Annotated in this window: 45 protein-coding genes, 6 tRNA genes and 1 pseudogene (1 of these 52 cut by a window edge); 12 read left to right on the top strand and 40 right to left on the bottom strand. The window is 60.2% G+C overall.

The window, feature by feature from the left end; translation table 11 throughout:
* Position 1: 1 nt before the first annotated feature.
* A tRNA-Ala gene (locus H621_RS0112890) sits at positions 2 to 77 on the bottom strand.
* A 267-nt stretch (positions 78 to 344) separates the two neighbouring features.
* Positions 345 to 1,826, bottom strand: a complete 1,482-nt coding sequence (gltX, locus tag H621_RS0112885; RefSeq protein ID WP_028943796.1) for a glutamate--tRNA ligase — start codon at positions 1,824 to 1,826, stop codon at positions 345 to 347.
* Between the two features lie 143 nt (positions 1,827 to 1,969).
* Between gltX and H621_RS0112880 the strand changes: the two genes are divergently transcribed.
* Together H621_RS0112880 and H621_RS27080 are read left to right on the top strand one after the other, a co-directional pair.
* Positions 1,970 to 3,019, top strand: a complete 1,050-nt coding sequence (locus H621_RS0112880) for an HlyD family secretion protein (RefSeq protein WP_028943795.1) — start codon at positions 1,970 to 1,972, stop codon at positions 3,017 to 3,019.
* Positions 3,009 to 4,556, top strand: a pseudogene (locus tag H621_RS27080) (MDR family MFS transporter); the annotation flags it as partial. The gene H621_RS0112880 and the pseudogene H621_RS27080, both read left to right, overlap by 11 nt.
* Positions 4,557 to 4,616: 60 nt before the next feature.
* Here H621_RS27080 and uvrB read toward each other — a convergent pair.
* Positions 4,617 to 6,632, bottom strand: coding sequence for an excinuclease ABC subunit UvrB (uvrB, locus tag H621_RS0112870; RefSeq protein WP_028943794.1), 2,016 nt, complete (start codon positions 6,630 to 6,632; stop codon positions 4,617 to 4,619).
* Between the two features lie 294 nt (positions 6,633 to 6,926).
* Between uvrB and H621_RS0112865 the strand changes: the two genes are divergently transcribed.
* Both H621_RS0112865 and H621_RS0112860 read left to right on the top strand, forming a co-directional pair.
* Positions 6,927 to 8,123 (top strand): amino acid aminotransferase, encoded by a 1,197-nt coding sequence (locus H621_RS0112865; protein WP_028943793.1) that lies wholly within the window; start codon positions 6,927 to 6,929, stop codon positions 8,121 to 8,123.
* 62 nt (positions 8,124 to 8,185) lie between these two features.
* Positions 8,186 to 8,261: transfer RNA gene (locus H621_RS0112860), tRNA-Asn, on the top strand.
* Positions 8,262 to 8,330: 69 nt separating this feature from the next.
* On the opposite strand, the gene H621_RS0112855 is transcribed toward H621_RS0112860, so the two are convergent.
* The 5 genes from H621_RS0112855 to H621_RS0112835 all read right to left on the bottom strand — a co-directional run bounded on the left by H621_RS0112855 (position 8,331) and on the right by H621_RS0112835 (position 11,820).
* Positions 8,331 to 8,753 carry a cupin domain-containing protein gene (locus tag H621_RS0112855; protein ID WP_105642805.1) on the bottom strand — a complete coding sequence of 141 codons (423 nt, stop codon included), beginning with the start codon at positions 8,751 to 8,753 and terminating at the stop codon, positions 8,331 to 8,333.
* Positions 8,754 to 8,843: 90 nt separating this feature from the next.
* Positions 8,844 to 9,404 carry a DUF1285 domain-containing protein gene (locus tag H621_RS0112850; protein WP_028943791.1) on the bottom strand — a complete coding sequence of 187 codons (561 nt, stop codon included), beginning with the start codon at positions 9,402 to 9,404 and terminating at the stop codon, positions 8,844 to 8,846.
* A 9-nt stretch (positions 9,405 to 9,413) separates the two neighbouring features.
* Complete coding sequence (locus H621_RS0112845) at positions 9,414 to 10,019, bottom strand: DUF4823 domain-containing protein (protein WP_028943790.1); 606 nt, start codon at positions 10,017 to 10,019, stop codon at positions 9,414 to 9,416.
* 66 nt (positions 10,020 to 10,085) lie between these two features.
* Positions 10,086 to 11,054 carry a GTP 3',8-cyclase MoaA gene (locus tag H621_RS0112840; protein ID WP_028943789.1) on the bottom strand — a complete coding sequence of 323 codons (969 nt, stop codon included), beginning with the start codon at positions 11,052 to 11,054 and terminating at the stop codon, positions 10,086 to 10,088.
* A 127-nt stretch (positions 11,055 to 11,181) separates the two neighbouring features.
* Positions 11,182 to 11,820: a TetR/AcrR family transcriptional regulator gene (locus H621_RS0112835; RefSeq protein WP_028943788.1), complete on the bottom strand. Its 639-nt coding sequence runs from the start codon at positions 11,818 to 11,820 to the stop codon at positions 11,182 to 11,184.
* Positions 11,821 to 11,892: 72 nt separating this feature from the next.
* Here H621_RS0112835 and H621_RS0112830 point away from each other — a divergent pair, with 72 nt between their 5' ends.
* Positions 11,893 to 13,026 carry an aminotransferase class V-fold PLP-dependent enzyme gene (locus tag H621_RS0112830; RefSeq protein WP_028943787.1) on the top strand — a complete coding sequence of 378 codons (1,134 nt, stop codon included), beginning with the start codon at positions 11,893 to 11,895 and terminating at the stop codon, positions 13,024 to 13,026.
* Between the two features lie 238 nt (positions 13,027 to 13,264).
* On the opposite strand, the gene H621_RS0112825 is transcribed toward H621_RS0112830, so the two are convergent.
* The 12 genes from H621_RS0112825 to H621_RS0112770 all read right to left on the bottom strand — a co-directional run bounded on the left by H621_RS0112825 (position 13,265) and on the right by H621_RS0112770 (position 23,032).
* Complete coding sequence (locus tag H621_RS0112825; RefSeq protein ID WP_028943786.1) at positions 13,265 to 14,047, bottom strand: TatD family hydrolase; 783 nt, start codon at positions 14,045 to 14,047, stop codon at positions 13,265 to 13,267.
* Between the two features lie 45 nt (positions 14,048 to 14,092).
* Positions 14,093 to 15,079, bottom strand: a complete 987-nt coding sequence (locus tag H621_RS0112820; RefSeq protein ID WP_028943785.1) for a DNA polymerase III subunit delta' — start codon at positions 15,077 to 15,079, stop codon at positions 14,093 to 14,095.
* Positions 15,072 to 15,704: a dTMP kinase gene (gene tmk, locus H621_RS0112815; protein WP_028943784.1), complete on the bottom strand. Its 633-nt coding sequence runs from the start codon at positions 15,702 to 15,704 to the stop codon at positions 15,072 to 15,074. The genes H621_RS0112820 and tmk overlap by 8 nt, the downstream gene beginning before the upstream one ends.
* Before the next feature lie 19 nt (positions 15,705 to 15,723).
* Positions 15,724 to 16,869 (bottom strand): endolytic transglycosylase MltG, encoded by a 1,146-nt coding sequence (gene mltG / locus H621_RS27075; RefSeq protein WP_051270529.1) that lies wholly within the window; start codon positions 16,867 to 16,869, stop codon positions 15,724 to 15,726.
* A gap of 3 nt (positions 16,870 to 16,872) precedes the next feature.
* Complete coding sequence (gene pabC / locus H621_RS0112805) at positions 16,873 to 17,688, bottom strand: aminodeoxychorismate lyase (protein ID WP_028943783.1); 816 nt, start codon at positions 17,686 to 17,688, stop codon at positions 16,873 to 16,875.
* Complete coding sequence (gene fabF / locus H621_RS0112800; RefSeq protein ID WP_028943782.1) at positions 17,688 to 18,932, bottom strand: beta-ketoacyl-ACP synthase II; 1,245 nt, start codon at positions 18,930 to 18,932, stop codon at positions 17,688 to 17,690. Before fabF ends, pabC begins: the two co-directional genes overlap by 1 nt.
* Before the next feature lie 105 nt (positions 18,933 to 19,037).
* A complete protein-coding gene (gene acpP / locus H621_RS0112795; protein WP_025261008.1) occupies positions 19,038 to 19,274 on the bottom strand; it encodes an acyl carrier protein in 237 nt (78 codons plus the stop codon).
* A 195-nt stretch (positions 19,275 to 19,469) separates the two neighbouring features.
* Positions 19,470 to 20,210, bottom strand: a complete 741-nt coding sequence (gene fabG / locus H621_RS0112790; protein WP_028943781.1) for a 3-oxoacyl-ACP reductase FabG — start codon at positions 20,208 to 20,210, stop codon at positions 19,470 to 19,472.
* A 16-nt stretch (positions 20,211 to 20,226) separates the two neighbouring features.
* Complete coding sequence (gene fabD / locus H621_RS0112785) at positions 20,227 to 21,165, bottom strand: ACP S-malonyltransferase (protein ID WP_028943780.1); 939 nt, start codon at positions 21,163 to 21,165, stop codon at positions 20,227 to 20,229.
* 129 nt (positions 21,166 to 21,294) lie between these two features.
* Positions 21,295 to 22,305: a phosphate acyltransferase PlsX gene (gene plsX / locus H621_RS0112780; protein ID WP_084167958.1), complete on the bottom strand. Its 1,011-nt coding sequence runs from the start codon at positions 22,303 to 22,305 to the stop codon at positions 21,295 to 21,297.
* Between the two features lie 3 nt (positions 22,306 to 22,308).
* Positions 22,309 to 22,491: a 50S ribosomal protein L32 gene (rpmF, locus tag H621_RS0112775; protein ID WP_010223221.1), complete on the bottom strand. Its 183-nt coding sequence runs from the start codon at positions 22,489 to 22,491 to the stop codon at positions 22,309 to 22,311.
* 13 nt (positions 22,492 to 22,504) lie between these two features.
* Positions 22,505 to 23,032 (bottom strand): YceD family protein, encoded by a 528-nt coding sequence (locus tag H621_RS0112770; RefSeq protein WP_028943778.1) that lies wholly within the window; start codon positions 23,030 to 23,032, stop codon positions 22,505 to 22,507.
* Between the two features lie 95 nt (positions 23,033 to 23,127).
* On the opposite strand from H621_RS0112770, the gene H621_RS0112765 reads away from it, so the two are divergent.
* A complete protein-coding gene (locus tag H621_RS0112765; RefSeq protein ID WP_028943777.1) occupies positions 23,128 to 23,703 on the top strand; it encodes a Maf family protein in 576 nt (191 codons plus the stop codon).
* A gap of 55 nt (positions 23,704 to 23,758) precedes the next feature.
* Here H621_RS0112765 and H621_RS0112760 read toward each other — a convergent pair whose 3' ends face one another.
* The 3 genes from H621_RS0112760 to rluC are packed head-to-tail and all read right to left on the bottom strand — an operon-like array spanning position 23,759 to position 26,372.
* On the bottom strand, positions 23,759 to 24,742 hold the full coding sequence (locus tag H621_RS0112760; protein WP_028943776.1) for a S49 family peptidase: 984 nt from the start codon (positions 24,740 to 24,742) through the stop codon (positions 23,759 to 23,761).
* Between the two features lie 6 nt (positions 24,743 to 24,748).
* On the bottom strand, positions 24,749 to 25,426 hold the full coding sequence (locus H621_RS0112755) for an HAD family hydrolase (protein WP_028943775.1): 678 nt from the start codon (positions 25,424 to 25,426) through the stop codon (positions 24,749 to 24,751).
* Positions 25,416 to 26,372 (bottom strand): 23S rRNA pseudouridine(955/2504/2580) synthase RluC, encoded by a 957-nt coding sequence (gene rluC, locus H621_RS0112750; RefSeq protein ID WP_028943774.1) that lies wholly within the window; start codon positions 26,370 to 26,372, stop codon positions 25,416 to 25,418. Before rluC ends, H621_RS0112755 begins: the two co-directional genes overlap by 11 nt.
* 746 nt (positions 26,373 to 27,118) lie before the next feature.
* Between rluC and rne the strand changes: the two genes are divergently transcribed.
* Positions 27,119 to 30,220: a ribonuclease E gene (gene rne / locus H621_RS0112745; RefSeq protein ID WP_084167957.1), complete on the top strand. Its 3,102-nt coding sequence runs from the start codon at positions 27,119 to 27,121 to the stop codon at positions 30,218 to 30,220.
* 84 nt (positions 30,221 to 30,304) lie between these two features.
* Here the strand turns inward: rne and murB are convergent, their stop codons facing one another.
* The 8 genes from murB to H621_RS0112705 form a co-directional block, all read right to left on the bottom strand.
* Positions 30,305 to 31,324: a UDP-N-acetylmuramate dehydrogenase gene (gene murB / locus H621_RS0112740; protein ID WP_028943772.1), complete on the bottom strand. Its 1,020-nt coding sequence runs from the start codon at positions 31,322 to 31,324 to the stop codon at positions 30,305 to 30,307.
* Entirely contained in the window at positions 31,321 to 31,785 is a 465-nt protein-coding gene (locus H621_RS0112735; protein WP_028943771.1) for a low molecular weight protein-tyrosine-phosphatase, read from the bottom strand. The genes murB and H621_RS0112735 overlap by 4 nt, the downstream gene beginning before the upstream one ends.
* A complete protein-coding gene (kdsB, locus tag H621_RS0112730; protein WP_028943770.1) occupies positions 31,785 to 32,549 on the bottom strand; it encodes a 3-deoxy-manno-octulosonate cytidylyltransferase in 765 nt (254 codons plus the stop codon). The genes H621_RS0112735 and kdsB overlap by 1 nt, the downstream gene beginning before the upstream one ends.
* Entirely contained in the window at positions 32,546 to 32,731 is a 186-nt protein-coding gene (locus H621_RS0112725) for a Trm112 family protein (protein WP_011532874.1), read from the bottom strand. Before H621_RS0112725 ends, kdsB begins: the two co-directional genes overlap by 4 nt.
* Before the next feature lie 38 nt (positions 32,732 to 32,769).
* The gene (lpxK, locus tag H621_RS0112720; protein WP_028943769.1) at positions 32,770 to 33,777 is read right to left on the bottom strand and encodes a tetraacyldisaccharide 4'-kinase; all 1,008 of its coding nucleotides are present in this window, start codon (positions 33,775 to 33,777) and stop codon (positions 32,770 to 32,772) included.
* Entirely contained in the window at positions 33,777 to 34,208 is a 432-nt protein-coding gene (locus H621_RS0112715) for an ExbD/TolR family protein (protein WP_028943768.1), read from the bottom strand. Before H621_RS0112715 ends, lpxK begins: the two co-directional genes overlap by 1 nt.
* On the bottom strand, positions 34,205 to 34,840 hold the full coding sequence (locus H621_RS0112710; protein WP_167332113.1) for a MotA/TolQ/ExbB proton channel family protein: 636 nt from the start codon (positions 34,838 to 34,840) through the stop codon (positions 34,205 to 34,207). The genes H621_RS0112715 and H621_RS0112710 overlap by 4 nt, the downstream gene beginning before the upstream one ends.
* Positions 34,841 to 34,910: 70 nt before the next feature.
* A complete protein-coding gene (locus H621_RS0112705; RefSeq protein ID WP_051270528.1) occupies positions 34,911 to 37,133 on the bottom strand; it encodes a DNA internalization-related competence protein ComEC/Rec2 in 2,223 nt (740 codons plus the stop codon).
* 143 nt (positions 37,134 to 37,276) lie between these two features.
* On the opposite strand from H621_RS0112705, the gene H621_RS0112700 reads away from it, so the two are divergent.
* Positions 37,277 to 37,819 (top strand): DUF2062 domain-containing protein, encoded by a 543-nt coding sequence (locus H621_RS0112700; RefSeq protein ID WP_028943765.1) that lies wholly within the window; start codon positions 37,277 to 37,279, stop codon positions 37,817 to 37,819.
* Here the strand turns inward: H621_RS0112700 and H621_RS0112695 are convergent.
* From H621_RS0112695 to H621_RS0112685, 3 genes are all read right to left on the bottom strand, one after another.
* Positions 37,787 to 38,566 carry an ABC transporter permease gene (locus tag H621_RS0112695; protein ID WP_028943764.1) on the bottom strand — a complete coding sequence of 260 codons (780 nt, stop codon included), beginning with the start codon at positions 38,564 to 38,566 and terminating at the stop codon, positions 37,787 to 37,789. The two genes, H621_RS0112700 and H621_RS0112695, sit on opposite strands and share 33 nt — an antisense overlap.
* Positions 38,563 to 39,495, bottom strand: a complete 933-nt coding sequence (locus H621_RS0112690; RefSeq protein ID WP_028943763.1) for an ABC transporter ATP-binding protein — start codon at positions 39,493 to 39,495, stop codon at positions 38,563 to 38,565. The genes H621_RS0112695 and H621_RS0112690 overlap by 4 nt, the downstream gene beginning before the upstream one ends.
* 138 nt (positions 39,496 to 39,633) lie before the next feature.
* A complete protein-coding gene (locus tag H621_RS0112685) occupies positions 39,634 to 40,257 on the bottom strand; it encodes a glutathione S-transferase family protein (protein WP_028943762.1) in 624 nt (207 codons plus the stop codon).
* Positions 40,258 to 40,440: 183 nt separating this feature from the next.
* Between H621_RS0112685 and H621_RS0112680 the strand changes: the two genes are divergently transcribed.
* The 3 genes from H621_RS0112680 (at position 40,441) to H621_RS0112670 (ending at position 48,129) form a co-directional block, all read left to right on the top strand.
* Complete coding sequence (locus tag H621_RS0112680; RefSeq protein WP_028943761.1) at positions 40,441 to 42,888, top strand: acyl-CoA dehydrogenase; 2,448 nt, start codon at positions 40,441 to 40,443, stop codon at positions 42,886 to 42,888.
* 68 nt (positions 42,889 to 42,956) lie between these two features.
* Entirely contained in the window at positions 42,957 to 43,364 is a 408-nt protein-coding gene (locus tag H621_RS0112675; protein WP_028943760.1) for a PA2817 family protein, read from the top strand.
* 160 nt (positions 43,365 to 43,524) lie between these two features.
* A complete protein-coding gene (locus tag H621_RS0112670; RefSeq protein ID WP_156905610.1) occupies positions 43,525 to 48,129 on the top strand; it encodes a hypothetical protein in 4,605 nt (1,534 codons plus the stop codon).
* Positions 48,130 to 48,187: 58 nt separating this feature from the next.
* Here H621_RS0112670 and H621_RS0112665 read toward each other — a convergent pair.
* The 4 genes from H621_RS0112665 to H621_RS0112650 all read right to left on the bottom strand — a co-directional run bounded on the left by H621_RS0112665 (position 48,188) and on the right by H621_RS0112650 (position 48,601).
* A tRNA-Gly gene (locus H621_RS0112665) sits at positions 48,188 to 48,263 on the bottom strand.
* 4 nt (positions 48,264 to 48,267) lie between these two features.
* A tRNA-Glu gene (locus H621_RS0112660) sits at positions 48,268 to 48,343 on the bottom strand.
* A 104-nt stretch (positions 48,344 to 48,447) separates the two neighbouring features.
* Positions 48,448 to 48,523: transfer RNA gene (locus H621_RS0112655), tRNA-Gly, on the bottom strand.
* A gap of 2 nt (positions 48,524 to 48,525) precedes the next feature.
* Positions 48,526 to 48,601 (bottom strand) — tRNA-Glu (locus H621_RS0112650).
* A gap of 336 nt (positions 48,602 to 48,937) precedes the next feature.
* On the opposite strand from H621_RS0112650, the gene H621_RS0112645 reads away from it, so the two are divergent.
* Positions 48,938 to 49,705 carry a hypothetical protein gene (locus tag H621_RS0112645; RefSeq protein WP_028943758.1) on the top strand — a complete coding sequence of 256 codons (768 nt, stop codon included), beginning with the start codon at positions 48,938 to 48,940 and terminating at the stop codon, positions 49,703 to 49,705.
* Positions 49,706 to 49,784: 79 nt separating this feature from the next.
* Here the strand turns inward: H621_RS0112645 and H621_RS0112640 are convergent, their stop codons facing one another.
* Together H621_RS0112640 and H621_RS0112635 are read right to left on the bottom strand one after the other, a co-directional pair.
* Positions 49,785 to 50,267: a GAF domain-containing protein gene (locus tag H621_RS0112640; protein WP_028943757.1), complete on the bottom strand. Its 483-nt coding sequence runs from the start codon at positions 50,265 to 50,267 to the stop codon at positions 49,785 to 49,787.
* On the bottom strand, positions 50,264 to 50,494 hold the 3' end of the coding sequence (locus H621_RS0112635) for an ATP-binding protein (RefSeq protein WP_028943756.1). Its footprint extends 660 nt past the window's final position; 231 of the gene's 891 nt are visible here — the last part of the coding sequence; its start codon lies beyond the right edge, outside the window; its stop codon occupies positions 50,264 to 50,266. Before H621_RS0112635 ends, H621_RS0112640 begins: the two co-directional genes overlap by 4 nt.

The following is a 50,494-nucleotide window of genomic DNA, read 5'->3' as shown; positions in this document are numbered from 1 at the left end:
TTGGTGGAGCTAAGCGGGATCGAACCGCTGACCTCCTGCATGCCATGCAGGCGCTCTCCCAGCTGAGCTATAGCCCCACTATGTCGCTTTGAACCGAATCGCTTGGCTGGGTGCTTCGCGTTTCGTTTTCGTTCATCGCTGTGGACGGGGCGCATATTAAGATCGGATTGCATACCTGTCAAATATATTTTCAACAAAATCCAAAAAAAATTTCCGAGATAACAATCACTTACCGGCCTGGCGCGTGAAACACCCCGGTTTTACGGGGTTTGGCACATCGCGGGGCGAGCCCGCTCCTGCAACAGGAGCGGGCTCGCCCCGCGATGTTTCTTTCGGAAAATCAATCAGGCAATGGTGCCCAACAGTTTTTCCCACTCTTTGTTTTCTTTCTTCGACACCCCACCGAGCAGGTCCAGGGCCTGGCGCAGGCGGTAGCGGGTCAGGTCCGGGCCGAGGATCTCCATGGCGTCCAGCACAGACACCGAGCTGGCCTGGCCACTGATCGCGGCGAACATCAGCGGCATCGCATCACGCAGCTTCAGCTCAAGCGCTTCGACCACTGCCTGGATGCAACCGGTGATGCGGTCTTTCTCCCACTGACGCAGGCTTTCAAGTTTCCACAAGATCAACTGCATGACCTGGCGCACCTGGTCAGCCGACAGCTTCTTGTGCTCGAACAGCTTGGCATCGAGCTTGAGTGCCCCTTCAAAGAAGAAACCACCCAACGGCGCGATCTGGCTGAAGGTCTCTACCCTGCCCTGCACGTGCGGTGCGATCTTCATCATGTAATCGCTGTTGAACGCCCATTTCTGCACCCGTGCGGCGAATTCTTCCACCGGCAGGTCACGCAGCCACTGGCCATTGAGCCACGACAGTTTCTCGATATCGAAGATCGGGCCACCCAGGGAAACGCGCGACAGGTCGAAGTGCTCGACCATCTCGGCCAGCGAGAATTTCTCGCGCTCGTCCGGCATCGACCAGCCCATGCGGCCCAGGTAGTTGAGCATGGCTTCAGGCATGAAGCCCATGCGCTCGTAGAAGGTCACCGAAGTCGGGTTCTTGCGCTTGGACAGCTTGCTCTTGTCGGGGTTGCGCAGTAGCGGCATGTAGCACAGCACCGGCTGTTCCCAGCCGAAGTACTCGTACAGCTTGATCAGCTTGGGCGCCGACGGCAGCCATTCTTCACCGCGCAGCACGTGGGTGATGCCCATCAGGTGGTCATCGACCACGTTGGCCAGGAAGTAGGTCGGCAAGCCATCGGTCTTCATCAAGACCTGCATATCCATGCGGTCCCATGGAATCTCGACATCGCCACGCAGCATGTCCGGCACCACGCACACACCTTCGCTCGGCACCTTCATGCGGATCACATGCGGTTCGCCAGCGGCCAGGCGGCGCTGCACTTCTTCAGGCGAGAGCAGCAAGGCACGGCCGTCGTAGCGCGGGGTTTCGCCGCGGGCCATCTGCTCGGCGCGCATCTGGTCCAGTTCTTCAGCGGTGCAGAAGCACGGGAATGCATGGCCGGCATCGACCAGTTGCTGGGCGTACTGCTTGTAGATGTCGCCCCGCTCACTCTGCCGATACGGGCCGTGCGGGCCGCCAACATCCGGGCCTTCGCTCCATTCGATGCCCAACCAGCGCAGGGCGTCGAAGATCTGCTGTTCGGACTCGCGGGTCGAACGCAACTGGTCGGTATCTTCGATACGCAGGATGAACTCGCCGCCGTGCTGCTTGGCAAAGCAGTAATTGAACAGGGCGATGTAAGCGGTGCCGACGTGGGGATCGCCAGTAGGCGAAGGCGCGATACGCGTGCGAACGGTGGTCATGGACAGTCTCGAACTAGAGATGAAACAAAGGCTGGATGTTAACAGGGAGCGGGCATCGGGCTCCAGCAATGGGCGCGATCGGCACTTGTGGTCGTGGATCCAAACACGGTTAAATTTGCTTACATTATTGGAACGATCGTCTCATGCCTGCTCAACTCAAGCGTCGCCTGCTGGTTTTTCTCACCCTTGTCCTGCTGATTGCCCTCGCCTTTCTCGCCCACTGGTACCTCAAGGGACGCTTCTACGAAAGTACCGACAACGCCTATGTACAGGGCGAAATCACCCGGGTCTCCAGTCAACTGGGTGCGCGCATCGATGAAGTACTGGTGCAGGACAACCAGCATGTTGCCAAGGGCGACCTGCTGGTGCGCCTGGAGCCGGACGACTTTCGCCTGGCCGTGGAGCGCGCCCGCGCAGCCCTCGACACCCGCGAAGCCGAACGCCTGCAGGCCGAAAGCCGCCTGACCCAACAGGCCAGCCTGATTGCCGCTGGCCAGGCCCAAGTCGCCGCCAACCAGGCCACTCTGGGGCGCGCCGAACTGGATCTCAACCGTGCCCAGGCGCTGCGCAAGCCGGGCTACGTCTCCGAGGAGCGCGTAACCACCCTGTCGGCGGAAAACCACGTCGCCCGCTCCCAGGTGAGCAAGGCGCAGGCAGACCTGCAGGGCCAGCGCCAGCAGGTCAACGCCCTGACCGCCGAGATCAAGCGCCTGGACGCCCAGATCGTCAATGCCCGCGCCGAACTGGCCCAAGCCGAACTGAACCTGACCCGCAGCGAAATCCATGCGCCGATCAGCGGCATGATCGGCCAGCGCGCCGCCCGCAACGGCCAGGTGGTTCAGGCCGGCGCTTACTTGCTGTCTATCGTTCCGGACGAGGACATCTGGATTCAGGCCAACTTCAAGGAAACCCAGATCGGCCATATGCAACCGGGGCAAAAAGCTGAACTGGTGTTCGACAGCTATCCCGACACCCCGATTCAGGCCCGGGTCAACAGCCTGTTCGCCGCCTCCGGTGCCCAATTCAGCCTGTTGCCGCCGGACAACGCCACCGGCAACTTCACCAAGGTGGTCCAGCGCATTCCAGTGAAACTCACCTTCGACGCCGACAGCCCGCTGCACGGCAGGATTCGCCCTGGCATGTCGGTTACCGCGACTGTGGATATCCGAGACAACGCCGACCATGGCCGGTGATCAACTGATCCGTCCCGTCGGCGAACCCAGCCGACGCGACTGGATCGCGGTCATGAGCGTCATGCTCGGCGCCTTCATGGCGGTATTGGACATCCAGATCACCAACTCCTCGCTCAAGGATATCCAGGGCGCCCTGTCGGCGACCCTGGAGGAAGGCTCCTGGATCTCCACCTCTTATCTGGTAGCCGAGATCATCATGATCCCGCTGACCGCCTGGCTGGTGCAGCTGCTGTCTGCCAGGCGCCTGGCCGTCTGGGTTTCACTGGGGTTCCTGGTGTCTTCGCTGCTGTGCTCGATGTCCTGGAACCTGGAGAGCATGATCATTTTCCGCGCCATGCAGGGGTTTACCGGCGGCGCCTTGATTCCGCTGGCCTTCACCCTGACCTTGATCAAGCTGCCTGAGCACCATCGCGCCAAAGGTATGGCCATGTTCGCCATGACGGCCACCTTCGCCCCCTCCATCGGCCCGACCCTGGGCGGCTGGCTCACCGAGAACTGGGGCTGGGAATACATCTTCTACATCAACATCCCACCGGGGCTATTGATGATCGCCGGCCTGATGTATGGCCTGGAAAAGAAAGAAGCTCACTGGGAGCTGCTCAAGAGTACCGACTATGCCGGCATCGTCACCCTGGGTGTGGGCCTGGGCTGCCTGCAGGTGTTTCTGGAGGAAGGCCACCGCAAGGACTGGCTGGAGTCGAGCCTGATTGTCGGGCTTGGCAGCATCGCCCTGATGAGCCTGATCACCTTCGTGATCCTGCAATTTTCCAAGCCCAACCCGCTGATCAACCTGCGCATTCTCGGCAATCGCAACTTCGGTTTGTCGAGCATCGCCAGCCTTGGTATGGGGGTCGGGCTATATGGTTCGATCTACCTGCTGCCGCTGTACCTGGCGCAGATCCAGAACTACAACGCCTTGCAGATCGGCGAAGTCATCATGTGGATGGGCATTCCCCAACTGTTCCTGATTCCGCTGGTGCCGCAGTTGATGAAGGTCATCTCGCCGAAAATCCTCTGCACCCTGGGCTTTGGCCTGTTTGGCCTGGCCAGCTTCAGTTCCGGCGTGCTCAACCCGGACTTCGCCGGCGAACAATTCAACCAGATCCAGATCATCCGCGCACTGGGCCAACCAATGATCATGGTGACCATCTCGCTGATTGCGACGGCGTACATCCTGCCGCAGGACGCGGGTTCGGCGTCGAGCCTGTTCAACATCCTGCGCAATCTGGGGGGCGCCATCGGCATTGCACTGCTGGCGACCTTGCTGGATGCGCGCACCAAGGTGTATTTCGATTACCTGCGTGAAGCGCTGGTGCCGAGTAACCCGCAGGTAGCCGAGCGCCTGGCACAGTTAGCCGAGCGACTGGGGAGTGATGCTGCGGCACTGGGCAAGTTGAGTGAGATCACCCACCAGCAGGCGATGATCATGGCCTATAACGATGCCTTCCACTTTGTGGGCATCGGCTTGGCGATCAGCATGGTGGCGGTGTTGATGACACGCAGATTGCCGCAAGGGCTCAAGGCCGGAGAAGCACACTGCCCCGCGATAGCGGTGTCCTTGATGGATCGCTATCGCGGGGCAAGCCCGCTCCTACAGTCAGGCGGTAAGCAGGCGCTCGCGCAATGCGGTGATCTCGTCGCGCAGCTGTGCTGCGGCCTCGAATTCCAGGTCGCGTGCCAGTTGGTACATCTTCTCTTCCAGCAGCTTGATGCGCTTGGCAATCTCGCCCGGTGAGCGCAGCTCGGCCTCGTAGCGCGCGCTTTCTTCGGCAGCCTTGGCCATGCCCTTGCGCTTCTTGCTGCGCGAGCCGGGCACGTTGGCACCTTCCATGATGTCGGTGACGTCCTTGACCACACCCTTGGGCACGATGCCATTGGCTTCATTGAATGCAATCTGCTTGTCACGACGGCGCTCGGTCTCACCCATGGCTCGCTCCATCGAGCCGGTAATTCTGTCGGCATAGAGAATAGCGCGACCGTTGAGGTTGCGGGCGGCACGACCGATGGTCTGGATCAGCGATCGCTCGGAACGCAGGAAGCCTTCCTTGTCGGCATCGAGGATGGCCACCAGTGATACCTCGGGCATGTCCAGGCCCTCACGCAACAGGTTGATCCCCACCAACACATCGAAGGTACCCAGGCGCAGGTCGCGGATGATTTCGACCCGCTCCACCGTGTCGATGTCCGAGTGCAGGTAGCGCACCCGCACATCATGGTCGGCAAGATAGTCGGTGAGGTCTTCGGCCATGCGCTTGGTCAAGGTGGTGACCAGCACCCGCTCTTCAACGGCGACCCGCTTGCGGATCTCGGAGAGCAGATCATCGACCTGGGTGATGGCCGGGCGCACCTCCACCTGCGGGTCGACCAGGCCGGTCGGGCGCACCACCTGCTCCACTACCCTGCCAGCGTGCTCAGCCTCGTACGGCCCAGGGGTCGCGGAGACGAAGATAGTCTGCGGGCTGACCGCCTCCCATTCGTCAAAGCGCATGGGCCGGTTGTCCAGCGCCGAGGGCAGGCGAAAACCGTACTCGACAAGGGTTTCCTTGCGTGAGCGGTCGCCTTTGTACATCGCCCCGACCTGCGGAACGCTGACGTGGGATTCGTCGATCACCAGCAAGGCGTCGGGCGGCAGATAGTCGTAGAGGGTCGGCGGCGGTGCCCCTGCCGGGCGACCGGAGAGGTAGCGCGAGTAGTTCTCGATGCCATTGCAGTAGCCGAGTTCGAGAATCATCTCCAGGTCAAAACGGGTGCGCTGCTCCAGGCGCTGGGCTTCGACCAGCTTATTGGCCTTGTGCAGGTATTCCAGGCGCTGCTGCAGCTCTTCCTTGATACCTTCCATCGCCTCCAGCAAGGTTTCGCGCGGGGTCACATAGTGGCTCTTGGGATAGAACGTGAAGCGCGGCAACTTGCGGATCACCTCGCCGGTCAGCGGGTCGAAGGCCGCGATGTTCTCCACCTCGTCGTCGAACAGCTCGATGCGGATGGCCTCTAGGTCCGATTCGGCCGGGAAGATGTCGATCACATCCCCGCGTACACGGAAGGTAGCCCGGGCAAAATCCATTTCGTTGCGGGTGTACTGCAGGTCGGCCAGGCGCCGCAGCAAGGCACGCTGGTCGAGCTTGTCACCGCGATCCACGTGCAGGACCATCTTCAGGTAGGTTTCCGGGCTGCCCAGGCCATAGATGCAGGACACCGTGGTGACAATGATCGCATCGCGCCGTTCAAGCAGTGCCTTGGTCGCCGACAAGCGCATCTGCTCGATGTGGTCGTTGATCGAGGCATCCTTCTCGATGAAGGTGTCGGAGGACGGCACGTAGGCTTCGGGTTGGTAGTAGTCGTAGTAGGAAACGAAATACTCCACGGCGTTGTTGGGGAAAAACGCCTTGAACTCGCCGTAGAGCTGCGCCGCCAGGGTCTTGTTGGGCGCCAGCACCAGGGTCGGGCGCTGCACCTGGGCAATCACGTTGGCGATACTGAAGGTCTTGCCCGAGCCGGTGACCCCGAGCAGGGTCTGGTGCGCCAGGCCCGCCTCGATGCCTTCGACCATCTGGCGAATGGCCTCCGGCTGATCGCCGGCTGGCTGGAAACGGGTGACGAGCTGAAACTCGGACATGACGGACCTCTGATTTTTCACGGCTGCAGGCAACTGTATCTATAGACAGTAGTTATACCGAATTAGTGGCGCAAAGCGCCAGTTTCAACTCAGTGTCGAGGGCAATTGCTGTATTGGACGGGTCAATTCGACTAACGGTCGAAAAATATTCGGCGAAACAGCAGGAAAAGCTGCGCTGGACTGTCGCCGTGACCGACCGGTATCACTATACTGACTCCCCGTTTGTGCACCGCTCTAGTGCATTCGACTGGAGCGTGCGACCTCTTTCACTCTCCATTCAGAGCCAAGGTAATAATGAGCCTGTTTTCCGCTGTCGAGCTGGCACCACGCGATCCCATTCTGGGCCTCAACGAAGCTTTCAACGCCGATACCCGTAGCAACAAGGTCAACTTGGGTGTAGGTGTGTACTGCAACGAAGAAGGGCGTATCCCACTGCTGCGCGCAGTGATCGAAGCCGAAACCCAGCGCGCTGCCCAGCACGCTTCCCGCGGTTACCTGCCGATCGATGGCATCGCCGCCTACGACCAGGCCGTGCAGAAGCTGCTGTTCGGTGCCGAGTCACCCCTGCTGGCCGCAGGCCGTGTCATCACCACCCAGGCCGTGGGTGGTACTGGCGCCCTGAAAATCGGTGCAGACTTCCTCAAGCAGATTTCGCCAAATGCCGTGGTTGCCATCAGCGACCCTAGCTGGGAAAACCACCGCGCGCTGTTCGAAGCCGCCGGTTTCCCGGTCCAGAACTACCGCTACTACGATGCTGCCACCAACGACGTCAATCGCAGCGGCATGCTGGAAGACCTCAACGCCCTGCCCTCCGGCTCGATCATCGTCCTGCACGCCTGTTGTCACAACCCGACCGGCGTCGACCTGAGCCTGGACGACTGGAAAAACGTTCTGGAAGTCGTCAAGGCCAAGGGCCACGTGCCGTTCCTCGACATGGCCTACCAGGGCTTTGGCGATGGCATCCACGAAGATGCATTTGCAGTCCGCCTGTTCGCCGAATCGGGTCTGGATTTCTTCGTCTCCAGCTCGTTCTCCAAATCCTTCTCGCTGTATGGCGAGCGCGTTGGCGCCCTGTCGATCATCACCGAGTCCAAGGAAGAAAGCGCTCGCGTGCTGTCCCAGGTCAAGCGCGTGATCCGTACCAACTACTCCAACCCGCCGACTCACGGCGCCACTATCGTCGCCACCGTGCTCAACAGCCCGGAACTGCGTGAGATGTGGGAAGCCGAGCTGGGTGAGATGCGCCAGCGCATCCACGGCATGCGCAAGCAGATGGTCGAGCTGCTGGCCGAATATGGCGCTCAGCGCGATTTCAGTTTCGTCGGTCGTCAGCGCGGCATGTTCTCTTACTCGGGCCTGACCGTTGAGCAAGTCGCACGCCTGAAGAACGAATTCGGCATCTACGCTCTGGATACGGGTCGTATTTGTGTCGCCACCCTGAACCAGAGCAACATTCATGGGGTGACCAAGGCCATCGTCGAGGTCCTGTAACTGACCTTTTGCCAAGGGGAAGCTTGACTTCCCCTTGGCAATCAGTAAGATACGCCACAGATTCCGCGATAGCTCAGTCGGTAGAGCAAATGACTGTTAATCATTGGGTCCCAGGTTCGAGTCCTGGTCGCGGAGCCAAATACCTGAAAAACCTCCAGTTGCGTTAAGCACTGGAGGTTTTTTCGTTTCTGCCCTCCGCATTTTTTCCTAGGGCTTGTAAGGCTCGGTCACGGGTCGCTGCTCATCCACCAGTGTCCACACCAGCAACTTTGCCGGCGCCGTCTCACTGCCATTGCGCGACACCAGGTGTACCGCCCCCGGCGGTTCGTACCAGAATTCGCCCGCCTTGTAGGCCGTTGGCTGCTGCTCACTCTTGAGCTGGGACACCACAGTCCCTTCCAGCACATACGCCATGACCGCACCCGGATGCCGATGCGCCACGGACTGCTGGCCCGGCGCATAACTGACCGTCAGCATGATGGCTTTCTTGCCTGGCGCATTGCTTGGCAACTGCTGTTGCAAAACCTTGACCGCTTCCCAGCCCTGCTCCGGGCCATGAGCCCAGGCACCCGGCAGAACAAACAGGCTGGCAACGATCAGACTACTGAGGGGTAACAGGCGGGGCTTCATTGGCATGACCTCTGATGTATGAGTACCGGCAGGCTATGCCGGCACTCACGAGGTAAAAAGCACCAATTCGGGGAAAAACGCGGAGGCTAATCAACTACGACCAATGGGGTAGAACGTGCCGCCACTCCAGACTCCCAGCCACTGCTGGCCATCGATCTGTCGCGGCACAGCCAACTCGACCAGTTGATAGAACACATTACGATGGATCAGCGCCTCGAGGTTGCTGCGCATATGAACGTAGGGCGAGGGTTCTTGAGTTTGCGCGTCGATCTCGAAACGCAATGGATGCTCGGGACCGGCCTCGACCTGGTCCTCGACATTGCTGGTGAAGCGCAGTACCTGCTGCTTACCACTGCCTTGCACCTCAAGGGCTACCGCCACAAAGGGTGCGTCGTCGACCTTGATGCCGACCTTCTCCACCGGCGTCACCAGGAAGTAGTCGTCACCGTCGCGCCGAATGATGGTGGAGAATAACCGCACCATCGGCTTGCGCCCAATCGGCGTCCCCAGGTAGTACCAGGTACCGTCGCGAGCAATGCGCATGTCGATGTCGCCGCAGAAATCCGGATTCCACAGATGCACAGGTGGCAAACCTTTCTCCGCCTTGGGAATCTGCGACAGCAGATCGTTTGCCTTGCCGGAATCCGTCATTACATTCTCCTATCGACTCATGCCCAGAAGGCTACGAGCGTAATCCTCAAGGGGTGGGCCGAGCAAATCTTCCGGCTTGTTATCGTGGAACGTCAGCAAACCGCCACGGCTTTTGATCCGCGCGGTGTCGATCAGGTAGCGGGTATTGGTCTCGATCAACATCAACTGGACCACGCCGGTGTCGATGCCCAGACGATCCACTGCTTGCTCGTCATACCATTCGTCACCGTTGCCGGTGCGATCATCGGTACGCGCAAAGCGGGTGTACAGCAGGTAGTGGGCACCCACCGAACGAGCCTCCACCAGCGCTTCTTCCAGGCCCAGGGGGCCTTGGGCACGTCGCACCATGGGGAAGTACTCGACAAAGCCCTTGAACGCTTCCTCGGCGACCACATTGGGTCGTGGATAAGGGCCTTTGCCCGGCGGCACGAAAGCGCCCTGGCCAATGTAGATGAATGAGTCAGGCTGCAGACGGACCGACAGCGAACGACGCGTGTCGCTATGGTCGAGCAAGCCGGCGTCGCTCATGTGATAACGGGCGCCCTCGCCCATGTCGCTGACATTCATGCAGCCGCCCAGCGCCATCAGCGCCAGCAGCAGAACCAGGCTACGCATCTATCCTCCAGTGGCCGGTGACGGAAAACCGGCGAACGGCTGACAGATGCAGCTTTTGCGCCAGTCTTAGCCACCAATGATCTTCATCACCGTTGCACCGCCGGAAAATGCCACGGGCTGCTTGTCGCCCAGCGCCTTGAGCAGCAAACCCTGCAAGGCAGGCAAGGCCTCGTGGCGGGGCTTATCAAGCAGATCGCCGACATAGTGACGGTTGCTCGATGACAGGCAACCGTGCAGCCAACCGGTCGACGACAGGCGCAGACGCGAGCAGGTACGGCAGAACGGCACGCTTTCGTTGGCAATCACACCAAAGAAGCCATGACCGGGAATCTGATAGCGCAGGGCCGTGGCATCCACAGGCGCATTGGCCTGCAGGTATTCGTAACGCTCGCCGATCAATTGCAACAGATGCTCGAGACTGACGAACTGTTGCAGGAACGCGTTGCCGTCACGCGCCAGATGCCCCATGCGCATCAGCTCGATGAATCGCAGCTCGAACCCCCGCGCCATGCAGTATTCAAGCAACGGCACTACCTGATCGAAGTTCTGCCCGCGCAAGGGCACCATATTGACCTTGATCTTGATCCCGGCCGCACTGGCCTGCTCCATGCCATCGAGCACCGTGGCCAGATCGCCACCACGGGCGATACGCCGGAATGCATCGGGATCAAGGGTATCGAGGGAGACGTTGAGCCGGCGAATGCCAGCGGCGCGCAGCAAGGGCAGCTTGCGAGCGAGCAGTTGACCGTTGGTGGTCAGGCTGATTTCATCCAGGCCAAGGGTGGCGACGGAGGCGAGGAAGGTTTCAAGCTTGGGGCTGACCAGCGGCTCGCCCCCGGTCACCCGCAGGCGCTCGATGCCGGCCGCTTCGATCAGATAGGCCACGCCACGGGCCATGGCTTCGGCAGACAACTCATCCTGGGCCGCCACCAGACGCTTGCCGTCCGGCACACAATACGTACAGGCATAGTTGCAGGCAGCGGTAAGACTGACGCGCAAGTTGCGAAAACGCCTGCCTTGGCGGTCGACGATCATGGGTGACTCCGGCATGGATGAATCGGGCCTGCAAAACCTGACTCAAAAATCAAGTTTTTGCAAGCCTCATACCTGAGTATATTCCCGCCAGGGTCATCCCTGTAGCGCCATCGGCGCCCTGAATGCCTCAGCTGCCGGCGCCGTCCGGGTCACGCTTGCGCTTGTTGCCCATGCGCACGCCGATGTCCATCAGGAACTGGAAGAAACCTTCCTGATCCTCCAGCACATTGCTCCAGAACGGCGAGTGATAGAGCGCTACGGCCCCATGCACCAAGGCCCAGGCAGCGCAATAATGGAAGTACGGCGGTACGTCTTCAAGCTTGCCTTCGCTGATGCGACCCTTGATCAGCAGGGTCAGGCGCTCGAAGTTGGACGCACGGATCTTGTGCAGCTCCTCGACCATCTCGGGAACCTGGTTACCCTTGACCACCTTCTCTTCGAGGCGATCGAACAACCGGTAGCGCTGCGGATCACGCATGCGAAATTCGAAGTAGGCGCGCGACAGGGCTTCCTTGTCGCGGTCAACGTCGGCAGAGTGCAACAGTTCGTTCAAATCGCGCTCGTAGTCGAGCATCAGGCGCAGATAGATCTCCGCCTTTGACTTGAAGTGCTTGTAGATCGTGCCTTTGCCGATACCGACAGCATCAGCGATCATCTCGACGGTGACACTGTCTTCACCCTGTTCGAGAAACAGCTTGAGCGCGGTATCGAGAATTTCTTGCTCACGGCGACGAAACTCACGGACCTTACGAGGTTCTTTCTGCATAAGAAGGACTGGATCAAAATCGAAGCCGGTTATTATGCCTAACTTGCGCCAAAATGCACGGATCATCCAACCATGTCTATGTTTCTTGAAGAGTTCGAACAGGCCCCGGGCCTTCGCTATCTGAACCATGCAGCCGTGGCACCCTGGCCGAAACGCGCCAGCCAGGCGGTTGCGCGCTTCGCCCAGGAGAACGTTTTACTGGGCGCAAGGGACTATCCGGACTGGATGCTCATGGAGCAGCGCCTGCGTGAACGCCTTATGCGCCTGACGAACGCGCCGTCGACCGATGACATCGCCCTGGTCAAGAACACCTCCGAAGCGCTTTCATTCGTCGCCTTCGGACTCGCCTGGCAGGCCGGTGACCAGATAGTAATCAGTGACGAGGAGTTCCCCTCCAACCGCATTGTCTGGGAGGCTCTGGCCAACCAGGGCGTCGAAGTGGTCCAGGTCAGCCTCAAGGGGCCGGACCCGGAAGCCGATCTGCTGGCGGCCTGCGGGCCTCGGGTTCGATTGCTGGCCATCAGCGCAGTACAATTCGCCAGCGGGCTGCGCCTGGACCTGGCACAGCTCGGCCAGGGCTGCCGCGAACGCCAGGTACTGTTCTGTATCGATGCCATCCAACAATTGGGCGCCCTGCCCTTTGATGTCCAGGCCTACCAGTGCGATTTCGCCATGGCCGACGGACACAAATGGATGCTCGGCCCGGAGGGCCTTGGAGTGTTCTATTGCCGGCGCGAAATTCGCCCTAGGCTCAAACTCAGCGAATACGGCTGGCATATGCTCGAGCACATGGGCGACTACACCCGCACCACCTGGGAACCAGCACACAGCGCCCGGCGCTTTGAATGCGGCAGCCCGAACATGCTCGGCGCAGCAGCCCTGGAGGCCAGCTTGTCGCTGCTTGAAGCTGTGGGCATGGACCAGGTGGCTGCCTTGCTGGCCGAGCGAGTGGCCTGGTTGCACGATGGTCTCGCGGCGATTCCCGACGTACGCCTGCACAGCCCACAGGACCCGACACGACGTGGCGGCATCGTTTCATTCAGCATCGACGGGATTGATAACCTTCAGGTCTATCAACACTTGAAGCAGGAGCAGGTGGTCTGCATCACTCGAGGCCAAGGTATACGATTTTCACCGCACTTCTACACGCCCGAGGCGATAATCGACGAAACTCTCGCAATAGTGAGACAAATAGCAGAGCGTTGAGTGCTCAGCAGCGGCAGCCGTATTCCAAATCTGTTTAAAAAACGACCAGCCGGCGCTGGCAGCCCGCCAATCCTGACCAATACTTCAGGTGTTGGCGCGGCGCATCCCCCCAAGTGGCGCGCCGATAAAGGTGCTCAGGGACCGCGTACCTTTGTTTTACTCCTAATGGTCTTAACCCGGATTCACCCCCCAGAACCCGGGTTTTTTTTGCCTGCATTTTGTGCCTGCGAGCTTGCCCCTAGCGGACCCGTGCCAGCGGAAACAGACGCTTGAAGTTGGCCGTGGTCTGCTCAGCCAGTTGCTCATAGCTTTCTCCCCGCAGCATCGCGACAAACTCCGCCACTTCACGCACGTACTGCGGCAAGTTCGCTTTGCCACGATGAGGGACAGGCGCCAGGTATGGAGAGTCGGTTTCTACCAGCAGGCGATCGGCCGGGACTTGTCGAGCCACATCCCGCAGGGCATCGGCATTGCGGAAAGTGACGATACCAGACAGCGAGATGTAGTAGCCCAGGTCCAGCGCCGCCCTGGCCATGTCCCAGTCCTCGGTGAAGCAGTGAAGCACCCCCGTCTGACTCAAGTCGGCCTCGCGCAGCAACGCCAGGGTATCGGCCCGGGCCGCCCGCGTATGGATGATGACCGGCTTGCCGGTGACTTTCGCCGCCTGCAAGTGAAGACGGAAGGAGTCCTGTTGGACCTCGGCCGCCTCGGGCTCGTAGTGGTAGTCCAGCCCGGTTTCACCGATGGCTACCACGTGCGGGTGTTCAAGCTCCTTGAGCAGCCATTCCAGCGGCGGAGCGCCGTCAGGGGTCAAGTCCAGCGGATGAATCCCCACCGAACAGTCGACATCGCTGTAGCGCTCGCTGAGGTCCTTGACCGCCTTGGCGTTGTCGGCACTGACGCCGATACACAGAAAGTGACCGACACCTCGCGCCCGGGCCGCCTCGAGGGCGGCATCCAGGGAGTCCTGGTGCGCGGAAAGGTCGAGACGATCGAGGTGACAATGGGAATCTACAAGCATGGCTTCACGACAACACTGAAAAATGAATGAATTCGAACGCCGGGCTCAACGTTGGCCAGGCAACATCGCCCAGGACGCCAGCAGCGCCTCGAGCAGCAGCACACGATTGAGATTGGCCTTCGACAGCACCTTCTGGCGCTGGGCGAGGATCCAGTCCTGAATCTCCAGCACCTTGCCCTTGCTGCTTTTCTGCGCCAGGTACTGCACGACTTTGCGCATGTCGCTCAAGCCTAACCCTTCCTCGTCTTCGGTCAACTGGTAGCGCAGGACCAGATTGGACCAATCACAGAACCAGTCGAACAACTGCAGCAAGGGGATAGCATTCCAGGCTTCAGCGAGCTGGCTGGGGGACAGCTGCTGCTTGAGCAGCTTCTTGACCCCCTCGACCACCAACGCACGCTGCTCGCGCACACCCTGGGCCTGAAGGCTGACCGCCGCCAGCGGCGAACCCGCTGCCAGGGTGAGCAACTCAAGGCGCTCCTGTTCGTCACAATCAGGCAGCGCCTTGCTTAGCCAGGCCACGCTTTGGGCGGTATCCGGCAGCGGACAGGCCTGCTGGACACAGCGACTTTTGATGGTCGGCAGCAAGCGGCTGGGCTGATGGCTGACCAGCAACAACACGGTGTTGCCCGACGGCTCCTCAAGACTCTTGAGCAAGGCATTGGCAGCGTTGATGTTCATCGCCTCGACCGGCTCGATCAGCACCACCTTGCGCCCGCCCAGTTGTGCGGTCTGAACCACGAACGACACCAGGTCACGCACCTGGTCGACCTTGATGGGCTTGTCGGCCTCCTCCGGTTCCAGTACGTAGTTGTCCGGGTGACTGCCGGCAGCCAGCAACAGGCACGACTTGCACTGGCCACAGGCCTGGAGATTGGCCGGGCGCTGGCATAACAGCAACGCCATCAGGCGCTCGGCCAGCGCGCGCTTGCCGATGCCCAGAGGACCATGCAGCAGGTAGGCATGGGCATGCTGTGTACGCCCGGCCAGTTGCTGCCACAAGGTCTGCTGCCAAGGGTAGGCCTCAGCCACGGCAACGCTCCAGGATCTGCGGCAGCAAGGCATCCAGAGACTGTTGTACCTGTGCCAGGGTCTGAGAGGCGTCAATCAGCGTGTATTGCTCGGGAGCAGCCTTGGCACGCTCCAGGTAGGCTTGGCGTACAGCCTCGAAAAAGACCTGCCCCTCCTGCTCGAAGCGATCCAGGCGACCACGCGCCGCCGCCCGCGACAATCCGATTTCCACAGGCAGGTCGAAGACCAGGGTCAGGTCCGGGCGTAGGTCGCCCTGGACGAACTGTTCCAATGTGGCGATGCGCGACACCGACAGGCCGCGACCGCCGCCCTGATAGGCATAGGTGGCATCAGTGAAACGATCGCACAACACCACCGCCCCTCGGGCCAGGGCCGGGCGAATCACTTGCGCCAGGTGCTGGGCACGGGCGGCAAACACCAGCAACAGCTCGGTGTCGGCATCCATGATCTCTTCGCTGGGCGCCAACAGCAGTTCGCGGATCCGCTCGGCCAGCGGCGTACCGCCTGGCTCACGGGTCAGGACCACATCCACGCCCTCGGCCCGCAGGTGCTCGGCAAGGTACTCGCGATTGGTGCTCTTGCCAGCGCCTTCGGGACCTTCCAGGGTAATAAACAAGCCGCTCACAGGCAGTCCTTACAGTTGATCATTGCGGGGTGGGTTCGCTGGCTGGCGCTTCCGGTTCAGGGAGCGCCTGGCCTGCCTCGGCAGGGGGCTCTTCGACGGGGGCTTCCTGGGCAGGAGCCTCGACTGGAACCACAGGGGCCGGGCTCGAACGATAATCGGCACGACGCTTGATTTGATATTCGCGAACAGCCGAGTTGTGCGCATCCAGGTCATCAGAGAAGACATGGCTGCCATCGCCACGCGCCACGAAGTACAGGCTGGTACCCGGGGCCGGGTTCAGCGCGGCATGGATGGCTTCACGCCCCACCATGGCGATCGGGGTCGGCGGCAGTCCAGCATTGGTGTAAGTATTGTAGGGCGTCGGTTCACGCAGGTCGGCACGGGTGATCTTGCCGTTGTAACGCTCGCCCATGCCGTAGATGACTGTCGGATCGGTCTGCAACAACATGCCGATACGCATGCGCCGCACGAACACGCCGGCGATCTCGCCACGCTCCTGGGGCACCCCCGTCTCCTTCTCCACCAGCGAGGCCATGATCAGCGCCTGGTATGGATCACGATACGGCAAGTCGGCGGGACGCGCCGCCCACTCCTTGGCCAGCACCTCTTCCAGGCGGGCGTAAGCCTGCTGGAGAAACTCTACATCGGTCATGCCACGAACAAAACGGTAGGTATCCGGGAAGAACCGCCCTTCGGGAAACACACCGGGATGGCCAAGCTTGTCCATGACCTCGACATCACTGAGGCCGTCGATGGTCTGCTTGATCTTTTCATGCTTGGCCAGTGCCGAGCGTACCTGGCGGAAGTTCCAGCCCTCGACCAGGGTCAGGCTGTATTGCACCACATCACCCCGACGCCAGACTTCGAACAGGTCGCGTACGGTCATGCCGGGCGTCACGCGGTATTCGCCCGTGTGCAACGGCACGCCTGCCATGTTGAAGCGCCAGTACAGGCGCAACCAGAACGCGTCGTTCAGCAGGCCGTCTTTCTCCATGCGGTAGAACATGCGATTGGGGTTGGTGCCGGTCGGCACGTCGAGCAATTGCTCCTGGCTTACATGCAGGGTCTGCTCGAGCGCCGAGTTCACTTTCCAGGCCGAAAAACCCAGCATCAGGCCTGCCAGGATCAATCCAGTCTCCAGCAGCACCAAGAATTTACGTCTCACAAATCAGGTATCCAGTAACGTACGGGCAATGGCCTGCAGTTTACGGGTGAGTGGTCCCGGCGACCAGTTCAGCGAGTCAAATGCGCGCACGGGCCAAACGCCATAAACGCTGTTGCAGACGAAGACTTCATCGGCCTGCTCCAGGTCCTGCAGGGACAGATCGGCAATCCTCACCGGAATACCAGCTGCTCCAGCCTGCGCGATCAGCGCCGCCCGCATGACGCCGGCCACACCGCAACGACTCAGGTCAGCGGTCAGCAGCTGGCCATCACTGACCAGGAACAGATTGCTGTACACCCCTTCGATGACCCGGCCCGACGTGTCGCGCATCAAGCCTTCGGCATGCTCGGGATCCTGCCATTCGGAACGCGCCAGGACCTGCTCGAGCCGATTGAGATGTTTGAGCCCCGCCAACAAGGGTTGTTCCGCAAGACGCGTGGTACAGGGGAACAAAAGAATACCCTGCTCGGCATTCCGGGCAGGATAGAAGGGCAAGGGACTGCCCTGAAGGATACGTCGTGGCGCCGCCCCAGCGGCAGGCGCATAGCCGCGCTGGCTGTCGCCACGCACAAGAATCAGTTTGAGTACTCCGTCACCCAACGCACTGGCGTAACGGCAGAGCTCATCGCAAACCAGGCCGTGATCAACACTGATCGCCAGGCGCTGGCAACCCAGCGCCAGGCGCTCGAGGTGGTACTCGAGCAACGATGGCCGACCGGCCCGCACAGCGATGGTCTCGAACAGACCATCGCCGTAGGCCAGCCCGCGGCTTTGCAGATTGACTGCATCAGCCGGCAGGCCATCGAGCCAACTGTGCATCAGTCGGCGAACCGGCGGAACACCAGCGAGCCGTTGGTACCACCAAACCCGAAGGAGTTGGACAGCACCACGTCGATCGGCATGTTGCGCGCCTCATGCGGCACGAAGTCCAGGTCGCAACCTTCGTCCGGCTCATCGAGGTTGATGGTCGGCGGTGCTACCTGGCTGTTGATCGACAGCACGCTGAAGATCGCCTCTACTGCACCGGCGGCGCCGAGCAGGTGGCCGGTCATCGACTTGGTCGAGCTGATTGCCAGCTTGTAGGCATGATCACCAAACACCGACTTGATCGCCGAGGCTTCTGCCAGGTCGCCTGCTGGCGTCGAAGTGCCGTGGGCGTTGATGTAGCTCACCTGGTCAGCATTGAGGCCGGCATCACGCAGGGCGTTGACCATGCAACGCGCGGCGCCGCTGCCGTCTTCTGGCGGAGAGGTCATGTGGTAGGCGTCGCCACTCATGCCAAAGCCGACCAGCTCGGCATAGATGGTCGCGCCACGAGCCTTGGCGTGCTCGAGCTCTTCAAGCACCAGGGCGCCGGCACCGTCAGAGAGGACGAAACCGTCACGGCCTTTATCCCATGGGCGACTGGCCCGGGTCGGGTCGTCATTGCGGGTCGACAGCGCGCGCGAGGCACCGAAGCCACCCATGCCCAAGCCGCAGGCTGCCATTTCCGCACCGCCAGCGATCATCACATCGGCTTCACCGAAGGCGATGTTGCGCGCAGCCATGCCGATACAGTGAGTACCGGTGGTGCAAGCAGTGGCAATGGCGTAGTTAGGCCCCTGTACCCCCAGATGGATCGACAGGAAACCGGAAATCATGTTGATGATCGAACCTGGCACGAAGAACGGCGAAATGCGTCGCGGGCCCTGATCATGCAGCGTCCGACTGGTTTCTTCGATATTGGTCAGACCGCCGATACCCGAGCCCATGGCGACGCCAATGCGCTCGCGGTTGGCATCGGTCACTTCCAGGCCGGCGTTGCGCACTGCCTGAAAACCGGCTGCCAGGCCGTACTGAATGAACAGATCGAGCTTGCGGGCTTCCTTGACCGACAGGTACTGCTCAACCTCGAAGCCCTTTACCGAGCCGCCAAAACGGGTGGAGTAGGCAGACAGGTCCGTATGTTCAATCAGACCTATGCCACTGCGGCCAGCCAGAATGCCCTGCCAACTGCTCGGCACATCCGTACCCAGTGGCGACAGCATACCCATACCGGTGACCACGACGCGTCTACGCGACACAGCACTCTCCTTATTCACATTGACTACATGTCTTGTAAAGAAAAAACCGCACGCCGGCGAAGGCAGTGCGGTTTTTCCATGACAAGAAGCGACGACTACAACGTCTTAGCCCTGGTGGCTGTTGACGTAGTCGATAGCAGCTTGAACAGTAGTGATCTTCTCAGCTTCTTCGTCAGGGATTTCGGTCTCGAATTCCTCTTCCAGAGCCATCACCAGCTCAACGGTGTCAAGGGAATCGGCACCCAGATCTTCGACGAAGGAAGCAGTGTTCACTACTTCTTCTTCTTTAACGCCCAGTTGCTCGGCGACGATTTTCTTGACGCGTTCTTCGATGGTGCTCATACCTTGTTTTCACTCCTAATGGACATATGTCAGGCAGCTGGCCGGTGTGTAAGTGTATAGAAAGACGTCTGCTTTTCAAGCGCAACACGCCTCGCCAGACCACACCTGCCAACCGACTAGAATCTGGTTGCAGCTTTATAACGGATTTTAGACAGCTCGTATGACATTTTTTTGAAGCAATCCGTCACATTAGATTTACATATACATGCCGCCGTTGACCGGAATCGTAGCGCCAGTCACATAACCTGCGCCGTCGGAAGCCAGGAAAGCCACCACATTGGCGATCTCCTGAGCCTGGCCCAGACGCCCCAGGGGGATCTGGGTCTGCAGCGCTTCGCGTTGAGCTTCCGGCAATTCGCGAGTCATGTCGGTATCGATGAAGCCTGGGGTCACCGAGTTGACGGTGATGGCACGGGAGCCGACTTCACGAGCCAGGGCGCGGCTGAAACCTTCCAGGCCGGCCTTGGCGGCTGCGTAGTTGACCTGGCCGACGTTACCCATCGCACCCACCACCGAACCGATGCTGATGATACGACCCCAGCGCGCCTTGGTCATGCCGCGCAACACGCCCTTGGACAGACGGTAGAGGCTGTTCAGGTTGGTGTCGATGACGTCGAACCACTCGTCGTCTTTCATGCGCAGCATGAGATTGTCACGCGTGATACCAGCGTTGTTGACCAGGATGGTCGGCGCACCGAACTGTTCCTGGATGGCAGCGAGGGTGGCAGTGACGGATTCGTCACTGGTCACGTTCAACTCCATGCCGGTGCCGGTGATGCCGTGCTCCTTGAGGGTGGCGGTAATGCGCTCGGCACCCGAAGCGGAGGTCGCGGTACCGATCACGGTCGCGCCCAGACGGCCCAGCTCCAGGGCGATGGCCTGGCCAATACCACGGCTGGCGCCGGTTACCAGTGCAACTTTACCTTGCAGGCTCATGCAAGCTTCTCCTAATTCAGGCCAGCGCCGCACGGGTGGCGGCGAAAGCATCCGGGGTATTGAGGTTAAAGGTGTTGACGCCGTCAGCGCAGCGCTTGTTCAGACCAGCCAGGACCTTGCCCGGACCACACTCGACCAGCTGCACCGCGCCATTGGCGGCCAGGGTCTGCACGCACTCGACCCAACGGACCGGCTTGAACAGCTGCTCGAGCAAGTCGCGCTTGAGGGTGTCCAGGTCGGCCGCCACGGCAGCGCTTACATTTTGTACCAGCGGGATCTGCGGAGCCTTCCAGTCGATGCCATTGACCGACTCGGCAAAGCGCTCGGCAGCAGGACGCATTAGCTCGCAGTGCGATGGCACGCTCACCGGCAGCGGCAGCGCACGCTTGGCGCCCTTGGACTTGCAGGCCTCCATGGCACGCTCGACGGCTGCCTTGGCGCCAGCAATGACCACCTGGCCAGGCGAGTTGAAGTTCACCGCACTGACGACTTCACCCTGGGCAGCGTCGGCACAGACGGCCACGACATCGGCGTCGTCCAGGCCCAGGATGGCTGCCATGGCGCCCTGCCCGGCCGGAACGGCTTCCTGCATGAGCTGACCGCGGCGCTCCACGAGCTTGACCGCATCGGCCAGGCTCAGGCTGCCGGCGGCAACCAGCGCACTGTACTCACCCAGACTGTGGCCGGAAACGAATGCAGGACGCGCACCACCTTCCGCCAGCCACAAGCGCCACAGGGCGATCGAGGCAGTCAGGATGGCCGGCTGGGTTTTGTCGGTTTGATTGAGTTGCTCTTCCGGGCCGTTCTGGGTCAGCGCCCAGAGGTCATAGCCCAGAGCCTCGGAGGCCTCGCGGAAGGTATCAATAACCAACGGATACTGAGCGCCCAGCTCGGCAAGCATGCCGAGGGACTGCGAACCTTGACCGGGAAAGACGAATGCGAGGGATGCAGACATTGAACAAGCCCCTAATGATCTTGTCGTCGGAAATGAAGCGCCCAGCGCGCGGCTGAGCACAAGAAACTGAAAACTTGGATGTTAACGCGGACCAAGCGGTCACATTTAACCACTTCCTGACGGATATGCCTAAAGCAACAGGTCTTCCAGCCGCCCGTGCAGACGCTGGGGCAGGTTCTCCTGAATTTCGATCAGGGCCCGCTGGATGGCACTCTGAAAGCCCTGCACACCCGCAGAACCGTGACTCTTGATGACGATGCCCTGGAGGCCGAGAAAACTTGCACCGTTATGACGCGCCGGCGCGAGATCAGCCTGCAGGCGCTTGAGCAGCGGCATGGCCACTGCACCTGCCAGACGCGCCCCAAGCCCACCCTTGAAGAGGGCCTCGATGCGCGAGCCGATCATGGTCGCAAGCCCCTCGCTGGACTTGAGCAGGATATTGCCTACGAAACCGTCGCACACCACCACATCCGCCTCACCACGGTACAGACCGTCGCCTTCAACGAAGCCAATATAGTTGAGGCCGCGAGCGTTCTGCAGCAGGCTGGCTGCCAGCTTGACCTGCTGATTGCCCTTGATGTCCTCGGTACCAACGTTGAGCAGCGCCACCCTCGGCCGGGAAATCCCCAGGGCCTGGGCCGCAACGGAGCCCATGACCGCAAACTGGAAGAGGTTTTCTGCACTGCAGTCGACATTGGCACCCAGGTCAAGCAACTGGCAGTAGCCGGACTGGGTCGGGATGGCCGCAACCATGGCCGGTCGATCGATGCCAGGCAGCGTCTTGAGCACATAGCGCGACAGCGCCATGAGCGCCCCCGTATTACCCGCGCTCACGCACGCCTGCACCTTGCCATCACGCAACAATTCAAGCGCCACGCGCATGGAGGAATCGGGCTTGCCACGCAAAGCCTGGGAGGGCCGCTCGTCCATGCCGATCACTTCGCTGGCAGCGACAATCTGCAGGCGCGCGCGATCCGCTGCCGGCTGGCCAGCGATCAGATCTTCAAGGAGGGAGGGTTGACCGACAAGGGTCAGGTGCAGCGAGGGGGTAGCTGACAGGCAAGCAATACTCGCCTGAACAATGCTGCGGGGACCGAAGTCCCCGCCCATTGCGTCAATCGCGATGATCTGAGCGGACAAGGATTACTCGTCAGCGCCCTTGTCGATCACTTTACGACCACGGTATACGCCTTCTGGCGATACGTGGTGACGCAGGTGCACTTCACCAGTGGTTTTCTCTACGGACAGAGCGTTTTCCGAGAGGGCGTCGTGCGAACGGCGCATGTCACGGGCAGAGCGGGATTTTTTGTTCTGCTGAACAGCCATAATTGATTAACTCCTAAACGTTTGGGTCACGCTTTAACTGCGCCAATACACTGAACGGGTTGGACCGTGTTACCTCGTCCTTGCTCGGTTCGGGCTCATCGGCGCCCGCCGGCTGCTGGCATTCTTCCGGATGATGAGCAGGCACGATGGGCAAGGCAAGCAGAAGCTCCTCCTCGACCAAGGCCTGCAGATCCAAAGGATCTTCGCCCAGTTCCAGCACGTCATAACCTTTCGGTAACGACTGGGTATTCGCACCCTCCTTCACCACGGCGTAGGTACACTCGCTGTGGATCGGCAGGGTGACCAGCTCAAGACAACGCTGGCAAACCATTTTGACCTCGACGTCGAGTGAGGTGTGGATAACCACGGCCTTCTGCTCGTCTCGCTCAAAATCGAATTTAGCCTGCACCGTACCGACATTATCGGAAAGCGGGTCGCAGAGTCTCTCCAAATCGGCGAGCTGCAGCGTTCCTTCAATAGAAACACCACGATCGGCCAATTTGCGCGGGTCAACGTGAGGTGGAATCGGGTCATTCAACATAGGCGCAGCATTCTAGGGACGACCCCCGCCCCTGTCAAAGGAAATTCGGCTCCGTTCAGCATGTTAGAATCGTTTCACCTGCCCAGGAGTTCATCATGCTGCCTTTGTTACTGGCTTCCAGCTCACCCTATCGCCGCGAATTGCTCGCCCGCCTGCACCTGCCATTCAGTTGGGCAAGCCCCGACATAGACGAACAACGATACCCGCAAGAGCCAGCCCTGGACCTGGTAAAACGACTGGCCCGGGAAAAAGCCCAGGCACTCGCGACAAACCACCCCGACCACCTGATCATCGGCTCCGACCAGGTTGCCGTACTCGGCGAACAGATCCTCGGCAAGCCGCACACCTTCGAGCGAGCCTGCGAGCAGTTGCTCGCGGCCAGCGGCAATCACGTCACCTTCCTAACAGGCCTTGCGCTGCTCAACAGCCAGACCGGCCACTGCCAGGTCGATTGCGTGCCATTCACGGTCAACATGCGCGAACTGGACTTGCCACGCATCGAGCGCTACCTGCGCATCGAGCAGCCCTACGATTGCGCCGGCAGCTTCAAGGCCGAGGGCCTGGGTGTCAGCCTGTTCCAGAGCACCCACGGCGTCGACGCCACCAGCCTGATCGGCCTGCCACTGATCCGCCTGATAGACATGCTCCTGCAAGAGGGCATCACCTTGTAGGAGCGGCACGAAAAAGCCGGCCTCAAGGGGCCGGCCTTTCTACATCCCAGGACACTCAGCGCAACGAAGGCCCCTGAAAGCCCATCCACATCGCCAGACGCTCCGCAATGCTGGTACCCAGGCGCTTGGAGAAGCGATCAAAGGGTGACTCTTCGATAGTGAAGTCCACCAGCTCCTTCTCGCCCACCACCTCACGTGCCACATAACCGGCACTGCCCAGGCCATCGACCAACCCCAGGGCCAGCGCTTGCTCACCGGACCAGATCAGGCCACTGAACAGCTCGGGGTGCTCCTTGTCCTTCAAGCGCTCGCCACGCCCCTGCTTGACACTGGCAATGAACTGCTTGTGAGTGGTTTCCAGCACCCCCTGCCAGAACGCCGTCTCTTCAGGCTTCTGCGGCTGGAACGGATCAAGAAACGCCTTGTGCTCGCCAGCAGTGTAGGTACGACGCTCGACACCAAGCTTCTCCATCGTACCGACGAACCCATACCCCGCCGCCGTGACACCAATGGAGCCCACCAGGCTGGCCTTGTCGGCATAGATTTCGTCGGCGGCACTGGCAATGTAGTAAGCGCCGGAAGCCCCCAGGTCACTGATCACCGCATACAGCTTGATCGCCGGATACTCCGCGCGCAGCCGGCGAATTTCATCGTAGACATACCCGGACTGCACCGGACTGCCACCCGGACTGTTGATACGCAGAATCACTGCCTTGGTTTTCGAGTCCTTGAAGGCCTCTCGCAGACCACCGACGATGTTGTCGGCACTGGCAGGCTCCTGGTCGGCAATCACCCCGCGCACCTCTACCAGCGCTGTATGCGTGACACTGCGCGAGGCAGCCTTGTCCATGTTCATCAAAGGCGAAAACAGGGCAAGGATGCCGAACAGGTACATAAAGGTCAGCAACTTGAAGAAGATCCCCCAGCGCCTGGCGCGACGCTGTTCTTGCACGCCCGCCAGGAGGGTTTTCTCCAACAACTTCCAGCTCTTTTGCTCTTCATTGCCTTCGGCGCTTGGCGCCTTCCACTCGTCAGCCATGCTCACCTACCCTGGAAATACTTCGACAGGCGACCGGCTCAACCAGGCCTGCAAGTGTGAAAAATGCTCTAGACAGACCTGCGGCCTGAAGGCATTCAATGCCTCGAGCGACATCGCCCCATAACCGACAGCGGCCGAATGCATACCGGCGTTGCTGGCCATCAGCAAGTCGAATGACGAGTCACCCACCATCAATGCACGCGACGGTTCGACCTGGCAATGGGCGAGAATCTCTACAAGCATCTGCGGATGCGGTTTGCCACGGCTTTCGTCGGCAGCGCGCGTGACATCGAAGTAATCCTGCCAGCCATTGGCTTGCAATACTCGATCCAGGCCACGACGCGCCTTGCCGGTAGCCACTGCCAGACGATAGCCCTCGGTTCGAAAGGCCTCAAGCGACTCGACCACCCCTTCGAACAGAGGCGAAGGCTGCACATCCAGCGCCATGTAGACATCGGCATAATGCTGGCGAAACGTTGCGACCTGCTCGTCACCCAGATGCGGATACAAGGTGGCAATGGCCTCGGGCAGCGCCAGGCCAATAATGCCCTTGACCGCCGCGTCATCACAGGTTGACTCCCCTACCCGACCTGCAGCCAGGTGCATGGCCTGGACAATACGCCCGATAGAGTCAGCCAGGGTGCCATCCCAATCGAAAATCAGCAGGTCGTAATCACGCTGCACTCAAGCGCTCCACAGTCTTGGCCCACATGTCGTCCACTGGCGCCTCGAGCTTGAGCTCACCACCATCGGGCAGCGGAACGGTCAAGGCATAGGCATGCAGGAACAAACGCTTGCCCCCCAGCTCTCGAATTTCACGAGTGAAGTCGTCATCACCGTACTTGCTGTCGCCGGCAATGCAATGCCCGGCATGCAGGGCATGGACACGAATCTGGTGAGTGCGACCAGTGATCGGGCGCGCCTCGATGATGGTTGCGAACTCGCCGAAGCGGCGCAGAACACGGAACAATGTCAGCGCTTCCTTGCCCTCATCGTTGACCTCGACCATGCGTTCACCAGAGCGCAGGTTGCTCTTGAGCAACGGCGCATTGACCTGTTTCTTGGCTGTCGCCCAATGGCCTCGTACCAGCGCCATGTAACGCTTGTCGACACCATCGCCACGCAAGGCGGCATGCAGGTGACGCAACATGCTGCGTTTCTTGGCAATCATCAACAGGCCGGAGGTATCGCGATCCAGGCGATGAACCAACTCCAACTCCTTGGCATCCGGACGCAACTGACGAAAGGCTTCGATCACGCCAAAACTCAGACCGCTACCGCCATGAACGGCGATACCAGCTGGCTTGTTCAATACGATCAAGGCCTTGTCTTCATAGACAATGGCGGCTTCAAGACGCTGAAGCAAACCCTGGGCCACCGGCACAGGCTCGTCGCGCTCAGGCAGACGAACGGGCGGCACCCGCACGATGTCACCGGCCTGCAACTTGTACTCCGGCTTGATCCGCCCCTTGTTCACGCGCACTTCGCCTTTACGCAAAATGCGGTAAATCAAGGTCTTGGGAACACCCTTGAGCGCAGTAATAAGAAAATTATCGATTCGTTGGCCGGCAAGTTCCGGCGCGACCTCGATCAGCTGGACGCCGGAGGTCGGAGGGGCATTAGTCGTCATTTGCCAATCATAACAATTTTTTATGGATTTGAAGCACTTAATGATTGCTGCTATAGTCGCGAACGCCGCCAAAAGCGGCAGGCCAGCGGACTCACGGCTTCTAGCCGGCCCTGACCGACGCAATTCTCGAGGACGCGAGGCCGTCCGACGGGGCTTTTGCCAGTTTACAGAAATGCCTGGAATCGCCACCAGCGCCGTGCAGAGAAGACCGATAAAAAACTACAAGAGCGGTATTTCGCCCTCCCCCACGTTTTTTTCGATGCCACTCTGTCAGTGCCGTCAATTTCACGCAGTCTTGGCGAAGGCTTCGGAAATACCAGCCTTGGACATAAAAGGCGCGGGCTCCCCAATTGGAGCTGGCGATAAATGCAACCCGTTGCGGATTCAGCGCGCGGCAGCACCCGAATTATCAGGGATACGTGTAGGGTGGAGATGCACAACCGTCGGACCGTGTAGTACTGCGTCCAGTCCAGCGGCCTTTAGGCCAGGCGACCGGACCCGGTCTTGATCAAGATGCCCCTGGGGCGTCCACGGCCGAAGGCTGATTCCTCCTCCTGACTGAGTGCATTTGACACCACAGCAAGCAGGACGCGTCGTCGCGACTTCGGCAGCACTGGGTTACCAGACTGGCTCGAATGTCGCTGGACACGGGGGTGGCCCGCCACCCCTTGCGCACCTGACACCGACCGTGAGAAGTCGTGTGTGCCGAACGCCGTTTCCGGCAGCCCGGAAACCGACGGTATTACATGAAAAGAATGCTGATTAACGCAACTCAACCCGAAGAGTTGCGTGTAGCTCTGGTGGACGGCCAACGTCTCTACGACCTGGACATCGAGTCCGGTGCGCGCGAGCAGAAGAAGGCCAACATCTACAAAGGCCGGATCACCCGGATCGAACCTAGCCTGGAAGCCGCATTCGTCGACTTCGGCTCCGAACGCCATGGCTTCCTCCCCCTCAAGGAAATCTCCCGCGAATACTTCAAGAAGTCCCCGGAAGGTCGGGTAAACATCAAGGAAGTACTCAGCGAAGGCCAGGAAGTCATCGTCCAGGTCGAAAAAGAAGAGCGTGGCAACAAGGGCGCCGCCCTGACCACCTTCATCAGCCTGGCCGGTCGCTACCTGGTCCTGATGCCAAACAACCCACGTGCCGGCGGTATCTCCCGTCGCATCGAAGGCGAAGAACGCAATGAACTGCGCGAAGCCCTGAACGGCCTGGTCGCACCCGCCGACATGGGCCTGATCGTGCGCACTGCCGGCCTGGGCCGCAGCAGCGAAGAAATGCAATGGGACCTGGATTACCTGCTGCAACTCTGGACCGCGATCAAGGAAGCCTCCCTGGACCGTTCCGCACCTTTCCTGATCTACCAGGAAAGCAATGTCATCATCCGCGCAATTCGCGACTACCTGCGCCAGGACATCGGCGAAGTGCTGATCGACAGCATTGATGCCCAGGAAGAAGCCCTGACCTTCATCCGCCAGGTAATGCCGCAGTACGCCAGCAAGATCAAGCTGTACGAAGACAGCGTCCCGCTGTTCAACCGCTTCCAGATCGAAAGCCAGATCGAAACTGCCTTCCAGCGCGTGGTCGACCTGCCGTCCGGCGGCTCGATCGTGATCGACCCGACCGAAGCCCTGGTGTCCATCGACATCAACTCGGCACGCGCCACCAAAGGCAGCGACATCGAAGAAACCGCCCTGCAGACCAACCTGGAAGCGGCCGAAGAAATTGCCCGCCAGCTGCGCCTGCGTGACATCGGCGGCCTGATCGTCATCGACTTCATCGACATGACCCCGGCCAAGAACCAGCGTGCCGTCGAAGAAAAGGTGCGCGAGTGCCTGGAGGCCGACCGCGCCCGCGTACAGGTTGGTCGTATCTCGCGCTTCGGCCTGCTGGAAATGTCCCGTCAGCGCCTGCGTCCATCCCTGGGCGAAAGCAGCGGCATCGTCTGCCCACGCTGCAGCGGCACCGGCATCATCCGTGACGTCGAGTCCCTGTCGCTGGCTATCCTGCGCCTGATCGAAGAAGAAGCCCTGAAAGACCGCACCGCCGAAGTTCGCGCTCAAGTGCCGATTCCGGTTGCCGCCTTCCTGCTCAACGAAAAGCGCAACTCGATCACCAAGATCGAACTGCGCACCCGGGCGCGTATCGTCATCCTGCCGAACGACCACCTGGAAACCCCACACTTTGAAGTCCAGCGTCTGCGCGACGACAGCCCGGAAGCCCTGAGCAGCCAGTCCAGCTACGAAATCGCCGCGGCCGAGACCGAAGAAGTCCAGCCGACCGCAGCCACCCGCACCCTGGTTCGCCAGGAAGCCGCGGTCAAGACTGCCCCGGCACGCGCCAATGCACCGGTGCCGACCACCGTCGAACAGCCGGCAGCCCCGGTCCACGTTGCGCCTGAGCCAAGCCTGTTCAAAGGCCTGGTGAAGTCGCTGGTCAGCCTGTTTGCCGGCAAGGAAGAGCCTGCCGCCGCGCCAGTCGTTGCCGAAAAGCCAGCGACCGAACGCCCGCAGCGCAACGAAGAGCGCCGCAACGGTCGCCAGCAGAGCCGTAACCGCAACGGCCGTCGCGAAGAGGACCGTGATCGCAAGCCTCGCGAAGAACGCGCACCGCGTGAAGAGCGTCAGCCTCGCGAAGCCCGTGAACCTCGCGAAGAAACCCAGGCCCGTGAAGAGCGCGCCCCTCGCCAGCCACGCGAAGAGCGTCAGCCACGTGCTCCACGTGAAGAGCGCCGCTCCCGCGAAGACCGTCCGGTCCGCGAACTGCGCGAGCCACTGGATGCCGGCACTCCAACCGTACGCGAAGAGCGCCCTGAGCGTGCCCCGCGCGAAGAACGCCAGCCTCGTGAAGAGCGTGCCCCCCGCGAAGAACGCGCCCCACGTGAAGAGCGCGCCCCGCGCGAAGAACGTGCGCCGCGTGAAGAGCGTCAACCACGCCCACCACGTGAAGAACGCCAACCGCGTGCCGCCGAACAGGCTGCCGAAGCTGCTGAAGAGCAACTGCCGAACGAAGAATTGCTGCAGGACGACAACCAGGAAGGCGCCGAAGGCGATCGTCCACGTCGTCGCTCCCGTGGCCAGCGTCGTCGCAGCAACCGTCGCGAGCGTCAGCGTGACGCCAACGGCAACCTGGTAGAAGGTGCCGAGGAAGGCAACGAAGAACAGCCACAGCCAAGCGCGCTGGGTGCTGAACTGGCTGCCGGCCTGGCCGTTACCGCTGCCGTTGCAACCAGCAACATCAGCGCCGATGCCGAGGCCCAGGCCAACCAGCAAGCCGAGCGTGCTACTGCTGCTGTTGAAGAGCAGGCACCTTCTGATGAAGCAGTTGCCGAGCCTTCGATTGTCGAAGCCGCTCAGCCCGTGACTGAAGTGACCGAAACCGTTGAAGTGGCTGAAGTCGCAGCAGCCCCGGTTGTCGAGCAGCCCTTCCAGGCACCGGTAGAAACTGCTGAAGTCAGCATCGCACCAGTGGTTGAAGAAGTGGTTGTCGCTCAGGTTAAAGCTGTCGAGCCAGCCGTTGCCACCGAACCTGAAATCCAGGTACCGGTGCAAGCTGAACCTGAAGTGGTTGCCGAAGTAGCCGCAGAACCTGCTCCGGCTGTTGTCGAAGCTCCGGTTGCAGTCGCTGAAGCACCTGCCGAAGCGCCAGCCGAAGTGACTGAGGCACCTGCTGAAGCACCCGCTCCAGCCAGTGCCCTGACCAGCAACGGTCGCGCACCTAACGACCCACGTGAAGTCCGTCGCCGCAAGCGCGAAGCCGAGGCAGCTGCCGCTGCTGAAGCCAAAGCAGCGGCCGAGCAGCAAGCCGAAGCCCTGGAAACCACCGAAGAGCACAAACCGCTCGTCTGATCTTCCAGGCAGTAAAAAGCCCCGCCAGGTAACTGGCGGGGCTTTTTTTTTGCTGCTTTCGCGCGGTAAGCCCGCCCCTGCGGGTCAGTACAGGTTCGGCTCCATCTCCAGCGTCACACCAAAACGCTCAAGAATGTCGGCCTGGATCTTCTGTGCCAGCTCATGCAATTGCAAACCCGTGGCCTGGCCGTAATTGACCAGCACCAGCGACTGCAAACGGTGCACACCGGCATCGCCTTCACGATGCCCCTTCCAACCCGCCTGCTCGATCAGCCAACCGGCCGCCAGCTTGAACTGCCCGTCAGCCTGTGGATAAGCCACCAGCCCCGGATACTGCACACGGATCTTGTCAGCCAGTACAGCGGCCACCACCGGGTTCTTGAAGAAGCTGCCGGCATTGCCCAACTCAACCGGATCCGGCAGTTTTTCCCGACGGATACTGCAAATGGCATCGCTGACATTTTGCGCAGTCGGCTCAGAGATGCCCTGCTCGCTCAGACGCTGACGAACCGGACCGTAGTCCAGGTGGGCATGCATCACCCGGCTCAAGGCAAAACGCACGCGCAGAATCAACCAGCGTCCGGGATGATGCTTGAAAACGCTGTCGCGATAAGCGAACTGGCATTGCTCGAGCTCGAATTCGTGCAGCTCACCGGTCTGGCGATCCAGCGCCGTCAACCCGACAAACACATCCTTGATCTCGACTCCATAGGCACCGATGTTCTGCATCGGCGCTGCACCGACGGTGCCAGGGATCAAGCTGAGGTTCTCCAGGCCCGCGAGCCCCTGAGACAAGCACCACTGCACAAAGGGATGCCAAGGCTCCCCCGCTTCAGCCTCGACAACCACCCGTTCACCGTCGTCAGACAGAATGCGCACCCCGGCACTTGCCATGCGCAAGACCAACGCCTGCACATCCGCGGTGAGCAGCAGGTTGCTGCCGCCACCAATCACCAGCACTGGCAGCCCTTGCGCAGCCGCCTGTGCCAATGCCTGGCGAGCATCTTCGTCGCTGTGCGCCTGGGTGAAGTAGCGCGCCTTCACATCAATGCCGAAGGTGTTGTACGGCTTGAGCGATACCTGCTCCTGCCACTGCCCGCTCATAGACGTCCCTTGAGTTCGATGACCAATTGACGGCAGGCTGTTTCGATCAAGTCCAGGACCTGCTCAAAACCTTGCTCGCCGCCGTAGTAAGGGTCCGGCACCTCGTCCAGTGCCCCTTCGTAACGACGCAGGAACAAGTCGAGCTCGGCTTTCGCACCGGCCGGCTGCATGGCCTGCAAGTGGCCAAGATTGCTCTTGTCCATGGCCAGGATCAGGTCGTAGTCATTGAAGTGGGCGCTGCGCACCTGCTGCGCACGCTGCTGCGACAGGTCGTAACCACGCAATTGGGCGGCGCGCCGGGTACGACTGTCGGGCTGCTTGCCGACATGCCAATCACTGGTACCAGCCGACGCTACTTCGATCAGCACCTCCAGCCCTTCAGCCTGCAGCTGATTACGCAACACGCCTTCAGCCGTGGGCGAGCGACAGATGTTGCCCAGGCACACAAACAAGACCCGCATCAGGCCTCCAGCAAGCGCCTTACGCGCTCCAGATCTTCAGGAGTATCGACGCCCACCGGGGGGGCCTCGATGGCGTCGGCCACATGGATGCGCACACCATGCCAGAGCGCTCGCAACTGCTCCAGCGATTCGGCCTGTTCCAGCCAGCAGGGTCCCCAGTTGACGAAGTCATGCAGAAAGCCTGCACGGTAGGCGTACATGCCGATGTGACGGCGATAAGGCACGCCCTCGGGCAGAGTATCTCGACTTTTTGCAAAGACATCGCGCGCCCAGGGCAACGGCGCCCGGCTGAAACTCAAGGCCAAGCCGTTGCAATCGCTGACCACCTTCACCGCGTTGGGGTTGAATACGGCAGTGACGTCTTCGATCGGCTCGGCCAGCGTGGCAATGCCCGCTTCAGGATGAGCCGCAAGATTCGCGGCAACCTGATCGATGATGATTGGTGGTATCAACGGCTCATCACCCTGGACGTTGACGACAATGGCGTCGGGCGCCAGGCCCAACTGGGCTGCGACTTCGGCCAACCGGTCAGTGCCCGACTCATGGTCTTCCCGGGTCATCAGCACTTCAGCGCCAAATGCCTGGCACGCCTGGTAGATCCCGGCGTCATCCGTGGCAATGACCACGCGGCTGGCACCACTCTTGCGCGCCTGTTCCCAGACATGCTGGACCATCGGCTTGCCAGCGATCAGCAACAATGGCTTGCCGGGCAAGCGGGTAGAACGCAACCTCGCAGGAATCACTACAGTGAACGTCTGGCTCATTTATCAAGGCGCTCTTCATCGGTCAGCGTACGGGCTTCGCTCTCCAGCATTACCGGGATTCCATCGCGAATCGGGTAGGCCAGGCCTGCGCCCTTGCTGATCAGCTCGGTCTTGTCGGCACTGAGCTTGAGTGGGCCTTTGGTGATTGGGCAGGCCAGGATATCGAGCAATTTGGTGTCCATGGGTATTCCTCAGGCCAATGGCCGGAAAAAGAAAAGAATCAGGGCTGCGGTGCCTGCAACAGCCGTTCGAGCTGCGCATCCAACCAGGCCGCGAAGGCCGGCGATGGCACGGCGTCGACCGCCAGGTACCACCAGTCATCAGCGGCGAAGGCCCGGCACTTGACCGCATCCTTCTCGGTCATGATCAGCGGCAGCGCCGGTGTGAAACTGAGGGCCTGGGCGCTGTACACCGCGTGATCGGCAAACGCATGCGCTACTGGCCGCCAGTCTAGCCCTTGCAGGGTATTGAAGAAACGTTGCGGGTTACCGATACCCGCCACGGCATGCACGGCCTGCCCAGCGGGAAAGTGTTCCAACCCCACACGCTCACCACTGCGGACATTGACCAGGGCGGTGGGCTTGAGGACAAAAGCAAAGCCATCGTCGCGATCGCCGGCGGCCCCGTTGTAGAGCACCGCATCAACATCCTGCAGGCGCTCCACAGGCTCACGCAGCGGACCTGCGGGCAAGCAAAGGCGATTGCCCAGGCCGCGGGCGGCATCGATCAACACCAACTCCAGATCGCGCGCCAGCCGGTAATGCTGCATCCCGTCATCACACAGGATCAGGTCCAGCGGTTCACTGGCCAGCAATGCCTGCACGGCGCGCGAGCGGTCCGGGTCGATCATCAACGGCACGCCACTGCGCTGCACAATCAGCAAGGGCTCATCGCCGGCTTGCGCTGCGCTCTGCTCGGCACTGACGCGCCAGGGTAATCGAGGAGGTTTGGCGCCGTAGCCACGGCTAACCACACCGACGCGCAAGCCTTGCTGACGACAGTGCTCGATGAGCCAGAGAATCATGGGGGTTTTACCTGTGCCGCCTACGGTGATGTTACCCACCACCACAACCGGCACCGGGGCCCGGTAGCTGCTGGCCTCCCCCGACAGGAAGCGCGCACGCTTGCGCAGCACCACCCGGCGATACAGCGACTCCAGCGGGCGCAACAGCGCCAGGGCCGGGTGCCCGGTATACCAGGCATTGAGCAGGCGATCGGCAAAGGCCATCAAGGAGTCCCCGAAGCAGCCTCGACCGTGGTCATGCGCAATTGGCTGAAACCGAGCTTGCCGGCCGCATCCATGGCAGTCACCACCGCCTGGTGCGGGGTCTTGCCGTCGGCGCTGATCGACAACGGCATTTTGGTATTACCTGCAGACTCTTTTTGCAGGGCTTCGATCAGGGTGGCCAGATCGCTCTTGGGCAACAGGTTGTTGTTGACCGAATAGACGCCATCAGCGCTGATGGTGATGTCCAGTTGCTTGGTTTCGGTATCGGGCGCCGGGGCGCCACTGACCGACTCCGGCAACTCGACCCGCAACTGGGTTTCACGGGTGAACGTGGTGGTCACCACAAAGAACAGCAGCAGGATGAACACCACATCGATCAATGATGCCAGGTTGATGTCCACGGTCTCCCGTGGCTTGCGCCGGAATTTCACGCCTTGCCCTCGGCCAGATCGACATCCCGATCGCCCTGCACAACCTCGACCAGCTTGATGGCTTCCTGCTCCATGCCAACCACCAGCTCATCGATGCGCCGCTGCAGGAAACGGTGGAAGAACACCGCCGGGATACCGACCATCAGGCCTGCTGCCGTGGTGATCAGCGCCTTGGAGATACCACCGGCCAGCACGGAGGCGTTGGCGGTCATGCCGGTGCCCATGAACGAACTGAAAATGTCGATCATGCCCAGCACGGTACCGAGCAAACCGAGCAGTGGCGCCATTGCGGCAATGGTACCCAGGGCATTGATGTAACGCTCCAGCTCGTGGATAACCCGTGCCGCGGCTTCTTCGATGCACTCTTTCATGATCTCTCGACCATGACGGGAGTTGGCCAGGCCGGCAGCGAGGATCTCGCCGAGCGGCGAATCGGCGCGCAGGGCCTTGAGCTTGTCACTGGTGAGTTGTTTGTCCTTGATCCACATCCAGACCTGCCCGAGCAGGTGCGGTGGGGTGACCCGGCTGGCACGCAGGGTCCACAGGCGCTCGGCGATGATAGCCATGGCAGCGATGGAACTCAGAATGATCGGCAGCATCATCCAACCACCGGACTTGACCAATTCCCACACAGTTAGCATCCCCTTGAAAAAGTCCGCCACTTTACCATAGGACCCTTGGGCACTCATCTGCCGAAGGTCGTCAACTGGGGTCACGCCAGAAACGTGGCGGATCACGCATCCCCAACGGCTCGCCGAAGTCGCCCAGACGCAGGCGCACTGCGCCGCGTACGGCGCTGTCGAAGACTTCGATGCCATTTGTTCGGTAGCGTTCCATGACCTCGGCATGGGGATGGCCGAACGCGTTGTAGCGCCCCCTGGAGATCAATACTCCGCGCGGCGCGGTGGTACTCAACAACGATTGGCTGGACGAACTGCGGCTGCCATGGTGCGGAGACTGCAACCAGTCGACCCGGGTGGCCTGCCAGTCATGTGCCCAGGCCCGCTCGCCGGGTGCATCCAGGTCCCCGGTAAGCAACAACCGCTCACCACTCGCCTCAACCAACAGCACACAAGAGTCCTGGTTGCTGTCACGAGCGCCTGGCCACTGCCAGAGCGAAAAGCTCACTCCATCCCACTGCCAGTGCTGGCCGTTGTCGCAAGGCTGCGCCTGCAATACCGCCGGCAGTCTTGCCGACCCTCCAGCCACGACCCTGAGCACTGGCAGACCGCGCAGCACCGCTGGGGCACCGCCCGCATGATCGGCATCGGCATGACTGAGAAGCATGAGATCGAGCGCATTCACACCCAGCTTGCGCAATGTCGGCAGCACGATGCGCTCCCCCAGGTCCTGGTCTCCCATCGCGGGTCCTGCGTCATACAGCATCGCGTGGTCGCGGGTGCGCAGGACAAAGGCCAACCCCTGGCCGACATCCAACTGCCAGACTTCCACCTGGCCGTGGGGCACCCGCTCCCTGGGCGCGAATACCGCCAGTAGCAGCAGTGGCCAGCCCAGCACCCGCATCGGCACTCCGCGGGGCAACAGCAGCAACAGCGCGCCTGTACATACCAGCCCCCACACGAACCAGGACAAGGGTTCTGGCACCCACGCCGGGTGCCAGTCCGCCAGTGCCGCCAGCAGTCGAAACAAACCGTCGAGCAAGCCGCCGGCCATCCAGAGCAGGGATTCGCCCACCAACGGCACGGGTAACAGCAACGTCCCCAGTAGCGCCAAGGGCAGCACCGCCAGGCTGATCCAGGGCACGGCAAACACATTGGCCAAGGGCGCCGTCACACTGACCGGCAGCTCCAGCGCCAACAACACCGGCAGAAGCCCCAGTGCAATCAGCCACTGCGCCCGCCCCCAGGCCAACCAGCGGTTCCAGGCGCCCAGGCGGCCACTGAAGGTCAGGGTCAGTACCGCAACAGCGGCAAACGACAACCAGAACCCAGACAGCAAACTGGCCAGTGGCTCCCACAGCAACACCGCAACCAGCGCCAGCAATAACGGCAGGCCTACGCCGAGATGGCGAAAGCGCAAGCGCCATAGCAGCACCATCGCAAGCATCATGCAGGCACGCTGCACCGGCACCTGGAAGCCGGCCAGCAACCCGTACCCCAGGGCAGCGGCAAACCCCAGGCCGCACGCCCAAGGCAACCAGGGCAGGCGTTGAGGCCACCAACCCAATCGGGCCAGTGCGGCGATCAGTCCATAGACCAAGCCGGCCAGCAGGCCGATGTGCTGACCGGAAATCACCAGCAAGTGAACCGTGCCAGTGGCCTGCAGTACATCCCAGTTTTCCCGGGCAAGGCCCTTGCCATCGCCTAGCACCAGCGCCACCAGCTCGGCCTCACGCCCCTGGGCATCGACACTCAGCAAGCGCTGGCGCACGCCATCGCGCCAGGCGGCTTCAGCAAGCGCCAGGCGCTCACCGGCCTTGACACTGCCGGTAGCGCCGACGCGTCGAGCCAACAAGGTCGCTTCGCGATCCGGACCATGAGGGTTGAGCAAGCCGTGGGGGCGCTTGAGGCTGACCGCCAGGCGCCAACGCTCGCCACTGAATACCGGTGGCCCGCCAAACCAGCTCAGTTGCAGCCGACGTGGCAACTCGGCGCGCCGCGAGTGAGCCTCTTCAAGCTCGAACCGCACCACGCGCCCACCCTGCTCGGGCAACCCGACCACCCTGCCCTCCAGCCACACAGTGCGACCATCAAGTGCCGGTGCCAGGCGATCATCCAGCGCCTGCTGCGCCGAAACACACGCCCAGCTCAATCCCAGCAGGAACAAGCCCAGTAGGCGAGCCCGCCAAGGCAGGCAACAAAGCCCGATCAGGGCCATCATGGCCACTATTCCGACCGATGGCACAGCCGGTAGAACCCTGAGGCACAACAGGCCCAGAGCAAGCGCTAACATCCCTGTGCGCATGATTTGAAGCTCCAGTAAAAATCCGTCCCCTGAGGCTTAGTTCACTGGAGTCGTGCATCCGCTCAATAATTGTCACAAAGTCTGTAATGGGGCGTTTTTAGATTCCGTGCATACTTGCCACCTTCATATAGCCGAGAGCCTACATGCCGCGTCGTCTCTTCAAACGCTACATGCCCGACCCGACCAGCATCAGGGAACACAAATCCTTACGCTTTCTCGGCCGGCTGTTGCACGACCCGAACCTCTGGCACCTGAATCGGCACTCGGTTGCGCGAGCAATGGCGGTTGGCCTGTTCGCCGCGTTTATTCCGATTCCGATGCAGATGCTGCTGGCGGCAAGCCTGGCGATCATGATTCGCGGCAACCTGCCGATTGCGGTCAGCCTGGTCTGGCTGACCAATCCGATCACCATGCCGCCGGTGTTCTTCTGCACCTACCAGATGGGCGCCTGGCTGATGCAGATCCCCCCCAGGACCTTGCCTGAGGAACTGACGTTCGAATGGATCACCGACCAGCTTTCCACCCTTTGGCAGCCCTTTCTGCTGGGCTCAGTGGTGTGCGGCCTGCTGCTCGGCGGCCTGGCCTACTGCCTCACCATGCTCTACTGGCGTTGGTGGGTGGGCCGGCAGTGGCGCCGGCGCAAGCAAAAAGCGTCAGGTACGCATTCCTCGCCCACTGACCAGTAGGCGAGTGCAGCCGAAGTACAACACGGCGGTGGCAATCAGCATGAAGGTGATGGCCACGCCGATGCGTATATCCGATACCCCGAGAATACCGTAGCGGAACGAGTTGACCATGTGCAGCACCGGGTTGGCCATCGACACCGTCTGCCAGAACGGTGGCAGCAGGTTGATGGAGTAGAACACCCCACCCAGGTAAGTCAGCGGCGTCAGGACGAAGGTCGGGATGATCGAGATATCGTCGAAGTTGCGCGCAAACACGGCGTTGATAAAGCCGAGCAACGAGAAGATGGTCGCGGTCAACACCACCACCAGAATGGTCACGCCCAGGTGGTGTACCTGCAGGTCGGTGAAGAACAGCGACAGCAAGGTCACAATCAACCCCACCGCCAAGCCGCGCAACACGCCGCCCAGGGTGTAGCCGATGAGAATGGTATGGGGAGAAACCGGCGAAACCATCAGTTCCTCAATAGAGCGCTGGAACTTGCTGCCGAAGAAACTCGACACCACATTGCCATAGGAGTTGGTGATCACCGACATCATGATCAGCCCCGGCACGATGTACTCCATGTAGGTGAAACCACCCATGTCGCCGATCTGCCGACCAATCAGGTTACCGAAGATCACGAAATACAAAACCATGGTGATCGCTGGCGGCAGCAATGTCTGTGGCCAGATTCGGGTAAAGCGGCGAACCTCGCGATAGACGATGGTATTGAGGGCGACCAGGTTGGCGCTCAGTTCCGAACTCATACCGCCACCTTCGCCAGGTTTTTCTCAACCAGAGACACGAACAACTCCTCGAGACGATTGGTTTTGTTGCGCAGGCTTTGCACTTCGATGTTCTGCAGGGCCAGCTGGCTGAACAGCGCAGTAATGCCCACGTCCTTGTCCACCTGGACTTCCAGGGTATGCGGGGTGACCAGCCGGCACGGGTAACCGACCAAGCTGGGCGCCTGGGGCAGGTCCTGCTTGAGGTCGAGCAGGAACGTCTCTACATGCAGCTTGCTTAACAGCGAGCGCATGCTGGTGTTCTCGACAATGGTGCCGTGGTCGATGATGCCGATATGACGGCAAAGCTGCTCGGCTTCTTCCAGGTAGTGCGTGGTCAGGATGATGGTAATGCCCTGCTGGTTCAGCTCGGTCAGAAAGCTCCACATCGAGCGACGCAGTTCAATGTCCACCCCCGCCGTTGGTTCGTCGAGAATCAGCAGGCGTGGCTCATGCACCAGCGCCCGGGCGATCATCAAGCGACGCTTCATGCCACCGGAGAGTGAGCGCGACGGCACATCGCGCTTGTCCCACAACCCCAGCTGGGTGAGGTACTTCTCGGCGCGCTCCTTGGCCACCTTGGCTGGGATACCGTAATAGCCGGCCTGGGTCACGACGATATCGAAGGTCTTCTCGAACTGGTTGAAGTTGAACTCCTGCGGCACTACGCCAATACAGCGCTTGAGCGCGGCCGGCTGGCGATCCAGGTCGTTGCCGAAGATATTCACGGTGCCACTGGTCTTGTTGACCAGCGTCGAGAGGATACCGATGGTGGTGGACTTGCCGGCACCGTTGGGGCCAAGCAGGGCGAAGAAGTCACCTTCGGCGACATCCAGGTCGATGCCCTTGAGGGCCTGGAAGCCGTTGCCGTAGGTCTTGGTTAGCTGCCTTATGGACAGAGCAGAACTCATAGCGGGTCATGCACCAGAATGAAGGGGTCAGGAAGCGACTGGACAGACCGGCCGCAGTGAATATGGCCATGGTGCTTGCCCAGGCCATACAAGTACAGTCATGTGTATCGATAATAACTATCAGGGTGACCGCAGCGATCAGGTCAGCGCGGTCATCACTGCAGCCTGATAGGCCGGGCGTTCCTGCAAGCGCTCGTACCAGGCGCGCAGGTGGCGCATCTCGGGCCGTTCGATGGGCATTTCAAACCATGCGTAGACAAAACAGCCCAGGGGGATATCACCCATGCCCAAGTGCTCCCCCGACAAGTACGGACGCTCGGCCAGCGTCTGATCGGCGATCGACAGCAGTTGCGCACAGGTCTTGTGTGCGGCATTGATCGCCACCCAGTCCTGCTGGTCGGCCGGCGTGCGCAGGATGCCCCAGAACAAAGGCCGGAACGGCGAGGCCAGAGAAGACGTGACCCAATCCATCCACTTGTCCGCCTCGGCGCGCTGACGAGGCTCATTGATATACCAATCGACATCCTTGCCATATTGCGCACACAGATAACGCACGATGGCATTGGACTCCCAAAGCACCAGTCCGTCGTCCTCGATCATCGGTACCAGGCCATTGGGATTCAGCGACCGGTATTCGGGCTCGTTGACCAGGCCGAAGGCGCCGCCGGCATCGATCGACTCATATTCAAGGCCCAGTTCCTCGGCGCACCACAGCACTTTCCTGACATTGGTCGAATTCTTCCGGCCCCAGATCTTGAGCATGACGTCGTCCTGATGAATGTTCGGGCCGCCCAGTCTACTCCTGACATTTTTCGAGGCAATCGTTTGGGCATTCCGGCGAACTCCCGGAACTCCACCCGGTCATTGTTCAAGCAAGCCGAATATTGGATGCCGACTAAGCTCTGAGGGGTCGCTCGATACCCCGACGTTCACGGAGGAAAGGATATGTTGCTGTTGTGGTTGGTTGTTTTGGTGATCGGTGCAGCCTATCTGGCCCACCGACGCATTGGCGCCGTGCCGGCGCTGGCCATCCTCGCGGCCTATGTGCTGCTGATGGGTATTTTCAGTCACGCGCCCGGATGGCTACTGGCGATCTTCTGGCTGGTGCTAGCGGCAAAAGCGGCCCTGGTGCTGCTGCCCGACCTTCGCCGCAAGGTCTTCAGCGGCCCGCTGTTCGGCTGGTTCCAGCGCACCCTTCCGCCCATGTCGCAGACCGAGCGTGAAGCCATAGACGCCGGCACCGTGTGGTGGGATGGCGAGCTGTTCAGCGGTCGCCCGAACTGGAACACCCTGCTCGGCTACTCCCGGGCAGAACTGAGCGAAGAGGAACAAGCCTTCATCGACGGGCCTACCGAGGAACTCTGCGCCATGGTCAGCGACTGGCAGATTGGCCAGGACCTGGACCTGCCGCCCGCGGCTTGGGAGCATATCAAGTCCCATGGTTTCTTCGCCCTGATCATTCCCAAGGAATACGGCGGCAAGGGCTTCTCGGCCTACGCCCACTCTCAGGTCGCCATGAAGCTGGCGACGCGCAGCGGCGACCTGGCCTCGACCGTCATGGTCCCCAACTCCCTGGGGCCGGCCGAACTGCTGCTGCACTACGGCACCGACGAGCAACGCAACCATTACCTGCCACGCCTGGCCCGCGGCGATGAGATCCCCTGCTTTGCCCTCACCGGTCCACTTGCTGGCTCCGACGCAGGTGCCATGCCCGATACTGGCATTATCTGCAAAGGCCAATGGCAGGGCGAAGAGGTCGTTGGCCTGCGCCTGAACTGGGAAAAGCGCTACATCACGCTGGGACCCGTTGCGACATTGCTGGGCCTGGCCTTCAAGGCCTATGACCCGGAACACCTGCTGGGCGATGAGGAAGAACTGGGCATCAGCCTGGCGCTTATTCCCACCGATCTCCCAGGCGTCGAGATCGGCCAGCGCCACTTGCCCTTGGGGGCAGCCTTCATGAACGGTCCCAACAGTGGCAAGGACGTGTTCGTGCCGCTGGACTTGCTGATCGGCGGCCAGGCCATGCTCGGCAAAGGCTGGATGATGCTGATGAACTGCCTGTCGGTCGGACGCTCGATCTCCTTGCCCGCAGTGGGTACGGGTGCTGCCAAGTACACCAGCCTGGTCACCGGCCAGTACGCGCGGATTCGCGAGCAGTTCAATGTGCCGCTGGCGGCCTTTGAAGGCATCCAGGAATCCCTGGCGCGGATCGGCGGCAATGCCTTTCTGATGGACAGCGCCCGCCTACTCACGGCGAAGGCTGTCGACCTGGGAGAAAAGCCTTCGGTGCTGTCGGCGATTCTCAAGTACCACCTGACTGAACGCGGCCGCGAGTGCATCCAGCACGCCATGGACGTACATGGCGGCAAGGGCATCATCATGGGGCCGAACAATTACCTTGGGCGAAACTGGCAAGGGGCGCCGATCTTCATCACGGTAGAGGGCGCCAATATCCTCTCGCGCAACCTGATGATCTTTGGCCAGGGTGCAATTCGCTGCCACCCCTTCGTACTCAAGGAAATGGCCCTGGCCGGACGGGAAGACCATGTCCAGGCGCTCAACGAGTTTGACCAGTTGCTGATGCAGCACATCGGCTTCGCTGTCGGCAATGCTGCCAGCACCCTGGTCCTGGGCCTTGGCCTGGGCCACTTCGAGAAGGCCCCCGGCGATGCCCTGAGCCAGGGCTATTTCCGGGCCCTCAATCGTCAGGCGGCGGCGTTCGCCCTGCTAGCTGACCTGTGCATGATGCTGCTCGGTGGTGAGCTTAAACGCCGCGAGCGACTGTCTGCACGCCTGGGCGATGTGTTGAGCAACCTCTACCTGAGTTCAGCCGCACTCAAGCGTTACTACGACCTTGGCTCCCCAGAACATCTGCAACCGCTACTGCGCTGGGCCCTGGAGGAAAGCCTGGGCCTGGCAGAGAAAGCCCTGGACCGCCTGCTCGACAACTTCCCCAATCGCTGGCTGGGCTGCGCGTTGCGCCTGGTGGTTTTCCCGTTTGGGCGCCGGCATACCGGTCCAAGCGACGCACTGGACGCAGAGGTGGCTGCGCTGATCGGCCGCGCCAAAGGCGACCCGGCACTGGAGGAACTGCTTGCCGGCTGCTACCGCCCACAAGACCCCAATGATCCAGTTGGCGCCTTGCAACAGGCCAGCACCCTGCTCGATGCGTGCATTCCCTTGCAGCAAAAACTGCATCAGGCGCTAAAGAGCGGCCAGGTCAACCCGACACCAGGCGAGTCAGCTATCGAGGCGGCCCTGCGCGTCGGCGCGCTTGAGGCTGACGAAGCACAGACCCTGCACGCCGCCGAGGCAGCTCGACGCACCGTGATAGATGTCGATGCATTCAGCAAGGAAGCTCTGCAACCCACCCCTGGCAAAATTCGATAAGGGCCGGGACATCGGGCGCCGGGAGCCGTATACTCCCGCGCCCGTTTTTGCTCATGAGGACCGCCTGCATGGCTACCGATCGCCTGGAATATCATCTCGCCCTGCTCTCCCACCTGCGCACTATCCTGGCTGCCCTGGGAGAGGCCGAGCAGGTGCCGGAAGAAAGCCACGCGCTGTTCCTGGAGCGTTTCGACGACCTGATGCTACAACTGCCGGTCGACCCGGAAAGCACCTACCTGGGCCAGGACCTGATGTGCCAGGTTATCCAGCGCTATCCGCAAATCGCCCATCTGGTACCACGAGACCTGCTGTGGTTCTTCGGTGGTGACTGTCTGCACTACATGCCGGACGAAGAACTTCAGGTGTACCAGACCCTGGAAGAGCGTCGTTACGAAGCCGAGCAGAGCGACGAGCCCTTCGACTGGAACCAGGAAAAACAGCTGCTGAGCATGTCCGACGACGACAGCAAGCACTGAAAAGACTCGCTGCAATTCCCGACGGGGAATTGCAGCGACCTGGCCACACCAGGCAGCGTTGCCCCGCAATAGATATTTAGCCCCCAGCCGTTACAACACCCTTTCATTCTTCCTGCACTCAACCACGGGCCAAAAGGCTCATAGACTGCAGGAAGCCATCATGTCAGATCAGCCACGAACCCCACCCGTTCATCCTGATGAAGCTGCTTTTCATACCGCGCGCAGCCATATGGATCAGCGCGTCTTGACGTATATCGAGAACAATCTAAACCTCTATTTCGGACCTCTCGACAGCGAAAGCCAGCAACGATACCTACAGCTGAGCAAGCTGATTGGCACTCAACAGAACACCTTGATTCAGTTACTTGCCGATTGCATGGCAACGTTCGAGCAAGACAGCGTCAAACGCCTCCAGGACTCCCTCCCCGTTCATGGCCAAGAGCGCATCGATCCAACGACCTGGTACTTCCACACTAAAATTCTTGAAGTGCCCGTTCGTAGCCGTAGAGACCTCGCCGCCACCGCCGCCAGAGAACGCACTCAGTCCTTTACCCTCTGGGATGCGGCAAGGTTGGATTTATCCCACACGTATCCGCCGTCCTACCAAAACAGCTATCTGGAACACAGCTATATCAGTCGACATGCCAATGGCGCAAAGGAGCACACGCCAGTCATCAGTGCGGAAACCTTCGAGCGGGTTGCCCACCGCCTTGATCTGGGGACAGCGTTGCAATCACGCCTGGACACGGCAATGAATGCCGATGCTGATAGGCTCCTATCTCAATACCATGAGAACCTGTTCGAACTTGCCGGACTGGATGCCATTCGCGAACCGCAAGCAAACGGTATTACGCCACAGGAATTACCCGCAATAGCTGGCATCTTTAACGATAAAGCCCAGCCTTGGACCCAGTGCAAACTCACGTTCGCCGACGCATCCATTCCGCTGCCTTTTTTTCTTCGGCGGTTTACGGCATTCGGCACTCACCAAAGCGTCAGCTATTTTCCAAATCGCCCCGGCGGGGCTTTGCGTCGACACTTCAGTCACGACGAGGCCGTTGACTCAATCATCGAGCAAATTCGAGCGAACCCCACGGAGGCCTGGTTTATCGCAGCCTTGAAGCACAGTGACCAGATAACGCTGCGCAATCACCTGAAAACCCCCGCCATCAATCGATCAGACCTGAACTGGGCAGCCAAACTTCTCTATGCCGCCTTCGGAGACACAACAACGCCGCAGCACACACTCGCGATCAGTCCATACGCCTGTAAAGACTCACTGCGCGAAAACTTGACCCTGCTGGAAAAGTCCACGGTCAAATCGAACCTGGCTTCATTGGCGGTGACACTTGGCGAGCGACGCTTCAAATCGCTGTCCGATCACGCCAGCATCGTTTTATGGCAGACATTGGAGCTACTCACGCTTCCTGCGCCGGGGGGCGTTACCGGGCTCAACCGGGTAATGTTGGCTGCTACGTTTGGCAGCATGGCCTATCAGACCTTCACTGCCGGCATTGCCCTGAATCACGGCAATCGTACGGAGTTCATACAAGCGCTGGGCGATATCTCGGATCTTGCTATCAGCGCCCGCCTACAAGGAATAGGGGCCAGGCTCTCAAGGCGCCGGACTCGCCAACTGATCAACTCCATGGGCAATCCCAGCATCGTCAACCTGGGAAGTCACCGGCAGGCCCTGCACTGGCCGGACGACGATCACCATGAATATCTTTCAGCGTACGACAGCACCGACAACTTGACTGACACCCTATTGCTTCAACAGCTTCTGCCTGAACATCTGCCGACCATCGAACCCCAGAGGGCCCAGTGGTTACTGGGCCTGGCGAATGTAGAACGCTCGCAACTGGACCTGCTCTGGCGCTCAGGTGCCACACCTCCCTGGCAATTGCTCGAAGTACTTCAACTGGAGCTCACGGATTTCAAACCTGGTTTTGCAGACGATCCCGGGGCATTGACCGAGCGATTTCCTGCGCTTTCTCCAGCAGCGCGTGACCATCTGTTTCTGCAGCACCCAGAGTTGCGCACGCTCGGCAGCGACAGCCCGATCTCCAGTGAGGCACTGAACGCCATCCTGCAAGTACAAATGGAGCAACGCGTACTGCAAGGTGTTTTTGGCTTTTCGGCAACCGCAGATTTTTCAAACCCCGCCGATAGCGAAGCGCTATTTTGCGCGCTCCTCATCAGCCGCCCTGGCTGGCCAACGTCGTTGGGCATTCGTGTGCACACAGGTGCAATTGATCACGGCGGACAAGTCACTGCTACACCCACTGTCCTTGCCCAATACGCATTGGAAGCCCCCCAAACCTTCATTAATCTGTACCGCACATCCAATCGCTACGCAGGTAGCTTCCACACCGGCGACTTGATTCAGATCGGGTCCGGCCAGGCCGGCTTGGCCAAAGCGATACTTCGCACGCTAAATGACGAACAACGCATAGCTATCGGCTTCGATGTCTACGCCAACGACGCACTGATCAACACCCTTCAGCGCCAGGCCGCAGGGCTGCGTTCCGATCTGGTGGAGTTGTTACCGCATACCAATCAGTTTCCACTGAGCGCATCGCGGTTATCCACCTTTCGCCTGCCAATGGACGTCGGGGAAGCACAGCCCAATAGCGAAGGGATTATCACACTTGATCACAAATACTATGTGTTGATCGAAGACGGCGTGTATCAAGTGCTGCGTGACAAACAAGCCTCTTCACCAGCGCAAGCAATCTGGCGCATTGTACATGCCCAAGACCCTGTTGCTCAGGCAGCGAACAACGAGTACCAGGCATCACGTCCCGGCCGCAGCGAGGCTATCGCTCTGGACGGTCAGGGCCACTGGCAAGGCATTCTAATTGGTGGGCTAGGAGGGTCTGGCAGGGGTGCTGGTGGTGGACGCAAGTTGATGGAAATAAAGGCAAAGAACGAAAAGATCAAGCAGGAGCTCAATGCGTCAGCAGACAAACTCGATAAGTTTGTAAGGGTCATGCCAATCATCGCGAACGTTACATCCCAGCCTGGGGCGAAGCGCGACACAGCCAAGCAAAAATACCACGAATACATTCAAGACCTGGAGCTGCACAAGACCTTGCTGGAGCAGCACCGGGAATTCCTCACCCTATTGGACTCTCCCGCTCACTTCCAAAAAAGCTACCAATTGATTGTAGGGAAATTGATTCTCGCGCTGAATCACGTTGCCCTGATCGCCGATCTGGACATGCACGACAGGCTGGACGACGACAATCTGGACCCCACTTCGGGCCTGGATATTTTCAATGCTTTACTCACGCCTAAAGTATGCGGCGACTACCGTAGGTCTCGACGCATTGCCCTGGACAGTTTTATCGAAAAACTTCCCTTGACGCATCAACGCGACCAGCTCTTGGCTCAACTTGACCAGCAGGCGCTCCCCCGAGTCGAGTATCAACAGATCAATGATATCGACTCACTGTACACGCACTACCAAGTCCGCATCGGTATGGTGAATCTGCGTAGCCAGTTGCTGAGTGTCAGCGATACACACGACTTGACTGCGCCCGCAACACTCAGGCCGCAACCGTTGCACCTGCAACATGACTTCACCCAGGCAGCCTTGTTACTGATCGATATCGCTCAAACGCCTGAAGACAAACAATTCGCACTGCTCGCACACCTCCAGGAACGGCTTGATGCAATCGGTGAAGGATACAAACTCCTCAAGGAAGACCATCCTTCCAATGCGCTCGATTCCGACGCCGCGCACATTGATGAATGCATCAAAGTTGTGGACTTTTTCCGTGACCGAAGCCTGCAGCAATTGCAAGTTCTGTTGCAACAGAATGAAGGGAAGCAAGCGCCCTCCACCGACTTGAAGGGCATAGACATCGAATACCTGCCAGCCCTGCCCTCCACCTCTTCACATCCACACACCGTCCGCCGAAGCAAACGCATCATTGCCATGCAGCATCACGACAACTACCGACTGGTACTGGCGGAGCAGCGGGGAGCCGATACCAACACGTTGACTTTGCTGGATGTCAGTGATGGATCGACGCCACGACAGGTTGAGCACACCCTACTCAATGGATGGCGGGAAAAAGTCATCGCAGCCGAGCGCACACTCGCTCAACTGGGTAATGCTGCAACTCGAAACCTCAAGGATATTGATCGACTCGTTCGGCAGGCCAACGCTCAGGCTCAGGGGAACGATGCAGTGGCTGCAAACGTCTACGAACCCTTACTAAACCGCGTCGACACCTTGAACGCCTTGATCGCAAATTTTGACAGGCAGGCGACTAACGCCCCGCTTGAAACCCAATGGCTCGAGCAGCGCCAGGACCTTGTCAAAAACAGTGACATGTTGCGAAATCTGGCCCACGAACTGACGCTGAAGATCTACAAGAACCCTGAAAAACCCAATGCCAGCTACCTGACCAATCTGATACGCCTGCAAGAGGTCAACGTCAGAAAACTGAACGACACCAGGCTTTTGATTGGTAAAGGCAGCAAACGCCACTACATGGATAAATACCTGATCACCGATCTGCAGGCCCAGCCGCTGTGGGAAGCCCATTTTCATTACCCTGAGGCCAACACCCCACGAGAGCGCTTTGCTCACGGTAGCGGCCACCTGAAATCACTGGCGGATGCACGCAAGGGTATCGAGTACCAACGCCGGCAGGCGCAGCAAGGCCTGGAAGTACGAAGTATTCTGCGGGTAGAAGTCTCAACATCGCTGGGGAGTTCGCTATTCAGCCTTGCCGATCAGCATCGTCACTGATGTAGAGGAATATGGGGGCAAAAAAAAACGCCGTTCAATTGAACGGCGTTTTTAGATTTGGAGCGGGAAACGAGACTCGAACTCGCGACCCCGACCTTGGCAAGGTCGTGCTCTACCAACTGAGCTATTCCCGCAAAATGGCGTCCCCTAGGGGACTCGAACCCCTGTTACCGCCGTGAAAGGGCGGTGTCCTAGGCCACTAGACGAAGGGGACGACGCCCAAAACATGCAACGCATGTTTCAGTGACCAGATTCAAACCCTGAAGGCCTGTATCTGGATTTTTACAAGCCCTGCCGTAAAGCAGAGCTTTTGTAAACTGGAGCGGGAAACGAGACTCGAACTCGCGACCCCGACCTTGGCAAGGTCGTGCTCTACCAACTGAGCTATTCCCGCATTGGCGTCCCCTAGGGGACTCGAACCCCTGTTACCGCCGTGAAAGGGCGGTGTCCTAGGCCACTAGACGAAGGGGACACACTACAACATTCACTCCCTGCCGCGTTCCGCTGTGTGCTTTACGCTGCAAGTGGCGCGCATTCTAGGGATGCTTTGGGAAGTCGTCAACCCCTCTGTATAAATTTATTTAAATCAATGACTTCCCAGTGCTTTGCAGTGCTGTACCTGGATGGCCCGCGCCTGGTCCTTGGCGTTTATTTATTGGCACACATCTGTGACCCAAACCCTTACGGCTGCGGCAACCCAGCGGCAAAACGCCATCAAGGGGCCGTGACTACCGCCAAACAACCCTATCCGCCTAAATGCTTAGCCACTACACTCAAATGGTAAATCATCCTGTATGAGGCGTTAACGGTGACACCACTTATGATCACCCTGCTTATTGTGGCGGGGATCGCGTTATTGATCGTGATCGGCTATCTCAATAACGTAGTCGAGAGTAACAAGCTCGAGCGCGCGCGGCTGAAGATCGAGCTGGCTGATCGCTTGCGCCGCTGTGGCGAGATCACCGAAACCTTTCCCGGCCAGTTGATGACCCCTGCCCTGAAACTGCTGCTGACCCGCCTTGAACTCAACCTCAACCAGCGCCAGCTCGCCGTGGACAAGCACAACGGCGAAATCCGCGCACGCATTGCCGAACTTGAAGCCCTGATCGCCCAGGGCGAGGCGCTGCCGGTGAACAACCCACCCGCGCCGATCCAGACCGAAGCCCGGGCCAAGGATGTACGTTTTCTGCTCGAAGGCCTGCACAACCAGATTACCCGCGCCGCCCAGGAAGGGTTTCTGCCTACCAGCGAAGCCAAGGCCTGGATCAAGGAAATCCGCCACATCCTGGTACTGCTGCATATCGAGTTCTTCAACAACCTGGGCCAGCAGGCGCTGCAGCAGAACCAGCCGGGGCACGCACGCCTGGCCTTCGAGCGAGGGGTCCAGTACCTGCGCAAGCAGCCAGACCCAGCGCTGTACCGCGAACAGCTCGAGTACCTGGAAAAGCTCCTGGCCCGCGCCAACGCCCAAGTGTTGAGCCAGCTCGAGCCCGCAGCAGATGAAGTCAACGAGCTGACCGAAGGGCTGAAGACCGACGGCAACGATGACTGGAAGAAGAAGGTTATCTACGATTGATTTGCAGGAGCGGGCTTGCCCCACGGTAGCGATTTGACTGATTAATCGCTATCGCGGGGCAAGCTCGCTCCTGCGCGTATCAGCAGTCGGTCAGGCGCAGGAAAATCGCCGCCAACTTCTCAAGCCCAGCTTGGTCCTCGACGCTGAAGCGTCCATGCCTGGGGCTGTCCAGATCCAGCACACCAATCAAACGCCCTTCCTTGACCAGCGGGATCACCAGTTCGCTGTTCGATGCGCTGTCACATGCGATATGCCCCGGGAAGGCATGCACATCGTCGACTCGTTGAGTTTCACGACTGGCCGCCGCCGCGCCACAGACACCCCGACCGAACGGGATACGTACACAGGCAACCTGCCCCTGGAATGGCCCGAGCACAAGCTCCTCATTGCGATTCAGGTAGAATCCCGCCCAGTTCAGATCTTCAACCTGGCTATAGATAAAAGCCGAGAACTGCGCCGCATTGGCGATAAAGTCACGCTCATCGGCAAACAAGGCTTCCAGCTGCGCTGCCAACAGGCCATAGCCCTCCAGCCCGGCCTCGGAAGCGTTCAGGTCGATCATTGCTTTTGCTCCAACAGTTGCAGTCCAACCCAATAACGAGCGAACTGATAGGCACAACGGCCATTACGGTTGCCGCGGCCGGTTGCCCAGCGCACTGCGGCTTTTTCAAGTTCCTCGTCACGCTGCCAGACCAGCCCCGGCCCCTTGGCCAGCTCGGTGATCCAGTGTTCGACCACATCGAGGAAGTGCTCCTGGGTAAAGGGGTAGAACGACAGCCACAGCCCAAA

The sequence above is a fragment of the Pseudomonas vranovensis DSM 16006 genome (assembly GCF_000425805.1).
GTDB lineage: Bacteria > Pseudomonadota > Gammaproteobacteria > Pseudomonadales > Pseudomonadaceae > Aquipseudomonas > Aquipseudomonas vranovensis.
The sequence above is the reverse complement of the archived record's forward strand: the minus strand, read 5'-3'. Positions and strand labels throughout refer to the sequence as shown.

Bases quoted from the DNA above. Each gene is read 5' to 3' on its own strand.
- H621_RS0112770 (WP_028943778.1), bottom strand. From the start codon at position 23,032: ATGTTGAATGACCCGATTCCACCTCACGTTGACCCGCGCAAATTGGCC.
- H621_RS0112670 (WP_156905610.1), top strand. From the start codon at position 43,525: ATGTCAGATCAGCCACGAACCCCACCCGTTCATCCTGATGAAGCTGCT.
- murB (WP_028943772.1), bottom strand. From the start codon at position 31,324: ATGAGCGGGCAGTGGCAGGAGCAGGTATCGCTCAAGCCGTACAACACC.
- H621_RS0112830 (WP_028943787.1), top strand. From the start codon at position 11,893: ATGTCTATGTTTCTTGAAGAGTTCGAACAGGCCCCGGGCCTTCGCTAT.
- H621_RS0112700 (WP_028943765.1), top strand. From the start codon at position 37,277: ATGCCGCGTCGTCTCTTCAAACGCTACATGCCCGACCCGACCAGCATC.
- H621_RS0112845 (WP_028943790.1), bottom strand. From the start codon at position 10,019: ATGCGTAGCCTGGTTCTGCTGCTGGCGCTGATGGCGCTGGGCGGCTGC.
- H621_RS0112880 (WP_028943795.1), top strand. From the start codon at position 1,970: ATGCCTGCTCAACTCAAGCGTCGCCTGCTGGTTTTTCTCACCCTTGTC.
- H621_RS0112725 (WP_011532874.1), bottom strand. From the start codon at position 32,731: ATGGACACCAAATTGCTCGATATCCTGGCCTGCCCAATCACCAAAGGC.
- uvrB (WP_028943794.1), bottom strand. From the start codon at position 6,632: ATGTCCGAGTTTCAGCTCGTCACCCGTTTCCAGCCAGCCGGCGATCAG.
- gltX (WP_028943796.1), bottom strand. From the start codon at position 1,826: ATGACCACCGTTCGCACGCGTATCGCGCCTTCGCCTACTGGCGATCCC.
- H621_RS0112850 (WP_028943791.1), bottom strand. From the start codon at position 9,404: ATGACGGATTCCGGCAAGGCAAACGATCTGCTGTCGCAGATTCCCAAG.
- fabG (WP_028943781.1), bottom strand. From the start codon at position 20,210: ATGAGCCTGCAAGGTAAAGTTGCACTGGTAACCGGCGCCAGCCGTGGT.
- H621_RS0112640 (WP_028943757.1), bottom strand. From the start codon at position 50,267: ATGATCGACCTGAACGCTTCCGAGGCCGGGCTGGAGGGCTATGGCCTG.
- H621_RS0112835 (WP_028943788.1), bottom strand. From the start codon at position 11,820: ATGCAGAAAGAACCTCGTAAGGTCCGTGAGTTTCGTCGCCGTGAGCAA.
- H621_RS0112765 (WP_028943777.1), top strand. From the start codon at position 23,128: ATGCTGCCTTTGTTACTGGCTTCCAGCTCACCCTATCGCCGCGAATTG.
- lpxK (WP_028943769.1), bottom strand. From the start codon at position 33,777: ATGGCCTTTGCCGATCGCCTGCTCAATGCCTGGTATACCGGGCACCCG.
- H621_RS0112825 (WP_028943786.1), bottom strand. From the start codon at position 14,047: ATGCTTGTAGATTCCCATTGTCACCTCGATCGTCTCGACCTTTCCGCG.
- acpP (WP_025261008.1), bottom strand. From the start codon at position 19,274: ATGAGCACCATCGAAGAACGCGTCAAGAAAATCGTCGCCGAGCAACTG.
- H621_RS0112680 (WP_028943761.1), top strand. From the start codon at position 40,441: ATGTTGCTGTTGTGGTTGGTTGTTTTGGTGATCGGTGCAGCCTATCTG.
- rpmF (WP_010223221.1), bottom strand. From the start codon at position 22,491: ATGGCTGTTCAGCAGAACAAAAAATCCCGCTCTGCCCGTGACATGCGC.
- H621_RS0112735 (WP_028943771.1), bottom strand. From the start codon at position 31,785: ATGCGGGTCTTGTTTGTGTGCCTGGGCAACATCTGTCGCTCGCCCACG.
- kdsB (WP_028943770.1), bottom strand. From the start codon at position 32,549: ATGAGCCAGACGTTCACTGTAGTGATTCCTGCGAGGTTGCGTTCTACC.
- rne (WP_084167957.1), top strand. From the start codon at position 27,119: ATGAAAAGAATGCTGATTAACGCAACTCAACCCGAAGAGTTGCGTGTA.
- H621_RS0112760 (WP_028943776.1), bottom strand. From the start codon at position 24,742: ATGGCTGACGAGTGGAAGGCGCCAAGCGCCGAAGGCAATGAAGAGCAA.
- H621_RS0112675 (WP_028943760.1), top strand. From the start codon at position 42,957: ATGGCTACCGATCGCCTGGAATATCATCTCGCCCTGCTCTCCCACCTG.
- H621_RS0112685 (WP_028943762.1), bottom strand. From the start codon at position 40,257: ATGCTCAAGATCTGGGGCCGGAAGAATTCGACCAATGTCAGGAAAGTG.
- pabC (WP_028943783.1), bottom strand. From the start codon at position 17,688: ATGCACAGTTGGCTCGATGGCCTGCCGGCTGATGCAGTCAATCTGCAA.
- H621_RS0112840 (WP_028943789.1), bottom strand. From the start codon at position 11,054: ATGATCGTCGACCGCCAAGGCAGGCGTTTTCGCAACTTGCGCGTCAGT.
- H621_RS0112855 (WP_105642805.1), bottom strand. From the start codon at position 8,753: ATGAAGCCCCGCCTGTTACCCCTCAGTAGTCTGATCGTTGCCAGCCTG.
- rluC (WP_028943774.1), bottom strand. From the start codon at position 26,372: ATGACGACTAATGCCCCTCCGACCTCCGGCGTCCAGCTGATCGAGGTC.
- H621_RS0112690 (WP_028943763.1), bottom strand. From the start codon at position 39,495: ATGAGTTCTGCTCTGTCCATAAGGCAGCTAACCAAGACCTACGGCAAC.
- H621_RS0112695 (WP_028943764.1), bottom strand. From the start codon at position 38,566: ATGAGTTCGGAACTGAGCGCCAACCTGGTCGCCCTCAATACCATCGTC.
- fabD (WP_028943780.1), bottom strand. From the start codon at position 21,165: ATGTCTGCATCCCTCGCATTCGTCTTTCCCGGTCAAGGTTCGCAGTCC.
- H621_RS0112865 (WP_028943793.1), top strand. From the start codon at position 6,927: ATGAGCCTGTTTTCCGCTGTCGAGCTGGCACCACGCGATCCCATTCTG.
- H621_RS0112705 (WP_051270528.1), bottom strand. From the start codon at position 37,133: ATGCGCACAGGGATGTTAGCGCTTGCTCTGGGCCTGTTGTGCCTCAGG.